Annotated in this window: 51 protein-coding genes and 1 pseudogene (1 of these 52 only partly in view); 31 read left to right on the top strand and 21 right to left on the bottom strand. The window is 67.4% G+C overall.

The genetic code is table 11. The annotated features are described in order from the left end of the window. The 3 genes from AC3WON_RS11770 to AC3WON_RS11760 form a co-directional block, all read left to right on the top strand. Positions 1-979 carry the 3' portion of a hemolysin family protein gene (locus AC3WON_RS11770; protein WP_492317172.1) on the top strand. The gene continues 335 nt to the left of window position 1, outside the view, so 979 of the gene's 1,314 nt are visible here — the last part of the coding sequence; its start codon lies off the left edge, out of view; its stop codon occupies positions 977-979. A gap of 316 nt (positions 980-1,295) precedes the next feature. Further along, entirely contained in the window at positions 1,296-2,612 is a 1,317-nt protein-coding gene (locus AC3WON_RS11765) for a GGDEF domain-containing protein (protein WP_492317173.1), read from the top strand. A 145-nt stretch (positions 2,613-2,757) separates the two neighbouring features. Next, entirely contained in the window at positions 2,758-2,889 is a 132-nt protein-coding gene (locus tag AC3WON_RS11760; protein WP_010814145.1) for an entericidin A/B family lipoprotein, read from the top strand. A gap of 94 nt (positions 2,890-2,983) precedes the next feature. Here AC3WON_RS11760 and AC3WON_RS11755 read toward each other — a convergent pair whose 3' ends face one another. From AC3WON_RS11755 to AC3WON_RS11745, 3 genes are all read right to left on the bottom strand, one after another. Beyond that, entirely contained in the window at positions 2,984-3,628 is a 645-nt protein-coding gene (locus tag AC3WON_RS11755; protein WP_492351894.1) for a bifunctional 4-hydroxy-2-oxoglutarate aldolase/2-dehydro-3-deoxy-phosphogluconate aldolase, read from the bottom strand. Positions 3,629-3,693: 65 nt separating this feature from the next. Then, complete coding sequence (locus tag AC3WON_RS11750) at positions 3,694-4,629, bottom strand: sugar kinase (protein WP_492318456.1); 936 nt, start codon at positions 4,627-4,629, stop codon at positions 3,694-3,696. A gap of 13 nt (positions 4,630-4,642) precedes the next feature. Further along, complete coding sequence (locus AC3WON_RS11745; RefSeq protein ID WP_492351893.1) at positions 4,643-5,911, bottom strand: amino acid deaminase; 1,269 nt, start codon at positions 5,909-5,911, stop codon at positions 4,643-4,645. Between the two features lie 224 nt (positions 5,912-6,135). On the opposite strand from AC3WON_RS11745, the gene AC3WON_RS11740 reads away from it, so the two are divergent. From AC3WON_RS11740 to AC3WON_RS11710, 7 genes are all read left to right on the top strand, one after another. Beyond that, positions 6,136-7,041: a MurR/RpiR family transcriptional regulator gene (locus AC3WON_RS11740; RefSeq protein ID WP_492318458.1), complete on the top strand. Its 906-nt coding sequence runs from the start codon at positions 6,136-6,138 to the stop codon at positions 7,039-7,041. Between the two features lie 2 nt (positions 7,042-7,043). Next, positions 7,044-8,516 (top strand): N-acyl-D-amino-acid deacylase family protein, encoded by a 1,473-nt coding sequence (locus AC3WON_RS11735; RefSeq protein WP_492351892.1) that lies wholly within the window; start codon positions 7,044-7,046, stop codon positions 8,514-8,516. Between the two features lie 52 nt (positions 8,517-8,568). After that, positions 8,569-8,961 (top strand): RidA family protein, encoded by a 393-nt coding sequence (locus tag AC3WON_RS11730; RefSeq protein ID WP_012355941.1) that lies wholly within the window; start codon positions 8,569-8,571, stop codon positions 8,959-8,961. 111 nt (positions 8,962-9,072) lie between these two features. Beyond that, complete coding sequence (locus AC3WON_RS11725) at positions 9,073-10,434, top strand: GntP family permease (RefSeq protein WP_492318460.1); 1,362 nt, start codon at positions 9,073-9,075, stop codon at positions 10,432-10,434. A gap of 498 nt (positions 10,435-10,932) precedes the next feature. Beyond that, entirely contained in the window at positions 10,933-11,118 is a 186-nt protein-coding gene (locus AC3WON_RS11720; protein ID WP_492318461.1) for a hypothetical protein, read from the top strand. A 110-nt stretch (positions 11,119-11,228) separates the two neighbouring features. Then, entirely contained in the window at positions 11,229-11,435 is a 207-nt protein-coding gene (locus AC3WON_RS11715; RefSeq protein WP_492318462.1) for a type II toxin-antitoxin system VapB family antitoxin, read from the top strand. Next, positions 11,432-11,812, top strand: coding sequence for a type II toxin-antitoxin system VapC family toxin (locus tag AC3WON_RS11710; protein ID WP_492318463.1), 381 nt, complete (start codon positions 11,432-11,434; stop codon positions 11,810-11,812). The genes AC3WON_RS11715 and AC3WON_RS11710 overlap by 4 nt, the downstream gene beginning before the upstream one ends. Positions 11,813-11,914: 102 nt before the next feature. Here AC3WON_RS11710 and AC3WON_RS11705 read toward each other — a convergent pair. Beyond that, positions 11,915-12,187, bottom strand: a pseudogene (locus AC3WON_RS11705) (ABC transporter ATP-binding protein); the annotation flags it as partial. 89 nt (positions 12,188-12,276) lie between these two features. Between AC3WON_RS11705 and AC3WON_RS11700 the strand changes: the two are divergent. The 9 genes from AC3WON_RS11700 to fghA all read left to right on the top strand — a co-directional run bounded on the left by AC3WON_RS11700 (position 12,277) and on the right by fghA (position 23,685). Next, complete coding sequence (locus AC3WON_RS11700; protein WP_492351891.1) at positions 12,277-13,194, top strand: aldo/keto reductase; 918 nt, start codon at positions 12,277-12,279, stop codon at positions 13,192-13,194. 12 nt (positions 13,195-13,206) lie between these two features. Beyond that, a complete protein-coding gene (locus AC3WON_RS11695; RefSeq protein ID WP_492318465.1) occupies positions 13,207-14,574 on the top strand; it encodes an NTP/NDP exchange transporter in 1,368 nt (455 codons plus the stop codon). Positions 14,575-14,724: 150 nt separating this feature from the next. Then, positions 14,725-16,188 carry an MFS transporter gene (locus AC3WON_RS11690; protein WP_492351890.1) on the top strand — a complete coding sequence of 488 codons (1,464 nt, stop codon included), beginning with the start codon at positions 14,725-14,727 and terminating at the stop codon, positions 16,186-16,188. After that, a complete protein-coding gene (locus tag AC3WON_RS11685; protein ID WP_492351889.1) occupies positions 16,185-17,708 on the top strand; it encodes an FGGY family carbohydrate kinase in 1,524 nt (507 codons plus the stop codon). Before AC3WON_RS11690 ends, AC3WON_RS11685 begins: the two co-directional genes overlap by 4 nt. Positions 17,709-17,726: 18 nt before the next feature. After that, on the top strand, positions 17,727-19,406 hold the full coding sequence (locus AC3WON_RS11680) for a glycerol-3-phosphate dehydrogenase/oxidase (RefSeq protein WP_492318468.1): 1,680 nt from the start codon (positions 17,727-17,729) through the stop codon (positions 19,404-19,406). After that, positions 19,403-20,953: an FAD-binding oxidoreductase gene (locus AC3WON_RS11675; RefSeq protein WP_492351888.1), complete on the top strand. Its 1,551-nt coding sequence runs from the start codon at positions 19,403-19,405 to the stop codon at positions 20,951-20,953. The genes AC3WON_RS11680 and AC3WON_RS11675 overlap by 4 nt, the downstream gene beginning before the upstream one ends. Positions 20,954-20,958: 5 nt before the next feature. Next, on the top strand, positions 20,959-21,543 hold the full coding sequence (locus AC3WON_RS11670) for a glycerol-3-phosphate responsive antiterminator (RefSeq protein ID WP_492351887.1): 585 nt from the start codon (positions 20,959-20,961) through the stop codon (positions 21,541-21,543). Positions 21,544-21,722: 179 nt separating this feature from the next. Then, positions 21,723-22,829, top strand: a complete 1,107-nt coding sequence (locus tag AC3WON_RS11665) for an S-(hydroxymethyl)glutathione dehydrogenase/class III alcohol dehydrogenase (RefSeq protein ID WP_116358555.1) — start codon at positions 21,723-21,725, stop codon at positions 22,827-22,829. 13 nt (positions 22,830-22,842) lie between these two features. Continuing rightward, on the top strand, positions 22,843-23,685 hold the full coding sequence (fghA, locus tag AC3WON_RS11660) for an S-formylglutathione hydrolase (RefSeq protein ID WP_492318471.1): 843 nt from the start codon (positions 22,843-22,845) through the stop codon (positions 23,683-23,685). A 10-nt stretch (positions 23,686-23,695) separates the two neighbouring features. Here the strand turns inward: fghA and AC3WON_RS11655 are convergent, their stop codons facing one another. After that, on the bottom strand, positions 23,696-24,709 hold the full coding sequence (locus AC3WON_RS11655) for an AraC family transcriptional regulator (RefSeq protein ID WP_492351908.1): 1,014 nt from the start codon (positions 24,707-24,709) through the stop codon (positions 23,696-23,698). Positions 24,710-24,859: 150 nt separating this feature from the next. Here AC3WON_RS11655 and AC3WON_RS11650 point away from each other — a divergent pair, with 150 nt between their 5' ends. From AC3WON_RS11650 to AC3WON_RS11625, 6 genes are read left to right on the top strand one after another with little or no spacing between them, the layout of a single operon-like run. After that, on the top strand, positions 24,860-25,993 hold the full coding sequence (locus AC3WON_RS11650; RefSeq protein ID WP_492318472.1) for an acyl-CoA dehydrogenase family protein: 1,134 nt from the start codon (positions 24,860-24,862) through the stop codon (positions 25,991-25,993). Between the two features lie 45 nt (positions 25,994-26,038). Further along, entirely contained in the window at positions 26,039-27,562 is a 1,524-nt protein-coding gene (locus AC3WON_RS11645) for a CoA-acylating methylmalonate-semialdehyde dehydrogenase (protein ID WP_492351886.1), read from the top strand. Between the two features lie 37 nt (positions 27,563-27,599). Then, on the top strand, positions 27,600-28,505 hold the full coding sequence (mmsB, locus tag AC3WON_RS11640) for a 3-hydroxyisobutyrate dehydrogenase (RefSeq protein WP_492351885.1): 906 nt from the start codon (positions 27,600-27,602) through the stop codon (positions 28,503-28,505). Next, entirely contained in the window at positions 28,502-29,272 is a 771-nt protein-coding gene (locus tag AC3WON_RS11635) for an enoyl-CoA hydratase (RefSeq protein ID WP_492351884.1), read from the top strand. The genes mmsB and AC3WON_RS11635 overlap by 4 nt, the downstream gene beginning before the upstream one ends. A 9-nt stretch (positions 29,273-29,281) precedes the next feature. Beyond that, on the top strand, positions 29,282-30,415 hold the full coding sequence (locus tag AC3WON_RS11630) for an enoyl-CoA hydratase/isomerase family protein (protein ID WP_492351883.1): 1,134 nt from the start codon (positions 29,282-29,284) through the stop codon (positions 30,413-30,415). 14 nt (positions 30,416-30,429) lie between these two features. Next, positions 30,430-31,095 (top strand): Crp/Fnr family transcriptional regulator, encoded by a 666-nt coding sequence (locus tag AC3WON_RS11625; RefSeq protein ID WP_492351882.1) that lies wholly within the window; start codon positions 30,430-30,432, stop codon positions 31,093-31,095. Positions 31,096-31,107: 12 nt separating this feature from the next. Here AC3WON_RS11625 and alaC read toward each other — a convergent pair whose 3' ends face one another. The 10 genes from alaC to AC3WON_RS11575 all read right to left on the bottom strand — a co-directional run bounded on the left by alaC (position 31,108) and on the right by AC3WON_RS11575 (position 42,259). Further along, complete coding sequence (gene alaC, locus AC3WON_RS11620; protein WP_492318478.1) at positions 31,108-32,334, bottom strand: alanine transaminase; 1,227 nt, start codon at positions 32,332-32,334, stop codon at positions 31,108-31,110. A gap of 130 nt (positions 32,335-32,464) precedes the next feature. After that, positions 32,465-32,875 carry a hypothetical protein gene (locus AC3WON_RS11615; RefSeq protein ID WP_492318479.1) on the bottom strand — a complete coding sequence of 137 codons (411 nt, stop codon included), beginning with the start codon at positions 32,873-32,875 and terminating at the stop codon, positions 32,465-32,467. Between the two features lie 56 nt (positions 32,876-32,931). Then, positions 32,932-33,759 carry a siderophore-interacting protein gene (locus tag AC3WON_RS11610; protein WP_492351881.1) on the bottom strand — a complete coding sequence of 276 codons (828 nt, stop codon included), beginning with the start codon at positions 33,757-33,759 and terminating at the stop codon, positions 32,932-32,934. A 78-nt stretch (positions 33,760-33,837) separates the two neighbouring features. Then, entirely contained in the window at positions 33,838-34,545 is a 708-nt protein-coding gene (locus tag AC3WON_RS11605; protein ID WP_492351880.1) for a PadR family transcriptional regulator, read from the bottom strand. Positions 34,546-34,636: 91 nt separating this feature from the next. Beyond that, complete coding sequence (locus AC3WON_RS11600) at positions 34,637-35,725, bottom strand: MBL fold metallo-hydrolase (RefSeq protein WP_492351879.1); 1,089 nt, start codon at positions 35,723-35,725, stop codon at positions 34,637-34,639. A 157-nt stretch (positions 35,726-35,882) separates the two neighbouring features. Next, positions 35,883-37,328, bottom strand: coding sequence for an FAD-binding oxidoreductase (locus tag AC3WON_RS11595; RefSeq protein WP_492351878.1), 1,446 nt, complete (start codon positions 37,326-37,328; stop codon positions 35,883-35,885). Positions 37,329-37,353: 25 nt separating this feature from the next. Then, positions 37,354-38,163: a 4-hydroxy-2-oxoheptanedioate aldolase gene (hpaI, locus tag AC3WON_RS11590; protein WP_492318484.1), complete on the bottom strand. Its 810-nt coding sequence runs from the start codon at positions 38,161-38,163 to the stop codon at positions 37,354-37,356. Positions 38,164-38,200: 37 nt separating this feature from the next. Further along, positions 38,201-39,673 (bottom strand): NAD-dependent succinate-semialdehyde dehydrogenase, encoded by a 1,473-nt coding sequence (locus AC3WON_RS11585; RefSeq protein WP_492351877.1) that lies wholly within the window; start codon positions 39,671-39,673, stop codon positions 38,201-38,203. Positions 39,674-39,707: 34 nt separating this feature from the next. Beyond that, a complete protein-coding gene (locus tag AC3WON_RS11580; RefSeq protein ID WP_492351876.1) occupies positions 39,708-41,231 on the bottom strand; it encodes a UxaA family hydrolase in 1,524 nt (507 codons plus the stop codon). Between the two features lie 23 nt (positions 41,232-41,254). After that, the gene (locus AC3WON_RS11575) at positions 41,255-42,259 is read right to left on the bottom strand and encodes a tripartite tricarboxylate transporter substrate binding protein (RefSeq protein ID WP_492351875.1); all 1,005 of its coding nucleotides are present in this window, start codon (positions 42,257-42,259) and stop codon (positions 41,255-41,257) included. Between the two features lie 143 nt (positions 42,260-42,402). Between AC3WON_RS11575 and AC3WON_RS11570 the strand changes: the two genes are divergently transcribed. Next, positions 42,403-43,344, top strand: a complete 942-nt coding sequence (locus AC3WON_RS11570; protein ID WP_492318488.1) for a LysR substrate-binding domain-containing protein — start codon at positions 42,403-42,405, stop codon at positions 43,342-43,344. Here the strand turns inward: AC3WON_RS11570 and AC3WON_RS11565 are convergent. Beyond that, positions 43,341-44,096: a sulfite exporter TauE/SafE family protein gene (locus AC3WON_RS11565; RefSeq protein ID WP_492318489.1), complete on the bottom strand. Its 756-nt coding sequence runs from the start codon at positions 44,094-44,096 to the stop codon at positions 43,341-43,343. The two genes, AC3WON_RS11570 and AC3WON_RS11565, sit on opposite strands and share 4 nt — an antisense overlap. 424 nt (positions 44,097-44,520) lie before the next feature. Between AC3WON_RS11565 and AC3WON_RS11560 the strand changes: the two genes are divergently transcribed. Genes AC3WON_RS11560 through AC3WON_RS11550 form a run of 3 tightly spaced genes read left to right on the top strand, consistent with a single transcriptional unit; the run spans position 44,521 to position 47,121 of the window. Beyond that, positions 44,521-45,954, top strand: coding sequence for a cytochrome ubiquinol oxidase subunit I (locus tag AC3WON_RS11560; protein ID WP_492351874.1), 1,434 nt, complete (start codon positions 44,521-44,523; stop codon positions 45,952-45,954). Positions 45,955-45,958: 4 nt separating this feature from the next. Continuing rightward, entirely contained in the window at positions 45,959-46,966 is a 1,008-nt protein-coding gene (gene cydB / locus AC3WON_RS11555) for a cytochrome d ubiquinol oxidase subunit II (RefSeq protein WP_492318491.1), read from the top strand. Then, on the top strand, positions 46,966-47,121 hold the full coding sequence (locus tag AC3WON_RS11550) for a DUF2474 domain-containing protein (RefSeq protein WP_492318492.1): 156 nt from the start codon (positions 46,966-46,968) through the stop codon (positions 47,119-47,121). The genes cydB and AC3WON_RS11550 overlap by 1 nt, the downstream gene beginning before the upstream one ends. 25 nt (positions 47,122-47,146) lie before the next feature. Here the strand turns inward: AC3WON_RS11550 and AC3WON_RS11545 are convergent, their stop codons facing one another. The 5 genes from AC3WON_RS11545 to AC3WON_RS11525 all read right to left on the bottom strand — a co-directional run bounded on the left by AC3WON_RS11545 (position 47,147) and on the right by AC3WON_RS11525 (position 53,825). Further along, complete coding sequence (locus AC3WON_RS11545; RefSeq protein WP_492351873.1) at positions 47,147-47,911, bottom strand: fumarylacetoacetate hydrolase family protein; 765 nt, start codon at positions 47,909-47,911, stop codon at positions 47,147-47,149. Between the two features lie 92 nt (positions 47,912-48,003). Next, positions 48,004-49,452, bottom strand: a complete 1,449-nt coding sequence (locus AC3WON_RS11540) for an MFS transporter (protein ID WP_492351872.1) — start codon at positions 49,450-49,452, stop codon at positions 48,004-48,006. A gap of 109 nt (positions 49,453-49,561) precedes the next feature. Then, positions 49,562-51,088: an amidase family protein gene (locus AC3WON_RS11535; RefSeq protein ID WP_492351871.1), complete on the bottom strand. Its 1,527-nt coding sequence runs from the start codon at positions 51,086-51,088 to the stop codon at positions 49,562-49,564. A 93-nt stretch (positions 51,089-51,181) separates the two neighbouring features. Then, on the bottom strand, positions 51,182-52,486 hold the full coding sequence (locus tag AC3WON_RS11530; protein ID WP_492318496.1) for an MFS transporter: 1,305 nt from the start codon (positions 52,484-52,486) through the stop codon (positions 51,182-51,184). Positions 52,487-52,604: 118 nt separating this feature from the next. Next, complete coding sequence (locus AC3WON_RS11525; protein ID WP_492318497.1) at positions 52,605-53,825, bottom strand: pyridoxal-phosphate-dependent aminotransferase family protein; 1,221 nt, start codon at positions 53,823-53,825, stop codon at positions 52,605-52,607. A 180-nt stretch (positions 53,826-54,005) separates the two neighbouring features. On the opposite strand from AC3WON_RS11525, the gene AC3WON_RS11520 reads away from it, so the two are divergent. Together AC3WON_RS11520 and AC3WON_RS11515 are read left to right on the top strand one after the other, a co-directional pair. Then, positions 54,006-54,725: a GntR family transcriptional regulator gene (locus tag AC3WON_RS11520; protein ID WP_492318498.1), complete on the top strand. Its 720-nt coding sequence runs from the start codon at positions 54,006-54,008 to the stop codon at positions 54,723-54,725. 177 nt (positions 54,726-54,902) lie between these two features. After that, a complete protein-coding gene (locus AC3WON_RS11515; protein WP_492351870.1) occupies positions 54,903-56,954 on the top strand; it encodes a LamG-like jellyroll fold domain-containing protein in 2,052 nt (683 codons plus the stop codon). Positions 56,955-57,009 lie beyond the last annotated feature (55 nt).

The raw sequence follows: 57,009 nt of genomic DNA, 5'->3' as shown, positions 1-57,009 counted from the left end.
CATCGTGCTGGGCGAACTGGTGCCCAAGCGCCTGGGCCAGATGGCCCCCGAAGCCATCGCGCGGCTGGTGGCGCGCCCGATCGGCTGGCTGGCCGTGGCCTCCACCCCGTTCGTCAAGCTGCTGTCCAGCTCAACGCGGCTGGTGCTGCGGCTGCTCGGCACCAAAGTCGACCGCGGCCCGGGTGTGACCGAGGAAGAAATCCACGCGCTGCTGGTCGAGGGTTCCGAAGCCGGCGTGATCGAACAGCACGAGCACACCATGGTGCGCAACGTGTTCCGGCTGGACGACCGCCAACTGGCATCGCTGATGGTGCCGCGCGGCGATGTCGTGTACCTGGACGTCGAAGAGACGCTCGATGAAAACCTGCACCGCATCGAGGAATCCGACCACTCGCGCTTTCCGGTCGTGCGCGGCGGCATGCACGACATCATCGGCGTGGTCAGCGCGCGCCAGTTGCTGGCGCGCCGGCTGCGCGGCGAAGAAGCCGACCTGAAGGCCGCGGCGCAGCCCGCGGTGTTCGTGCCCGAGAGCGTGACCGGCATGGAACTGCTGGAGAATTTCCGCGGCTCCGGCGGCCAGATGGCCTTTGTCATCGACGAGTACGGCGAAGTGCTGGGCCTGGTCACGCTGCAGGACCTGATCGAGGCCATCACCGGCGAATTCAAGGCCGACGCCGCCGGCGAGGAATGGGCAGTGCAGCGCGACGACGGCTCGTGGCTGCTCGACGGCCTGATCCCGATCCCGGAACTGAAGGACCGCATCGGCCTGCGCCAGGTGCCGGAGGAAGAAAAAGAGCGCTACCACACCCTGTCCGGCATGCTGCTCCTGCTGCTGGGCCGCCTGCCGCAGATCGCCGACAGCGTGCAATGGGGCGACTGGCGCTTCGAGATCGTCGACATGGACGGCAAACGCATCGACAAGGTGCTGGCCTCGCGCCTGCCCCCGCAGGAAGGACCTGAGGAAGAGACCACCGGCTGATCAGGCCAGCCCATCCGCCGATGCCCTGATTCCGGCAGTGGCGTCAATCCTGGATCACAGCCGATGACGGCCATATTGATCCATATCAAGTTGCAGGTTGCGACCAAGTCACCTTGGCGCAATTTGCAATGTTCCGCCCCCTCCCCTTCGCTTATGATCGGCCTGTGCGGCCCGCATGCGGCCGTGGCAGGCTGGATCACCAAGGCCTGACGACAAGCGCCGGCGGCCGCCCCAGCGGCCAGCCGAACGACCAAATCCGCTACCGGGGAGACGCGGACATCGCGAGGCCATCAACCGGCTGTCCGCAAGACCATCCATGCATCCTGATGCCGATGACATCGCCGCGCCAGCGGCCGCGGGCGCGATACAGCCTTCCGCCCTGGTGTCCGCGCTTGCCGCACGCCGCTCCGGCACCGGGCAGCCGGCGACCATCCTCTCGATCCGCCTGGACCGGTTTGCCAGCGCCTGCGAAACCCTGGGCCCCCGGCGCGCGGCCAGGCTGCAGGCCATCGTGCAGGCACGCATCGCCTGCCTGCTGCCGCCCGGCGCCATCATGCACTGGATGGCGCCGGCAGACCTGGTGGTCATTACCGCGCTGCCGGACGGCGTGCCCGACCCCGGCCCGGTGGCCAGCCGGCTGGCCGACGAGCTGTCCCGGCCGTTCGCGCTGGAGGGCTTCGAGCTGTTTATTTCGTGCAGCATCGGCGTGGCCACCGACCATCCGGATATCCCGGCTGAACGCAGCCTGCAGCAGGCCCTGGACGCCATGCTGCAAGTCGACCGACGGGGGGGCGACGGCCTGGCACGCGCCGACAAGCCCGCCACACCGCCGACCGCGCCCCTGCTGGCTGCCCTGCCCGACGCACTGGAGCGCGGCGAGCTGAGCCTGCAGCTGCAGCCGCGCGCCGACTTCGCCAGCGCCGTTGTCAGCGGCTACACCGTGCGGCTGCGCTGGCATCATGCGGCGCTGGGACGCGTGGCGCCGCAGGATTTCTTGCCGGCGGTGGAGTCGCTGGGGCTGGTCGGCCGGATTGGCAGCTGGCTGCTGGAAAGCGTGCTGCCACTGGTACGCGCCGCCGAAAACGTGGCCCCGCTGCAATTCACCCTGCTGGCCTCCAGCGCGCAGCTGCACCGCCCGCAGATGGTGGAGGCGCTGGCCCATGCCCTCGACGCGGGCGGCATCGCGCCGAACCGCCTGTGCATTGAAGTGTCGGCCAGCGCCGTGCCGGCCGACCCCGACATCATTGCCCGCTTTGCCGCGCTGCGCGGGCGCGGGCTGCAACTGGCACTCGGCGATTTCGACGACAGCCCGGGCTGCCGCCGCTTGCTGACGGCGCTGCACCCGGACAGCGTCACGCTGGACGCGCGCCGGCTGGGCCATGCACCCCGGGCCGGCGAATCCGCCAACCGTGCCGAGAGCCTGCGCGCCGCCTGCAGGCTGGCCCGCAGCGCCGGCGTGTCGGTCTGTGCCAAAGGGATCGAGACCCGCCAGCAGCTCGAGGCGGTGCGGGCCTGGGGCTGCCACAGCGTGCAGGGCTACCTGCTGGCGCAGCCATTCCCCGCGACCTGGCTGCTCCAGACCCATGCGGCAATCCAGCAGCGCGCCCGAGAGCTGCTGGGGCCCCACGCCTGAGTACCGGCTGGCGTTGCGGGCCGTTGCACGATTTACAAATTGGCACATACCAGATGGCAAACCCGCTCACAGCAGCGGTAAAATCGGCGCAAATCCCTCAATCCCTGAATCTCTCGATTCTTAAAATCCTCAAAAGGAGCCCGGCGTGAAGAAAGGTTGGATCTGGTGCGTTTTGTTTGCCACCCTGTTGGCTGGCTGCAACACGATGGCGGGGCTCGGCCAGGACATTCAGCGCGGTGGCCAGAAGCTCGAAAGCTCGGCGGACCGTCACAAGTAAGCCGCCAGCCCCCCAAGTCTGATGCGGCCCGGACCGCGTCGATATGAAAACGGCACGCCGCATGGCGTGCCGTTTCTCTTTGCGCTGCCGCTGCTCAGCGCTTGTTGCGCAATGCCCTGGCCTGCTCGGCCAGCGTGCGGATGCGGCCCCAGTCGCCGCTGGCGACCGCGTCCTTGGGCACCACCCACGAACCGCCCACGCACACCACGTTCGGCAGCGCCAGGTAGGTCGGCGCCAGCGCGGCGTCGATGCCGCCGGTCGGGCAGAAGCGCAGCTGCGGCAGCGGGCCGCCCAGCGACTTCAGCATCGGCACGCCGCCCGCTGCCTGCGCCGGGAAGAACTTGAGGAAGGTGAAGCCGGCTTCCAGCGCCGCCATCGCCTCACTCGCAGTGGCCACGCCCGGCAGCAGCGAGATGCCGGCGCCCTGCGCGCCCTCGGCCAGCGCCGGGGTCAGGCCCGGCGAGACGGCAAACTGCGCTCCCGCATCGCGCACGGCGTGCAGCTGCTCGACGTTCAGCACCGTGCCGGCACCGACGCAGGCCTGCGGCAAGGCTGCCGCCACCGCCTTGATCGCTTCCAGTGCCGCCGGCGTACGCAGCGTGATCTCAAGCAGCGGCAAGCCGCCGGTGACCAGTGCCTCGCTGACGTGCAGGGCCTCGTCGACCGAGTGGAATTCCAGCACCGGGATCACCGGCACGTCGGCAAGGCGTTGAAGCAGCGGGGAAGTCTGGTTTTGCATGGCTGTCTCGGAATAGGAAGTGCAGAAGCAGGGTTTCAGGGAAGCAGGAGTTCAGGCCAACGGGATCATGCGATCACCGACACCGACTGCGCCAGCCGGCCCAGCACGGTCTGGGCGTCGGGGATCGGCGCCACCGCGCCGTAACCGGTGGTAGACAGCGCCGCCGCCACGTTGGCATAGCGCGCCGCCTCGAACGGATCGGCACCCGCGGCCAGGCGCGCAACAAAGCTGCCGCCGAAGCAGTCGCCCGCGCCGGTGGCATCGACCGGCTCGACCGGATAAGGCGGCACCAGCGCACGCGACTCTGGCGTGGCCACATAGGAGCCCTCTTCGCCCAGCTTCAGCGCGACCAGGCCGATGCCGCAGCCCAGCAGGTAGTCGACGATGGCGTCGCGGTCGTCCAGCCCGGTCAGCACGGTGATGTCATCCCAGCTGGGCAGGCACACGTCGGTCAGCATGAGGGCCTCGCGCATGATGCCGCGCGCGCGCGCCAGCGACCACAGCCGCAGCCGCAGGTTGGTGTCCAGCGTGACCTTGGTGCCGGCCTTGCGCGCATGCTCCATCGCGTCCAGCCCGGCATCGCAGGCGCTGGTGCTGATGGCCAGGCTGATGCCCGACAGGTGCAGGTAGCGCGCCGCGGCGATCGCGCCCAGCGGCAGATGCTCATGCTGGTAGCGGCTGGCGGCAGAGCCTTCGCGCAGGTAGTCGAAGCGGTGGCCGTGGTTGTCGTGCGAGACAAAATAGACCCCGGTAGGCGCGCTCGGGTCGACGCGCACATGGCGGGTATCGACCCGCTCCTGCGTCCACAGCGCGCGCAAGCGCTCGCCGAAGGTGTCGGCGCCGACCGCGCAGATATAGCCGGTGCTGGCGCCCTGGCGCGCAGCGGCAATGCAGAAGTTGGAAGTGTCGCCGCCAAAGCCTTGCAGGTAGCGCGACGGATCGTCGGGCTGCTGGTTGAACTCCACCAGCGGTTCGCCGTAGGCCAGGATGTCGATGCTCATGGGGCCGTCTGCCTCAGAAGAAGGTTTGCACGATGTCGATCACGCGCATGTCGCGGTCCAGCACCGGGATATGGCGCCACTTGTCGAAAGTCAGGCACGGGTGCGAGATATCGAAAGCGATCATGTCGCCGACCTGAACGTCGTCGCCCGGCTTGACCTGCAGGTAGGCGTGCTGGTCCATCATGCCGGTGACCTCCCAGTGCGCGGGCACGTCCACCGGCGCCTCGGTGCCGGGCCGGTACAGCCGCGCCGGGATTGGCATGCCGGCGTCGAAGGCCGCATCGCGCTTGCCCATGCCGATGATGACGCGGTCCGGTTCGGGGATCGACTGCACATAGGCCCACAGCTGCAGCGCCGGCAGCAGGCCCTCGCGCATCTTCTGCGCGACCGGGTTGCTGGCCAGGATGCGCTGCTGCGCGGCGCGGTAGATGCCTACGTCATGCGTCAGGTAGCAGCCCGGGCGCAGCACGATGTCGATCGGCGCGCCGATCTCGGTGCGCGCGAATTCCTCGGCCACCACGTCGTACCAGGCCGAGCCCGCGCCCGACATCACTACCGGGCTGCGGCCGAAGCGGCCTTCCTGTGCCAGCTGCCGCGTCACCGCCACGGTGCGTTGCAGGAACTTGCGGATATCGGCTTCTTCCTTGAGCACGCCTTCATAGATCTCGACGCCGGCCAGCGACAGCGCCTGCGGCCAGCGCGCCAGCGCGTCCAGCACGGCCTGCTGCTGCGCAACGTCGCGTACGCCGGTGCGCCCGCCTTCCACGCCCAGTTCCAGCAGCACCTGCAGCTTCTGGCCGCGCTCCTGGAAGAACTTGCCGAGCTGGTCGACCAGCGCGGCCGAGTCCACCAGCGCGAAGAATTCGAAATCCGGATCGCGCAGCAGGTCAGCGATGATTTCCATATTGCGCCGGCCCACCAGCTGGTTGGCCATCAGCACGCGCTTGACGCCGTGCGCATGCGCGGCAGCGGTCTGGTGCGCGGTGGCCAGCGTGATGCCCCACGCGCCGGCGCCGAGCTGGCGCGCAAACAGCTTGGGCGCCATGGTGGTCTTGCCATGCGGCGCAAGCTGCACGCCGTACTCGTTCATGAAGCGGCGCATCCACTCCAGGTTGTGCGCAAGCCGGTCTTCATAGAGCACCGCGGCCGGCAGGCTCAACTCTTCCTGCAACAGGTTCCAGCCGGTCTGGCCGGCCGCATCCGGGGCGATCGGGGCTTCCATCCGGCCCAGCGCCTTGTTGAGCGGATCGATCACGCCGGCCTGATACTTTATTTCATGCATGCTTGTCATCACCCTGAAAAAATCTGATTGACGTAATGATAGCCCTGAAAATAAGATATTTCATCCTTGTTATAAAGTAACACGCAGATGCCCGGAAGGGCTAGCCGGGACCACGCGACTGGCATCCGCCACGTGCGCCAATCACTGTTATAGCCCCTGCCCGCGGACACTGCAGCTTCCGTCACATTTCGATCCAACCCGTCTTCACACCAGACCTGCCGCCCATGACCGCGCCCTTCGACATCCTGACCCGCATCGCCGAGCGCGGCCCCGCGCTGCGCCTGGCCGAGCAGAAGGTGGCGCAGGTGGTGCTGGAAGACCTGGCCGGCGCGGCCGCCGCCAGCATCAATGAGCTGGCGCGCAAGGCCGGCGTCAGCGAGGCCAGCGTGACGCGCTTTGCCAAGGCCATCGGCTGCCGCGACGTGCGCGACCTGAAGTTGCGCCTGGCGCAGGCCACCGCGGTGGGTGCGCGCTTCCTGCAGCCCGGCAGCGTTCCCGCCGGTGAAGCCACCCCGGCCACGCTCGCTGACAGCATCCACGCCGACATCCTCACCGCGCTCGAAGTCAACCGCGGCATGATGGATGCGCAGCGCATCGAACAGGCCGCGCGCCTGTTGCTTGGCGCACGCATGGTCTACGCTTTTGGCATGGGCGGCGGCTCGTCGTTCATGGCCGACGAGGCGCGCCATCGCCTGGCGCGCCTGGGCCAGCCGGTGGCGAGCTACCAGGACGCCCTGCTGCAGAAGATGGTGGCGGCCACGCTGGGCCGCGACGACGTGGTGCTGGCCTTCTCGGCCAGCGGCCGCGTGCCGGAGATGCTGGCCAGCTGCGATATCGCGCGCGAGTACGGTGCCCGCCTGGTGGCCGTGACCGCGCTGGGCTCGCCGCTGGCCGCGCGTGCCGACGTGCTGCTGCCGGTGCGCACGCTGGAGACGGATTTCATTTTCAAGCCGTCGGCATCGCGCTACGCCATGCTGATGGTGCTGGACGTGCTGGCCACACAATGCGCGCTGTTGCAGCCGGACCAGAGCAAGGAGCGCCTGCGCCGGCTCAAGTACGTGCTGGACACCCACCGCGGTGAAAGCGGCCCCGCCAGGGGCCCCGACAGCCGCCAGCCGCTGGGAGACTGACCATGCCACACCTGTTCGATACCCTGATCCGCTGCGTCACCCTGATCGACGGCTCCGGCGCCGCCGCGCGCCTGGCCGACGTGGCCCTGCGCGACGGCCGCATCGCCCGCCTCGATGAAGCCGGCGCGATCGATCCCGACGCCGCCTCGCATGTAGTCGAAGGCGACGGCCTGGTCCTTGCACCGGGCTTTATCGACGTGCATACGCACGACGACACCAACGTGGTGCGCCAGCCCGAGATGACGCCCAAGCTGTCGCAGGGCGTGACCACGGTGGTGGTCGGCAACTGCGGCATCAGCGCCGCGCCGGTGACGCTGGCGGGCGAGCCGCCCGACCCGATGAACCTGCTCGGCCATGCCGACGCCTTCCGCTACCCGGATTTCAAAAGCTACGTCGATGCGGTGGAAGCCGCGCAGCCCGCGGTCAACGTTGCCGCGCTGGTCGGCCATACCGCGCTGCGCAGCAACCATATGGACCGCTTCGACCGCGCCGCCACGCCGGAAGAAATCGCGGCAATGCGCGCACAGCTGGAAGAAGCGCTGCAGCACGGCGCGCTGGGCCTGTCCACGGGCCTGGCCTACGCCAATGCCTTCAGCGCGCCGACCGATGAGGTGCTGGCGCTGGCCGAACCGCTGGCCAAGGCCGGCGCGCTCTACGCCACCCACCTGCGCAGCGAGTTCGCCGAGATCCTCGACGCCATGGACGAGGCCTTCCGCATCGGCCGCCATGCGCGCGTGCCGGTGGTGATCTCGCACCTGAAATGCGCGGGCGTGGCCAACTGGGGCCGCAGCACCGAGGTGCTGGACGCACTCGACGGCGCGCAGCGCTGGCAGCCGGTGGGCTGCGACTGCTACCCCTACACCGCCAGCTCCTCCACGCTGGACCTGAAGCAGGTCACCAGCGACTTCGACATCATGGTGACCTGGTCCGAAGGCGCGCCCGAAATGAGCGGCCGCCTGCTGGCCGATATCGCCGCCGAATGGCAGGTCGACCTGCACGAAGCCGCGCGCCGGCTGATGCCCGCGGGCGCGGTCTACCACTGCATGGAAGACGCCGACGTCGACCGCATTCTGAGCCATCCGGCCACGGTGGTCGGCTCGGACGGGCTGCCCAACGACCCGCTGCCGCATCCACGCCTGTGGGGCGCCTTCCCGCGCGTGCTGGGCCACTACGCCCGCGACCGCGAGCTGTTCCCGCTGACGGTGGCCGTCAACAAGATGACCGGCATGTCCGCCGAGCGCTTCGGGCTGCAGGAGCGCGGCTTCGTGCGCGAAGGCTACTGGGCCGACCTGGTGCTGTTCGACGCCACCACCATCCGCGATGCGGCCAGCTTTACCGATCCCATGCAACCGGCCGAGGGCATTGCCGCGGTCTGGGTCAACGGCGAGCTGTCATGGCAGCAGCGCCAGACCACCGGCGTGCGCGCCGGCCGTTTCCTGCCGCGAGGCTCGCGGCCTGAGTTCGGCGCCGCCTGACCGGCGCGCTGCCCTCCTTCCTTCCCATATCCAACACATCCCAGGAGTACCCATGGACATCAAACGATTCGGCGTCGAAGGCGGCACCGGTACCGGCGGCCAGCACATGCCCTTTGCCCGCGCGGTCGCGGCCGATGGCTGGCTCTACGTCTCCGGCCAGGTGCCGATGGTCAACGGCGAGGTCATCGACGGCGGCATCGTGCCCCAGACCCACCAGGCCATCAAGAACGTGCTGGCCATCCTGGCCGAGGCCGGCTACGGCCCCGAGCACGTCGTGCGTTGCGGCGTCTGGCTGGACGACACGCGCGACTTCGCCTCGTTCAACAAGATCTTCAAGGAATACTTCGGCGCCAACCCGCCCGCGCGCGCCTGCGTGCAGTCGAGCATGGTGGTGGACTGCAAGGTCGAAGTGGACTGCATCGCCTACAAGAAGCCGGCGGCCTGAGCCTGCTGCCTGCGGATTGTGTACTCCCCTCTCCCAACCGCGGAAGAGGGGAAAAACTAAAAACTAACCCCTGCCGCCACAAGCGGCCTTTTTTCCACACAAGGAGACCATATGGGTGCCGTCACCGGAACCACGCTCTTGGTGTATGCGCTGATCGCAGTGATCGCACTGGTGGTGCTGATCGCGCGCTTCAAGCTCAACCCCTTCATTACCCTCGTGGTCGTTTCGGTGCTGCTCGGCTTTGCCGTTGGCATGCCGATGGGCGACATCGTCAAGTCCTTTGAAGCCGGTGTCGGCGGCACGCTGGGCCATATCGCGCTGGTGGTCGGCCTTGGCACCATGCTCGGCAAGATGATGGCCGAGTCCGGCGGCGCGGAGCGCATCGCGAACACACTGATCGATTTCTTCGGCGCGAAGAACGTGCATTGGGCGATGGCCACCATCGCCTTTATCGTCGGCCTGCCGGTGTTCTTTGAAGTGGGCTTCGTGCTGCTGGTGCCGATCGCCTTCAACGTGGCCAAGCGCACCGGCACATCGATGGTGCTGGTCGGCATCCCGATGGTGGCCGGCCTGTCCGTGGTGCACGGCCTGATTCCGCCCCACCCGGCCGCACTGCTGGCGGTGACCGCCTATGGCGCCGACATCGGCAAGACCATCATGTACGCGCTGATCGTTGGCATTCCCACCGCAGCCCTCGCCGGCCCGCTGTTCGCCAAGCTGATGGACCGCTACGTCAAGCTGCCCGAGATCAACCCGCTGGCGGACCAGTTCACCGAAGAGGATGAGCGCGTCAAGGCATCGCACGAGTTGCCGGGCTTCGGCATCACGGTGTTCACCATCCTGCTGCCCGTGATCCTGATGCTGATCGGCAGCTGGGCCGACCTGTTCACCACGCCCAAGACCTTTGCCAACGACTTCCTGAAGCTGATCGGCAACTCGGTGATGGCGCTGCTGATCGCCGCGCTGGTGAGCTTCTACACCTTCGGCAAGGCGCGCGGCTTCAACCGCGAGACCATCCTCAAGTTCACCAACGAGTGCGTGGCGCCCACCGCCATCATCACGCTCGTCGTCGGTGCCGGCGGTGGCTTTGGCCGCATCCTGCGCGACTCGGGCATCTCCAACGCCATCGTCGACGTCGCCACCGGCGCCAACGTGTCGGTGCTGGTGCTGGGCTGGCTGGTGGCGGTGATGATCCGCATCGCCACGGGCTCGGCCACGGTGGCCATGACCACCGCCGCGGGCATCGTCGCGCCGATCGCCGCCAGCGTACCGGGCACCCGCCCGGAACTGCTGGTGCTGACCACCGGCGCCGGCTCGCTGATCCTGTCGCACGTGAACGACGGCGGCTTCTGGCTGGTCAAGGAGTACTTCAACATGACCGTGACCCAGACTTTCCAGACCTGGTCGGTCTGCGAGACCATCATCTCCGTGGTGGCGCTGCTGCTGACGCTGGGCCTGGCCACGCTGATCTGAGCGTTACCTCCCGCGCCCCCGCCCCGGGGGCGCGCCGGGCGGCCCCGGCAGGCCCCGGTATCAACCGGGATTGGCTTGCCTGCGCCGGCCATCCCAGCTTCATGGCCGTGGCTGCCTTCGACGGCATGGGCGCGGTCTACGAAAGCCGCACGCGCATTTTCAAGAGTCGGCGATTTCTGGATCCGCTGCATGGATTCAAACTTCGCCCGCCCCTGGAAATGCGACATCTCTCATCGATTCCCCTGCACCGACAGCAAATACTGGTGGCGTCATCGGATCACCGATGATCGGGTGTGGAAAGCCCGGATGTCTGACGAGGACAGGCGTTGCGCTTGCAGCATGCAACGCCTGTGTGCTCGCATGGTTCCATGGCGGGCCAAGCGAGGCAGCCGCAAGGCTGGCCGGTTCCACCTCGTCAGACCGGTCTTTCCACCCTCGTTGACTGGCCCGCCGCCCTCACGTGGAAAGGAGTGGCGCGCACTCACTAGTGAGGAATCAATGACGACGATCGATGAAATGACTAACGAATGCCTGCAGCAGGTTCGCGCTGGTATTAACGGCGTTCTCGTACTTCTGGATCACGAAAGCGAACGCTCGGAGGGCTGCTTCAGCGCGCTTTGCCTGCTTGGCATGGTGAAGGCGCAGCTTGATGGACTGCTGGCCGAACGGGAGCGGATGCTGTAGCGGCTCGTTGGTGTGACGGGGCAGTCACCGTCACACCATCCTGCAGGCAACCTTGCCTAGATGCTTTTTTTGATGCACCATAACATCAAATCTGAGGCGAGGAGCATGCTATGCGCACGACCGTCACTATCGACGACGCCCTTTATGAACAAGCACTAGAGATAGCCGACCCTGGCATGGACAAATCTGATCTTTTTCGTGAGGCAATCAAGACTTTCGTGCGGGTGCAAGCAGCCAAGCGCCTCGCGGCGCTGGGTGGCACCGCTCCCGACATGGAAGATGTGCCACGTAGCCGCATCGAACCCGAATCGAAATGAGCGTGCTCGTCGACACCTCTGTGTGGGTGGATCATTTCAAGAACCGCAATGACGCACTGGTCAGTCTGCTCGTGTCGGATCAAGCACTGACCCACCCCATGGTCCTGGTTGAACTAGCCTGCGGGACGCCCCCGGCACCGCGTGCGCGGACACTCGGTGACATCGGGCTGTTGCAGCCCGCAAGGCAAGCGAGCTTGTCAGAGGTAATGGCGTTCATCGAGCACGAAAAATTGCATGGACTCGGTTGCGGCCTGGTGGATGTCTCATTGCTGGCTTCCACTTTGATCACGCCAGGCGCACGGCTATGGACACTGGACCAACGTCTCAACGACTTGTCAGTGCGTTTTGGTGTGGCGCATCGACCCAAGCTTCACTAGGTCACGTGAAGCGCCGCGACTCTATTCAGCAACGAGGCACTGGCTGCTGAAAGCGACCGGCAGGTTAACCTGCACCAGGTTCGCGACGTTTTTTTGGCCACGTCATACCCCGACCACACTCATCAGCGCATCCAGCCGCGCCTTGTCTGCCAGCAACACAGCGCTGTCCGACGCATGCACCACCCTTCCCCGGTCCAGCACCATCGCCCGCTGCGTCATCGCCAGTGCCAGCCGCGCATTCCGTTCCACCACGATCGCCGCCATGTCCGACTGGCCGATCAGTTGCCGGATCACCCGCCGCAGTTCCTGCATGATGATCGGCGCCGAGCCTTCCATCGGTTCGTCCAGCATCAACAGCGCCGGGTTGAGCATCAGTTTGTCGCGCAACTGATCAACGCAACGGTTTACAAGGGTCCGCCCGCAGCCTAAGGTCAACCAGTAAGTCACTTGCCGGGAACCATCCCATGTCGATCGACCGCCGCTCCTTCCTCAGCCTTGCAGCAGGCCTGGCCGCTACCGGCCTCGGCCCTGTGCTGCCGGCTCATGCCGCCACCGTCGCCGCCCCCTTGCGCCGCAATATCCCGGGCACCACCGAAGCCCTGCCCGTGATCGGCATGGGCACCGCCGACACCTTCAACGTCGGCACCGGCGCCGACGAACGCAAGCCGCTGGCGGAGGTGATGGGCCTGCTGCTGCAGAGCGAAGGCTCGGTCGTCGATACCGCGCCCAGCTACGGCAGCGCCGAGGCCGTGACCGGCGACCTGCTGCGCGCGGCCAACGCCCGCAGCCGGGTGTTCCTGGCCACCAAGATCTCGGCCAAATCCGGCGCGCCCGCGCAGGCGCAATGGGCGCGCTCGCTGGCCGACCTGCATGTAGACAAGGTCGACCTGCTGCAGATACACAACCTGATCGACTGGCAGGCCAACCTGCGCTGGCTGCGCGAGCTGAAGGAACAGGGCCGCATCCGCTACCTGGGCATCACCCACTACCGCGACGATGCGCACGAGGCGCTGGAGAAGATCGTGCGCAGCGAGCGCGTGGACTTTGTCCAGATCAACTATTCAGTGGCCGAGCGCAATGCCGAGCGCACGCTGCTGCCGCTGTGTGAAGCACGCGGCGTGGCGGTGCTGATCAACCGGCCATTCCAGGACGGACGCCTCTTTCGCGCCGTCAAGGACCGCCCGCTGCCGCCGTGGGCCGGCGATATCGACTGCGGCTCGTGGGCCCAGCTGTTCCTGAAGTTCATCGTCAGCCATCCCGCCGTGACCGCGGCGATCCCGGCCACCTCCAAGCCGCCCAACATGGCCGACAACCTCGGCGCCGGACTGGGCCGCATGCCCGATCCCGGCCAGCGCGAGCGCATCGCCGCGCTGCTGCGCTGAGCCGTACCGATCGTGGACGATCCCGCGCGCGACCCGCCTGCCGGCGGCCTGGCCCGGCTGCGGCGCGGTTTCGGCATCCGCCCCGGCGAGGGCGGCGCCGTGGTGGCCGGCTTCCTGTTTTTCTTCTGCCTGTTCGCCAGCTATTTCATGCTGCGGCCGGTGCGCGAGACCATGGGCATTGCCGGCGGCGTGAAGAACCTGCAGTGGCTGTTCACCGCCACCTTTGTCGTGATGCTGGCCGCGATCCCGCTGTACGGCGCGGTCTGCGCGTGGCTGCCGCGGCGCCGCTTCGTGCCCTGGGTGTACGCCTTCTTTATCGCCAACCTGCTTGGCTTTGCGCTGGCCACTCGCGCCCTGCCTGACAACGTCTGGCTGGCGCGCGTGTTCTACGTGTGGCTGTCGGTGTTCAACCTGTTCGTGGTGTCCGTGGCATGGAGCCTGATGGCGGATGTGTTCCGCCCCGAGCAGGCGCGCCGTCTGTTCGCACTGCTGGCCGCCGGCGCCAGCGCGGGTGGGCTGGCCGGCCCCGTGCTGGGCGGCTGGCTGGTGCCGCGGATCGGCCTGACCGGACTGATGCTGCTGTCGGCCGCGCTGCTGGCCGCAACGCTGCCCGGCGTGGGCTGGCTGTTCGGCTGGCGCCGCCGCGCCGGCGCGGGCGTGGTGCAGCCGGGCGAAGCCCCGGCCGGCGCGGCGCAGGATCCGGCCAACCCCATCGGCGGCGGGCTGCTGGCCGGGCTGTCGCTGCTGCTGCGCTCGCGCTACCTGCTTGGCATCGGCCTGTTCGTGATCCTGCTGGCCACGGCCAGCACCTTCCTGTATTTCGAGCAGGCGCGGCTGGTGGCCGAGGCCTTCCCGGAGCGCACCCGCCAGACCCAGGTCTTCAGCGCGCTGGATGCTGCCGTGCAGGCGCTGACCATCCTGGTCCAGCTCTTCTTCACCGGCCGCATGGCGCGCCGCTATGGCGTCACCGTGCTGCTGACCGCGGTGCCGCTGGCGGTGACCTGCGGCTTTCTCGTACTGGCGATGCTGCCGACCTTCGGCGTGCTGGCCGGCGTGATGATCCTGCGGCGCGTGGGCGAATACGCACTGCTGCGCCCCGGGCGCGAGATGCTGTTCACCGTGGTCGATCCCGAGACCAAGTACAAGGCCAAGAACGTGATCGACACCGCCGTCTACCGTGCGGGCGATGCGGTCAGTGCGTGGGTCAAGACGGCGATCGATGCGCTGTCGGGCCATCCCGCCACGGTGGCGCTGGCTGGCGCCGTGCTGGCGCTGGTGTGGGCGGGGCTGGGCTGGTGGCTGGGGCGGCGGCATGAGGGTCAACTGGCCCCGCCGGATGCCAGTCCGCGCCGTGCCGTGGGGAATACCGCTGCACGCTAATGCCCAGGACAAGGGTTTTCCCGGTTGACGCTGTGCCTGCGAAGCCATACATTGGCCACGCAGATCTAGATAAGAGACCATCTGTAAGATGGTCTCTTCGCGCCTTGCAGTTGCTGCGGCCTCTTACAGAACAAATAAGAGGAGACCGCCGTGCAACACTCTGCCATCAAGATTCGTGGCATCGATGATGTCATTGCCTACATTGATTCCTGCCCAGGCATTCGCGGCAGGGCCGGTGTCATCTGGTGGCTCGCACTCGGCGGGCTATTCCTTGATGCATTTTCCAATTCTGCACTGAGCGCCGGCCTCGGGCCGATGACGCGCAACCTTCAACTCGCGCCGGCAAAAGTCGCCCTGTTGACCTCGTTTGCTTCATGGGTGGCCATTGCCTTCAACCCTATCGGCGGCTGGATGGCCGACCGCTGGGGCCGCGTCCGCCCGCTGATCCTCGCCAAGGTCCTGGCTGTGGCCGGCGCATTGCTGGTGGTGTTTGCCCCCGGCTTCGAGGTGATCCTGGCCGGTCGCTTCTTTGTCGGCGCGGCCTACGGCATCGACTTTGCCATCGCCATGGCGGTGCTGGCGGAGTTCACGCCGGTGAAACTCAAGAGTCGGCTGAACACGTGGCAAGGCATGTGGTACACGGCCGTCTGCTCTAACCTGTTGCTGGCACTGCTGTTCTACTCCTGGGACGTTGGCGACACGATCTGGCGCTACTCGGTGGCAGCCACCGCGGTCTTCGGCGTGATCATCCTGCTGCTGCAGGGCCTGTTCCTGGTGGAAAGCCCGATCTGGCTGGCGCGCAAGGAATTGCTCGATGCCGCCGCACATGCCATGACGCGCATCTACGGACGTGAGTTCGTTGCCGCACCGCCCGCGGAACGCATCCCCGTCCTCAACCAGGCGCGCCGCGGCCTGGCCAACGTGCTGCTGATCTTCCGCGGCGTCTACCTGCCGCGCACCGTGCTGGCGGCAACTGTGCAGATCGGGCAGTCGATCCAGTACTTCGCGATCGGCTGGTACCTGCCGCTGATCAGTGCGGCCCTGTTCGGCAAGGACTTTGTGTACGCGACGATCGGCGCGCTGGTCTTCAACGTCTGCGGCATCTTTGGCGGGTTCCTCTCGCCCTTGATAGGCCGCAAGCTGGGCCTGCGCCGCGCCTCGGCGTTCGGCTTTGCTGCGGTATTCGCCATGCTGCTGATCCTGGGCCTGTTCAACGGCAAGATGCCGATGTGGATGGCAGTGGTCGTTCCGTCGCTGTTCATTCTGTTCCACTCGGGCGGACCCGGCGCAAATGGCAAGAGCCTGTCGTCACTGTCTTTCCGCAGTGAACTGCGCGCGGGCGCCAACGGCATCATCGGCGCACTCGGTGCCATCGGCGCTGCACTGGGCCTGCTGGTGTTCCCGCTGTTCCGCGCACAGTATGGGCTGGAGACCACCTTCCTGATCCTGTCCGTGGTCCCGCTGCTGGCCAGCATCATCTGCTTCGCGATCCGCTGGGACCCGACCCGCACCACCATCAACCCCGACAATGAAGCCGATGCCCCGCAGTTCAAGGGCGATGTGCCGGACGCTCCGGGCTTCATGAATCCCGCGATTGAAAAGGCCCGCCCATGACCCAGCGCAGAAATGTCATCCTTGCAATCGATGAGGGCACCTCAGGCACGCGGGCAGCGGTGGTGGCCGCCGACGGTCATGTCATGTGCCTCGAGTACACCACGCTTGAGGTCCGTTCCCCCTGCCCCGGCGTGGTCGAACAGGACGCCGACGTCCTGCTCGACAAGACCCTGGCGGTTTGCCGCGCCACCCTGGCGCAGGCCGCTCACGAAGACCTGACCGTCACCGCCCTCGCCATCGCGACCCAGCGCGCCACCGCGGTACTGTGGGACACGCAGACCGGACGTGCGCTGGTACCCGCCATGGTGTGGCAGGACACGCGATACGCAGCCGATCTCGACCAGCTTGCGCCGGCATGGGACGCGACTCTGCGCGAAGCAGTCGGCCGCCCCACCGGTGTGCGCTCGCCTTACCTGTGGGCGGCGCGGCACCTGCGTGACACGCCGGCTGTGGCTGACGCCTTCCGTGCGCGCCGGCTCGCCTTCGGCACCATCGACAGCTGGCTGCTCTGGCACCTGTCGACGGCACGCGCGTGCATCACCACGCCGACCAATGCCACCTCATGCAACGCCTACGTGCTGACCGGGCATCGCTACCAGCTTGACTGGATCGACGCGCTTGGCTTTCCGCGCGAGCTGCTGCCTGAGCTGCGCCAGGATGCGGACGACTTCGGCCGCACGCGGCCGGACGTGCTGGGGATTGACGTGCCGATCCTCGCTTGTGCCGGGGACCAGCTCGCCGGCGCAATCGGCCTGGGATGCCTCGATGCCGGCCAGGCGATGTGCCTGCATGGCACCGGCAGCTTCGTCGACCTGGTAGTCGGTCCGAACCTTCCCGCACGCAGCGGCAAGTCGGACAGCACCCTGACCATGACCGCACGCCGGCAGCTGGGCGTGTCGCATTTCTCCGTCGAAACCTTTGTCGCCACCACCGGCTCCGCGCTCAACTGGGTCTGCGACAAGCTCGGCTGGTTCGAGAATGCCAGGCAAATCAGTGCGCTGGCCAGCACTGTTGCATCGTCACGAGGCGTGACCTTTATTCCCGCGCTGACCGGCCTGCGGGTCCCACGCATGCAGCCTGAAGCGCGCGCAGCATTGACCGGTATCTCGATGGCAACGACGCAGGCCGAGATGGCCTTTGCCATCCTCGAAGGCATTGCCCACTCGGTGACTTCCTGCATCGAGGCCAACCGGGAGATCGCGGGCGTGCCAGTGTCGGAACTGGTGGTCGGCGGCGGCTTGTCCGGCAGCGATACGCTGCTGCAGATGCAGGCGGATCTCAGCGGAATTTCCATCCACCGCATGAAGGAGACCGACCGCGCCAGCCTGCGCGGCATCGCTTACCTTGCCGGCTCGTCCGGCCTGCTTTGGGATTCCATGCAGCAGGCCCGGGCCACCACGACCCCGGACGCGGTGTTCGAACCTGCGATCAGCGCCGATGAGCGCGCCCAGCGGCGCGCGCTCTGGAATGCGCGGGTGGCATCCGAGCTCAACCATGCGGACGCGCTTGCGGTCCATTAACCAGGAGCAACAACAGACATGGTGATTTTTCCATCCCGCAGCGCTAACCGCGAGCGCGCCGCCATGACCAGCACCGAGCCATTGCGGCTGATGCGCCGGGACCTGCTCGACCGCCTGGAGGCGGATGCGTTCGACATCCTGGTGGTCGGCGGCGGCGTGACGGGCGCCTACGCCGCGCTGGATGCCAGCTTGCGCGGCTATCGCGTGGCGCTGGTTGAAAAGTGCGACTTCGCCGCGGGGACCTCGTCCAAGTCATCAAAGATGGTGCACGGCGGCCTGCGCTATATCGAGCAGGGCAATCTCGGCCTGGTGCGCCACTCACTGCTGGAGCGCCAGCGCCTGCGCCGCAACGCGCGCCATCTGGTGCAGCGGCTGCCGTTCCTGTTCCCGGTGATGGAGCGCAACGGCGTGTTCGACAAGCGCCTGGCCAAGGCCTTCGAAAGCCTGCTCTGGACCTACGACCTCGCCGGTGGCTGGCGCGAGGGAATCCTGCACCAGAAGCTGACCAAGGCCGAGGTGCTGTCACACTGCCCGACCTTCAATGAGGAACATCTGACCGGCGGCTACCTGTACTTCGATGCGCGCGTCGATGATGCCCGCCTGACACTGAACATCGCACGCACGGCAGCGTTCCATGGCGCGGCCGTGGTCAATCACGCGACCGTCGCCGAGATCACCCGCGACGGCCACGGCAAGGTGGATGGCGCCATTGTCCACGCCGGCGAGCGCGAGATCCGCGTGCGCGCAGGCGTGGTCATCATGGCAACCGGCGTCTGGCTGCGCGACTGGACCGGCCGCAGGAAGGGCGAAGCCAGGACCCTGCACATCCGCCCTGCCAAGGGCGTCCACATTGCCATCCCGTGGCTGAAGATCCGCAATGACTGCACGGTGACGATCCCGGTGCCCGGCCGCAACCGCCGGGCAACCATCACGCGGTGGGGCAATGTGTCCTACCTCGGCACCACCGACGAAGACTATGAGGGCGACCTCGACAATGTCATGTGCACCCGGCAGGAACTGGACTTCCTGCTGGAGGGCGCGCGCTCGGCACTAAAGACCGACCTGACGCCGGATGACGTGGTGGGCAGCATCGCGGGGTGCCGCCCGCTGGTGGCGCCGCCCGGCGGCAAGACCCTGGAAATCAGGCGCAATCACGAGATTCATACCGCCGACGACGGCCTGGTGACCATCGTCGGCGGCAAGCTCACGACCTCGCGGCACATGGCAGAGCAAACCATCGATGCCGCGCAGAAGGTCATCGGCAAGCGCAGCAAGTGCCTGACCAGATCGGCCTATCTGCTCGGGGCGGCTGGCTATGACGCGCAGGCCATCGTCGCATCCGGCGGCATGTCCGCGCACCTGGGCGAGCGCTATGGCACGGAGGCGCGCTTTGTCAGCGACATCCTGCAGGCGGACGCCACCCTGGCCAGGCCGATCGTCGAAGGCCTGCCGTATACCGAAGCCGAAATCGTCTACGCCGTGCGTCATGAACTGGCCGGCACGGTTGACGACGTCTTGTCACGACGCATCCGTGCCCGCCTGATGGCGCGCGATGCCTCCGCCCGTGCCGCAGCGCGGGTGGGCCAGATCCTCCAGGCCGAACTCGGATTGTCCGAAGCGGCCGTGGCGCGGCAGGTCAGCGAATACCTGGCCGCCGTCGCCCTCGAAAAATCCGTCCTCATGGGAGACTCAGCATGATCAGCAAGGAAGCCATCAAGCGCGGCTACAACCGCGGCAACTACGTTGTCGGCGCCCACACGCCGCCGGGCTATGCGGCGAACATCCAGGGCACGCCGGATGCGCCGGGCCTGCAACGCGACACCATTGCCGTCTGCGCGGCCGATGTCGCGGCCCTGCGCAAGGTGGCCGACGAGGTCCTGACCGATACCGCCGACGTCGTGGCGTGGACCCGCGACTGGTGGGCCGGATCGATGATCACGGAGACCGCGGGCAAGCCCGCCACGCCGCGCGGGGTCATCGTGCGCGCTTCCACCGTGGAACAGGTGCAGGCAGTCATGCGCATTGCCAGCGCCAGCGCCATTCCGGTCACCGTATCGGCCGGCCGCAGCAACGTCACGGGCGCTGCCCTGCCCGTGCGCGGCGGCATCGTGCTGGACGTGTGCGGCCTGAACCAGCTGGTCGGATTCGACAAGGACAGCCAGATCGTCGACGTGGAAGCCGGCATGTTCGGCGACATTTTCGAGGAGACCGTGCAGAAGGAATTCGGCATGACGATGGGCCACTGGCCTTCGTCGTACGCGATCAGCACGGTCGGCGGATGGGTAGCCTGCCGCGGCGCCGGCCAGTTGTCCACGCGCTATGGCAAGATCGAAGACATGGTGTTCGGCATGGACGTGGTGCTGGCCGACGGCAGCCTGGTCACCGTGGGCGGCTACTCGCGCGCGGCATTGGGCCCGGATCTGCAGCAACTGTTCATCGGGTCCGAGGGCATGCTGGGCGTGATCGTGCGCGTGCGTCTCAAGCTGCACCGCCTGCCCGACTACGGGCGCGCCATCGCCTATGGCTTCAAGACCTTTGCCATCGGCCTGGACGCCTGCCGCGAGATCATGCAGCGCGGGGCCAACCCGGCCGCGCTGCGGCTCTATGACGAACTGGAAAGCGGCGTGCAGTTCGGACTGCCGGACACTAACGTCCTGCTGGTTGCCGACGAGGGCGCGCGCGAGATGGTCGATGCGGTGATGACGATCAGCGAGCGCGTGTGCCAGGAACTTGGTGACAAGCTGGACAGCGAGTCCATTTTCGAGCGCTGGCTCGACACGCGCTACCTGACCGGCAAGAGCGCCGAGGGCTTCAAGCGCAGTCCCGGCTTTGTCGCCGACACGCTCGAAATGTCGGGACCGTGGCGCGACCTGGCGGCCATCTACGCGGACGTGGTCAAGGCCATCAATGCCGTGCCAGGCACCCTCGCCGGCTCCGCGCACCAGTCGCACGCCTATGTGGACGGCGCCTGCCTGTACTTTTCGCTGCGCGGCGAGGTCGCGGTGGAAGACCGCCAGAAGTGGTATCGCCAGGCATGGGATGCTGCCAATGCGGTGCTGATCCAATACAATGCGGCACTGAGCCACCACCACGGAATCGGACTGCTGCGCGCCCCATACATGGCCTCGTCGCTGGACACGGCATTCCCGCTGCTGGCTGCAGTCAAGCAGGCACTCGACCCGCAGAATATCCTGAACCCAGGCAAGCTGGGTCTCAGTGACGTGCTCGCCAACGAACCGAAGTAACCAGCATGGACAGGTCCCTCGGTGCGCGCCTGACGCGACACCCCGTCATCGGCACACTCTACGGTGTTGACCAGATCGGCTCCATCGTTGAAAGCGTGGCCGAAGTCTGCATTGTCGCCAACGTGGAACTGCGCAAGCTGCAGCCAGTCATCGCCGCGCTGGCCAGCGCCGGCAAGTACCTCATCGTCAATATCGACAGCTGCGAAGGCTTGTCGCAGGACAAGGGCGGGGTGGAGTACCTGGCCGACATCGGGGTGACCAGTCTGGTTTCCACGCGGGTGGCAACGATCCAGCGCGCCAACCGCGCCGGCATGGTGACGATGCAGAAAGTCTTCGTCACCGACCGCTCCACCTGGCCGCGCAGCGTCAAGGCGCTCGAGCAGAGCGACCCGAACCTGGTGCAGCTGATGCCGGCACCGATGCTGTCGCACCTCCCGGAAGCGGACCGCAAGGCGCTGCCGCCGATCGTGACATCAGGCTTTGTCTGCAATCGGGATGATATCCGCAGCGCGCTCGCACATGGCGCCGTGGCCGTCTCCACCAGCGACCGCAAGCTCTGGAATCTGGAAGCGAGAGCGCTGAAGGCGTAAGACTCGCGCCTGGCGCCGCCTGGGCAGTTTCGCTGACCGCTGATCGGCCAAAACTGGCCTGCGGCGGCAGGAAGATCGTATAGTCTTGTCCTCGGACCTGGCTTGCCCCCGCGCCGCGCCGGCCTACGCCGCGCAGCCCGCAAGCCACCCCCACATTCCTGATCCCGGAGGACTCCCCCATGAAAACCAAAGCCGCCATCGCCTGGAAAGCCGGCGCCCCGCTGACCATCGAAGACGTCGACCTCGACGGCCCGCGCGCCGGCGAAGTGCTGGTGGAAGTGAAGGCCACCGGCATCTGCCACACCGACTACTACACGCTGTCCGGTGCCGACCCGGAAGGCATTTTTCCGGCAATCCTGGGCCATGAGGGCGCGGGCATCGTCACCGACGTCGGCCCGGGCGTGACCTCGCTCAAGCCGGGCGACCACGTGATCCCGCTGTACACGCCGGAATGCCGCCAGTGCAAATTCTGCCTGTCGCGCAAGACCAACCTGTGCCAGGCGATCCGCGCCACCCAGGGCAAGGGCCTGATGCCGGACGGCACCTCGCGCTTTTCCATCGACGGCAAGCCGATCTTCCACTACATGGGCACCTCGACCTTTGCCAACCACATCGTGGTGCCGGAGATCGCGCTGGCCAAGATCCGCCCCGACGCGCCGTTCGACAAGGTCTGCTACATCGGCTGCGGCGTCACCACCGGCGTGGGCGCGGTGCTGTTCACCGCCAAGGTGGAAGCCGGCGCCAACGTGGTCGTTTTCGGCCTGGGCGGCATCGGCCTGAACGTGATCCAGGCGGCCAAGATGGTGGGCGCCGACAAGATCATCGGCGTGGACCTGAACCCTGGCCGCGAAGCCATGGCGCGCAAGTTCGGCATGACCCACTTCATCAACCCGAAGGACGTGGATAACGTGGTCGACCACATCATCCAGCTGACCGACGGCGGTGCCGACTATTCGTTCGAATGCATCGGCAACACGCAGGTCATGCGCCAGGCGCTGGAGTGCTGCCACAAGGGCTGGGGCAAGTCGATCATCATCGGCGTGGCCGAGGCCGGCGCGGAGATCTCGACGCGGCCGTTCCAGCTGGTGACGGGGCGCGAGTGGAAGGGCTCGGCCTTTGGCGGCGCCCGCGGGCGCACCGATGTACCGAAGATCGTCGACTGGTACATGGAGGGCAAGCTCAATATCGACGACCTGATCACGCACACGCTGCCGCTGGAGCGCATCAACGAGGGCTTCGACCTGATGAAGCGCGGCGAGTCGATCCGCTCGGTGGTGCTGTACTGAGGACGGCGCCGAGATGGAACTGATCTCGCAACACGGCTGCCACGGCGGCGTGCAGCGCTTCTATCGCCATGATTCGACGGCGATCGGGCTGCCGATGCGTTTCTCGGTCTACCTGCCGCCGCAGGCGCAGGCAGGCGGCAAGGTGCCGGTGCTGTTCTACCTGGCCGGCCTGACCTGCACCGAGGAAACCTTCATGATCAAGGCCGGCGCGCAGCGTTTTGCCGCCGAGCACGGCCTGATGCTGGTGGCGCCCGATACCAGCCCGCGCGGCGCGGGCCTGCCGGGCGAGGCCGATGCCTGGGACTTCGGCGTGGGTGCCGGGTTCTATGTCGATGCCACCGAGGCGCCGTGGCAGGAGTACTGGCGCATGGAAAGCTACGTGGCCGACGAGCTGTTCGGGCTGGTCACCACCGCCTTGCCGGGCGATGCCGGCCGCGTCGGCATCTTCGGGCATTCCATGGGCGGGCACGGCGCGCTGGTGCTGGCACAGCGCCATCCGCAGCGCTTCCGCTCGGTGTCGGCGTTTGCGCCGATCGCCGCGCCGTCACGCTGCCCGTGGGGCCAGAAGGCGTTCACTGGCTATCTCGGCACGGACCGCGCCGCGTGGGCCGAGTACGACGCCAGTGAACTGATGGCACGCCAGAATGGGGCGCCCTTCCCGGCTGGCATCCTGGTCGATCAGGGACTCGACGACCAGTTCCTGCAAAGCCAGCTGCATCCGGAAGCATTCGCGGCGGCCTGCCAGGCCGTCGGCCAGCCGCTGACGCTGCGCCGGCATAGCGGCTACGACCACGGCTACTACTTCATCACCAGCTTTATCGCCGACCACATCCGCCACCACGCGGCGCAGCTCTAGACGCGCCGCATCAGCCTTCCGCCACCCGGCGGTAAGCGCCCGGGCGCGATCCGGTCCAGCGCCGGAACGCCCGGTGGAACGCGCCCGGCTCGGCAAAGCCGAGCTCGGCCGCGATATCCGCCACCGGGCGGCCGGAATGGCTGAGCGCCTCGATGGCAAGATCGCGCCGCAGCGCATCCTTCAGGTCCTGGTAGCTGACGCCCTCCTCCATCAGCCGGCGCCGCAGCGATGATGCGGACAGGTTCAGGCTGATTGCCAGGTCTTCAAAGGTGGGCCATTGATCCGGACGCTGGTTGCGCAGCAGCCTGCGCACGCGCGCGCCCACGCTGGCGCGGTCGGAGTACTTCACCACCACGTTGTGCGGCGCATCGCGCAGGAAGGCCTTCAGGCTGCGCTCGTCCTGGCGCACCGGCTGCTCCAGCAGTGCCGCGTCGAAGACCAGCGCCGTGGCCGGCTGCCCGAACGCCAGCTGGCGCGAATACATGACGCGGTATTCCGCGCTGTACTGCGGCTCGTCGTAGTCAAAGGCCGCCAGCCGCACCGGCACGCGCCGCCGCAACAGCCAGCTCATCAGGCCATGCAGCATGATCAGCATGGTTTCCTTGGCAAACACGCCGGGCTGCCGCCCCAGGTGCGCGCAGGGCGCGGTCAGCACCAGCGCGGCCTCGTCGCCGTGGCGCTCCAGCCGCACGCCGATATCGTCCAGCAGCAGCCGGAAGTACCGCGTGATGCGCTCCAGCCCCTGCGCAAGCGTGCGGCTGCCGGCCACCGCGTGGCACAGCATGGCAAAGCTGCCGCACTTCATGCTGCGCGAATCCTGCCCGAAGAACTCATCGTCCAGCGCCGCCGCCACGGCCATCCACAGCTCGCTGTAGCTGGCGGACGAGACGCGTGACTGCGGCACCGCCAGCAGCGCCGGCGCAATGCCGGCGCCGCGCAGTACCGGATCGGGGTCGACGCCGCGTGCGCGCAGCCCCGCGATGGCGTGGTGGACGAAACAGATGGCGACACTGCCTTTTTCCATGGCGCTGAGGGTGGCAATCGAGTTCACGAAGATTGGCGGATTTTGGCATAGGAGCCGGCCTCCGGCGTTCCTACACTGCCCGCAGGTCAAACGCCGACGCGCATTCTGCCTGACTTGCAGCGCGGCTCCAAACGCCCACCCCTAACTGCCATGCACAGCGACTACACCGAAGAGCAAACCATGATCCGCGACAGCGCGCGCGCCTTTGCCACCGAACGGCTGGCCGCCGGCGCCGCGCAATGGGACCGCGACGCCCGCCTGCCCGACGAGGTCGTCGCCGAAATGGGCGCGCTGGGGCTGTTGGGCATGATCGTGCCCGAGGAATGGGGCGGCACCTATACCGACTACGTCGCCTATGCGCTGGCCATCGAAGAGATCGCCGCCGGCTGCGCCGCCTGCGCCACCATGATGAGCGTGCACAACTCGGTCGGCTGCGGGCCGGTCCTGCATTATGGTACCGATGCGCAGAAAGAACGCTACCTGGCGCGGCTGGCCAGCGGCGAGCTGATCGGCGCATTCTGCCTGACCGAGCCGCAGGCGGGCTCCGAAGCGCACAACTTGCGCACGCGCGCCCGCTTCACCGACAACGGCTGGGTGCTCAATGGCAGCAAGCAGTTCGTCACCAACGGCCAGCGCGCCGGCGTGGCGGTGGTGTTTGCCGCCACCGAGCCCGAGCGCGGCAAGAAAGGCATCTCGGCCTTCCTTGTTCCGACCGACACCCCGGGCTTCATCGTGCACGCGCCCGAGAAGAAGCTCGGCATCCGCGCCTCCGACACCTGCGCGATCACGCTGGAAGACTGCACCGTACCGCACGACGCACTGCTCGGCGAACCCGGCGAGGGCCTGCGCATCGCGCTGTCCAACCTGGAAGGCGGGCGCATCGGCATCGCCGCGCAGGCCATCGGCATTGCGCGCTCGGCCTTCGAGGCGGCGTGCCGCTATGCCTCGGAACGCATCCAGTTCGGCCGCGCCCTGCGCGAACACCCGCCCATCGCCAACATGCTGGCCGACATGGCCACCGAGCTGAACGCCGCGCGCCTGCTGGTGCACCGCGCCGCACGCATGCGCAGCGAAGGCGTGCCGTGCCTGTCCGAAGCCTCGCAGGCCAAGCTGTATGCGTCCGAGCTGGCCGAGCGCGTGTGCTCGAAGGCGCTGCAGATCCACGGCGGCTACGGCTATCTCGAAGACTACCCGGTCGAGCGCCACTACCGCGACGCCCGCATCACCCAGATCTACGAAGGCACCAGCGAGATCCAGCGCATGCTGATCGCGCGCAGCCTGTAGTCCCACCATCCCTTGCCAACAGAACCAGACCTTCCGGAGACAACCATGAGTGCCGTGCCCAAGACCGACAATGCCGTGCCGACCGTGCCGCTGCTGATCAACGGCGAATGGGTGGATTCGTCCGCCACCGAATTCCGCAACGTGGTCAATCCCGCCACGCAGGAAGTGCTGGCACGCGTGCCGCTGGCCACCGCCAGCGAGGTCGCCGCTGCCGTGGGCGCCGCGCACCGCGCCTTTGCCACGTGGCGCCACACGCCCATCGGCGCGCGGCTGCGCGTCATGCTGCGCTTCCAGGCACTGATCCGCGAGCACAGCAAGCGTATCGCCGCCATCCTGACCGCCGAGCAGGGCAAGACCCTGGCAGATGCCGAAGGCGACATCTTCCGCGGGCTGGAGGTGGTCGAGCACGCCTGCTCCATCGGCACGCTGCAGCAAGGCGGTTTTGCCGAGAACGTGGCCGCCACCGTCGACACCTACACGCTGCAGCAGCCGATCGGCGTCTGCGCGGGTATCACGCCGTTCAACTTCCCGGCGATGATCCCGCTGTGGATGTTCCCGATGGCGATCGTGTGCGGCAATACCTTCGTGCTCAAGCCTTCGGAGCAGGACCCGCTGTCTACCGTGGAGCTGGTCAAGCTGGCGCTGGAAGCCGGCGTGCCGCCGGGCGTGCTGAACGTGGTGCACGGCGCCAAGGACGTGGTCGATGCGCTGTGCACGCACCCGGACATCAAGGCGGTGTCGTTCGTCGGTTCGACCGCTGTCGGCACCCACGTCTACAACCTGGCCGGCGCGCACGGCAAGCGCGTGCAGTCCATGATGGGCGCCAAGAACCATGCGGTGGTACTGCCCGATGCGCACAAGGAGCAGACGCTGAACGCGCTGGCCGGTGCAGGCTTCGGCGCGGCCGGCCAGCGTTGCATGGCCACCTCGGTGGTGGTGCTGGTGGGGGCGGCACGCGACTGGGTGCCCGACCTGGTCGAACGCGCCAGGACCCTGAAAGTCGGCGCCGGTGCCGAGGCTGGCACCGATGTCGGCCCCGTGGTATCGGTGGCGGCAAAGGAACGGATCCTCGGCCTCATCGCCGCCGGCGAACGCGCAGGCGCGACGCTGGTGCTGGATGGCCGCGGCGTGGAGGTGCCGGGCTATCCGCAGGGCAACTTCATCGGCCCGACCATCTTTACCGATGTCCGCACCGACATGTCGATCTACACCGAAGAGATCTTCGGGCCGGTGCTGGTGGTGATCGGTGTCGATACGCTGGACGAGGCCATCGCCCTGGTCAACCGCAACCCGTTCGGCAACGGCACCGGCGTGTTCACGCAAAGCGGCGCCGCGGCGCGCAAGTTCCAGAGCGAGATCGACGTGGGCCAGGTCGGCATCAACATCCCCATCCCGGTGCCGGTGCCCTACTTCAGCTTCACTGGCTCGCGCGGCTCCAAGCTGGGCGACCTGGGGCCTTACGGCAAGCAGGTGGTGCAGTTCTATACCCAGACCAAGACGGTGACGGCGCGGTGGTTTGACGACGCCACGGTCAACGATGGGGTGAATACCACCATCAGCCTGAAGTAAGCACGCCGCATTCAAGCACGAACCGGAAGGAGACCCCATGCATATCGCCTTCATCGGCCTGGGCAACATGGGCGCGCCCATGGCGCGCAACCTGCTCAAGGCCGGTCATACGCTGACCGTATTTGACCTCAACGCCGCTGCGGTGGCATCGCTGTGCGCCGAAGGCGCCGCCACCGCGGACTCCGCCCGCAAGGCCGTGGCCGAAGCGGACTTTGTCATCACCATGCTGCCCGCCGCAGCCCATGTGCGCAGCGCTTACCTGGGCCCGGAAGGCGTGCTGGCCGGCGTACGCGCGGGCGTGCCGCTGGTGGATTCCAGCACCATCGACCCCGCCACCGTGCGCGAACTGGCCGCCGCCGCCGAGGCAAACGGCAATGCGCTGGCCGATGCGCCGGTCTCCGGCGGCACCGTTGGCGCGCAGGCCGGCACGCTGACCTTCATGGTCGGCGCCACCGAAGCGCTGTTCGCCCAGGTGCGCCCGGTGCTGGCCGGCATGGGCCGCAACCTGGTCCACTGCGGCGGCACCGGCACCGGCCAGGTCGCCAAGATCTGCAACAACCTGATCCTCGGCATCTCCATGATCGGCGTATCCGAGGCCATGGCGCTGGGCGTCAAGCTCGGCATCGACGCCAACGTGCTGGCCGGCATCGTCAATACCTCCACCGGCCGCTGCTGGGCCTCGGATACCTGCAACCCCTGGCCCGGCGTGATCGAGACCGCGCCGGCCGCGCGCGGCTACAGCGGCGGCTTTGGCGCCGACCTGATGCTCAAGGACCTGGGCCTGGCCAACGACGCCGCGCGCAGCGTGAAGCAGCCGCTGTTCCTCGGCGCGCTGGCGCAGCAGGTCTACCAGGCCGTGAGCCATGCCGGCGACGGCCAGCTCGACTTCTCCGGCGTGATCCGCCAGTACCTGTCCGCCGCCGACAAGGAGGGCAAGCAATGATCGAGTTCGCCCTGCACGGCCACGTCGCCACGCTGACGCTGAGCCGCCCGCCCGCCAACGCCTTCACTGCGGAAGGCCTGAAGCAGCTGCGCGAGCTGGTGGCAAGGATCGACGCCAACCCCGAAGTGCGCGCCGTGGTGGTCACCGGTGCCGGCGAGAAGTTCTTCAGCGCCGGCGCCGACCTGAACGGCTTTGCCGAGGGCGACCGTGCCCATGCCCGCGTGATGGCGCAGCAGTTCGGCAGCGCCTTCGAGGCCCTGCAGAACGCGCGGCCCGTGGTGATCGCCGCGATCAACGGCTATGCCATGGGCGGCGGCCTGGAATGCGCCCTGGCCTGCGATATCCGCATCGCCGAGGAACAGGCGCAGATGGCCCTGCCCGAAGCCGCCGTCGGCCTGCTGCCGTGCGGTTGCGGCACGCAGACGCTGCCGTGGCTGGTCGGCGAAGGCTGGGCCAAGCGCATGATCCTGACCAACGAGCGCGTCGATGCCGCCACGGCGTTGCGCATTGGTCTGGTGGAGGAAGTCGTGCCGCGCGGCCAGGCGCTGGCCACGGCGCTGGCGATGGCGCAGCGCGCCGGCAACGTCAGCCCGCGCGCCGCCGCCCACAGCAAGCGGCTGGTGCACCTGGCGCGCCAGGGCGTACCGCGCCAGGCCGCGCTGGCGCTGGAGCGCGAGCGCTTTGTCGACCTGTTCGACGATGCCGACCAGCGCGAAGGCGTCAACGCCTTCCTCGAGAAACGAACGCCGCAATGGCGCAACGCCTAGGAGCCCGCCATGCGCCTGACTGAAGAGACCAAGGCCGCCAACCTGGATGCCGCCGAGCCGGAGGTGCTGTTCCAGGTCGTCAACGGTATCGGCATAGCCACGCTGAACCGGCCGCGCCAGCTCAATGCCCTGTCGTACCCGATGATCGTCGCGCTCGGCGCGCAGATGGAAGCCTGGGCGCACGACGACGCCGTCCGCGCGGTGGTGCTGCGCGGCGCCGGCCCCAAGGCCTTCTGCGCCGGCGGCGATATCCGCGCGCTGACCGACAGCTACCGCGACGGCACCCCGCTGCACCGGCGCTTCTTCATCGACGAATACACGCTCGACTACCGCCTGCACCGCTACCCCAAGCCGCTGGTGGCGCTGATGGACGGCATCGTCATGGGCGGCGGCATGGGCCTGGCGCAAGCCGCGCACCTGCGCCTCGTCACCGAACGCTCGCGCGTGGCCATGCCCGAAACCGGGATCGGCCTGGTGCCGGACGTGGGCGCCAGCCATTTCCTGTCGAAGCTGCCGGTGGAGCTGGCCTTGTACCTGGGGCTGACCGGCGTCACCATCGGCGCGGCTGATGCGCTGCTGTGCGGACTGGCCGATGCGGCAGTGGACAGCGCCATGCTGGCCGGGCTGGAGCCAACGCTTGCCGGCATCACCTGGGGCCATGACACGCTGGCAGACCTGCGCCACGCGCTGGTGCGCGAGCACGTGGCCAGCGCCGCCGACGCCCCGCTGCTGCAAGTGCTGCCGGCACTGCTGCAGCATTTCCCGGCGCACGCGACACTGCCCGAAATCCTGGCCGGCCTGGCTTGCCAGGACGACCCGGCCTACGCTGCATGGGCCAGCCGCACCATCGATGTACTGCGCACCCGTTCGCCGCTATCCGCCTGCGCCACGCGCGAATTGCTGCTGCGCGGGCGCCGCATGGACCTGGCCGACTGCTTCCGCATGGAGCTGGCGGTGGTGGTCAACACCTTCACGCAAGGCGATTTCATCGAGGGCGTGCGCGCGCTGATCGTCGACAAGGACAATGCCCCGCACTGGCGTGTCACCGGCTATGACGCGGTGGATGATGCCGCCGTCCAGGCGCTGTTCCGGCTGTGGTGGGCGCCGGGCGAGCAGCCGCTGCCCCTGGGCCCGCGCGGCTGAGCGGATGCGCTGCCGTGAGCCTCGACACGCTGCTGGCGCGCAGCCCCTGGGCCGCGGCACTGACCCCGGCGCAACGCCAGCGCGTGCGCGCCGAGCTGCGTGAACGCACGGTGCCGCAAGGCGCCTATGTCATCCGCAAGGGCGACCGGGCCGACAGCTGGCTAGGCATCGCCGAGGGCCTGGTCAAGGTGCATTGCGCATCGCCCTCCGGCAAGCGCGCGACGCTGACCGGCGTGCCGGCCGGCGGCTGGCTCGGCGAAGGCTCCCTCCTCAAGCGCGAGGCGCTGCGCTATGACGTGGTGGCGCTGCGCGATTCCCGCATCGCCTGCATGCCGGGGGCCACCTTCCGCTGGCTGCAGGAGACCAGCCTGCCCTTCAACCGCTATCTGCTCGACCAGCTCAATGAACGGCTCGGCCTGTTCATCGCGACCGTCGAGCATGAACGGCTGCACGGCATCGAGGGCCGTGTGGCGCGGGCGCTGGCTACGTTATTCCATCCGGTGCTATGCCCTGGCCTGGGCCCGGCGCTGCATCTGACACAGGAAGAAGTCGGCCTGCTGGCGGGGATCTCGCGCCAGCGCGCCAATGCGGCGCTCAAGGTGCTGGAGAGCGAAGGCTTGCTGGCGGTCGAGCACGGCGCGGTGCATGTGCTCGACCTGGAGGCACTGCGCCGCTACTGAGGCGGCGCCCGTTCATGCCTGCGCCGCCGAGGGCGGCTTCACCAGCCCGTCCGCCCGGAACATCGCCTTGATGCCGCGCACCGCCTGCCGGATGCGCGATTCGTTCTCGATCAGGGCAAAGCGCACATACTCGTCGCCATAGTCGCCAAAGCCGATGCCCGGCGACACCGATACCTTGGCCTTGGCCAGCAGCTGCTTGGAGAATTCCAGCGAGCCCAGCGCGCGGTACGGCTCGGGAATCCGCGCCCAGATATACATCGACGCCCTCGGGATCTCCACCGGCCAGCCCGCTTCGATCAGCCCGCGCGCCAGCACGTCGCGGCGCGACTGGTACTGCGCGGCGATCTCGCTCACGCACTGCTGGTCGCCCTCCAGCGCGGCGATGGCCGCGATCTGCAGCGGCGTGAAGGTGCCGTAGTCGTGATAGCTCTTGATGCGCGTCAGCGCCGCCACCAGGTCCGGGTTGCCGACCATGAAGCCCACGCGCCAGCCCGCCATGTTGTAGCTCTTGGACAGCGTGAAGAACTCCACCGCGATGTCCTTGGCGCCCGGCACCTGCATGATCGACGGCGCCTTCCAGCCATCGAAGACGATGTCGGCATAGGCCAGGTCGTGCACCACGAAGATATCGTGCTTGCGTGCCAGCGCAATGACGCGCTCGAAGAAGTCCAGCTCCACGCATTGCGCGGTGGGGTTGGACGGAAAGCCCAGCACGATCATCTTGGGCTTGGGATAGCTGCCGCGGATGGCACGCTCCAGCTCGGCAAAGAAATCGATGCCCGGCACCAGCGGCACCGAGCGGATATCCGCACCGGCAATGACCGCGCCGTAGATATGGATGGGGTAGCTGGGATCGGGCACCAACACCGTGTCGCCGCGGTCCAGCGTGGCCAGCATCAGGTGCGCCAGGCCTTCCTTGGACCCGATGGTGACGATGGCCTCGGTATCCGGGTCGATCTCGACGTCATAGCGTTCGCGGTACCAGTGCGCGATCGCGCGGCGCAGCCGCGGGATGCCCTTGGAGGCCGAATAGCCGTGCGTATCGGGCCGTTGCGCCGCTTCCGTGAGCTTGGCCACGATATGCGCCGGCGTGGCGCCATCGGGGTTGCCCATGCTCATGTCGATGATGTCCTCGCCACGGCGGCGGGCGGCCATCTTCAGCTCGGCGGTGATATTGAAAACGTACGGGGGAAGGCGATCGATGCGCGCAAAGCGGCGCTTGCCAGAAGCGGCAGTCATGGAGGGAGTCCTTTACGTAAGCGCCCGGAACCGTCCGAGCGACGTCGGCAGCCGTTGTCTCGGCTGCCGGAAACTCATGTTAGCGGGGATGCGGCGAATGCACAACGGTCACGTGAGGCCGCGCGAAAGATCAAAGCAGCTTGCCGCCCGGCGGACGCGTCGGCCGGTCCGCCGGCAGGTTGCGCACGATGCAGTCCAGCGCGCGCGAATCGGACTTGCCGCCAAGCGCCGCGCTGACCGAATCCCGATACTGCGTAGGCGAGATGCGCTGGTAGTAGAGCCGCGAGGTCAGGTCCAGCCAGTATACGTAGTTGTCGTCGTCCCTGCTGCCACTGGTGCGCAGCCAGTCGCTGATATTGCTGGAGCCAACCACCATGTTGGGGCAAGCGGTCTGCAGCGAATCGAGATAGTCATTGAAGCCCTTGGCCTGGATATTGCGCACGGAGTCCGGCGCACAGGCCGCCAGCAACGCTGCGCAGGCGGAGGCCAGCGCGAAGCGCCGGCTGATCGTGAAGCGGCGAAAGATGGACGAAGGCTGCACGGCAGGGTCTCCCTGGCGGATGGCGGTGGCACTATCTTACCGGCACCCCGCCCGCTTCAGTCGTCCAGCGTCTCATGCACCGCCGCATCGCCGCGCTTCCAGTAGGCCGACGCGCGGATGCGGCGCTTGTCGATACCGCGTTCGCTGACCAGGTACTGGCGCACCGCTTTCATCGCCGCCGCTTCACCAGCGGCCCACACATAGCCCTCGCCGCGCGGCAGCGTGAGCTTGCGCAGCGCCGCTTCCAGCAGGCTGCCTTCCAGCGCATCGCCACGATGCAGCCAGTGCACATCGCATTGCGCCTGCGTCGGCAGTGGAATGTGCGCCGCGTCATCGCCAACTTCCACCACCACGATGGCGCGCGTATCGGCCCCGAGCTCTTCCAGGCGTCGCGCGATCGCCGGCAGCGCGGTATCGTCGCCGATCAGCAGGTGCCAGTCGAACGCCGTGGGCACCACGAACGAGCCGCGCGGGCCGCCCACGCCCAGGTACTGGCCCGGCTGCGCCTGCGCCGCCCAGGTCGACGCGGGACCATCGCCATGCAGCACGAACTCGATATCCAGTTCCTGCTTCGCCCCATCGTAGCGGCGCGGCGTGTAGTCGCGCGCGGCCGGCCGCGGCTGGCCTTCGGGGAAGGTGATGCCGTCAGCGGTGACCTGCGGCAGCACCGGCTTGTCAGCGCCATCCACCGGGAAGAAGACCTTGACGTGGTCGTCGAACGACGCCGAGACAAAGTCCTGCAGATCAGCGCCGCCCAGCGTGACGCGCAGCAGCTGCGGTGACACTTGCGTGGTACGCACCACCTGCAGCAGGCGCATCTTGAGAGGATGGCGCACGCGCTGCACAGTCAGGTCGCGTGCGGAGGCTTGGTCGTTCTCACTCATGTTGGAATTCCTTGGGATTAAACCCGGCGCCTGCCGGGTCAGGCTGCCGATGGCCGCAGCCAGCGTCAGTGCCACGCGTCAGGCCTTGCGCACCGCTTCGATCTCGGCCGCCGCGCGCAGCAGGATCTCCGCGATGCGGCGCTGCTCGTCGGCGCCCGCGTCGCTGCGCAGCGCAATGGCACGCTTGATCGCGGCGCGGGCCTGCATCAGTTCGGGCAGCCAGCCGCCCTGCTCCGGCTCGGGCTGCGGCTCGCCGCTCATGGCGCGCCGCATCCATTCCACCTTGCGCGCCACGTGGCGCAGCTTGGCAATCATCACCTCGACCCGCTCGCGGTTGGCCGCCAGGTGGGCCTTGCCGGTCTCGGACAGCTGGTAGCGCTTCTTGTTGCCTTCCGTGTCGACGGTGGCGTAGCCGACTTCTTCCAGGTAAGTCAGGGCCGGATAGACCACGCCGGGACTGGGCTTGTAGAAGCCGTTGGTACGGGTCTCGATCGCCTTGATCAGTTCGTAGCCGTGGCTCGGCTTCTCTTCAAGCATCGCGAGCAGCAGCAACTGCAGGTCATCGGCGCTGAACTTGCGGCCCCGGCGCCAGCCTTCGCCATCGAAGCTGCCGGGACCATCGGGGCCGCCAGGGCCGAAGCCGTCGTCATGCCCGCCGCCCCAGAAGCCGCCGCCGTGGCGGCTCATGGCGTGGTGGGCGAAGTGACGCTCAAAGTGCGGCACAAGGCGCATCAGCAGATGACGGCCGTGGCCTGAGAAGCCAAAAGGGTGGGAATGATGACGCATGACTAGCTTCGATATGTCGTAAAACATATCTTACGATATATATCGTACGAGCGGAAGTCAAGGCGACGCGGCAGTCCCCGCCGCGTGGGGATTACCTCATGCGGTACCAGTGGCAGCCATCGGGACCGGTCTCCCGCACCGCCTCGCCCCGCTCCAGCAGGTAGTTCAGGTGCGCAATGCTCTCGCCGGTAGCCATCCCCAACAGCCCGCCGCTTCCGGTGATGGGGCGCGAGAACAACTCACCGAACACATCCACCGCCCGCTTCGGCTTCCCCAACGCCCCACGCAACCGATCCAGCGCCTGCAACTGGCTCGCCCGCAAATAGTCAATCCGCGCATGCAGCCCACGGAACGGTTCGTTATGCGCCGGCAGCACCAGCACATCGTCCGGCACAGCGGCGCGTACCTTATCCAGCGAAGCCAGCCAGTCCTGCATCGGATCGGCATCGGGCTCGGTCGGGAACACCGAGACGTTGGAAGAAATGCGCGGCAGCACCTGGTCGCCGGACACCAGCAGCTTCAGCGCCGGGCAGTACAGGCAGGCATGTTCGGGCGAATGACCCGTGCCGACGATGACCTGCCAGTCGTGCGCGCCGATGCGCACGGTGTCGCCATCGGACAGCCGGTGGAAGCTCTCGGGCAAGGCGTGGACATATTTGCCGAAGCCACCGAAGCGGGTGCGGTACACCTCGATCGCTTCGTCGTCCCAGCCAGCCTTGCGATAGAACTCGGTCGCGTCATCGGGCGCCGCTCGCCCCGTATCCGCCGCCAGCACACGGCACATCAGGTATTCCAGCCGCGTCATCCACAGCTGGCAGTCGAACTTGCCGGTCAGCCACCCGGCCATGCCGATGTGGTCGGGGTGCATATGGGTCACGAACAGGCGCGTCAGGCCGCCGGCCAGCGGGCCGCTTGCGGCGAACAGCGCGCGCCAGGCCTGGGCGGTTTCCGGGGTCTGCAGGCCGGCGTCGACGGCGGCCCAGCCATTGCCGTCGCGGATGGCCCACAGGTTGATGTGGTTCAGGCCCAGCGGCATCGGCATGCGCAGCCACAGCACACCGGGCGCTACCTCGCGGGCGTGGCCGGGTTCGGGGGCGTCACCGCAGGGGTAGTCGAGCTCGGGTTTTTCGAGGGAGATGGGGGCAGCTGCGAGGGCGATGTCGGGGGATTGGGCGCTCATCGGTATCTGGGCCGGTGGGCCGGCCGTGCTGTGCGCGGTGGCCGGTGCGGCAATGCCCCGGCTCCGCGCGTTCTGGATAGCTGACACCTTAGCCCAGATGGGCGATTCCTGCTACGCGCGCCCCTGCCCGCGTTCCGCCACATGGAAGGACAGTGGACTATCGCACCGGCGCCGGCAGCACCTTGCCCGGATTAAGCAGGTTCAACGGATCAAGCGCCTGCTTCACTTGCCACATCAATTCCAGTTCCACCTGGGACTTGTAGCGCGCCAGGTCATCGCGCTTGGCCACGCCGATGCCGTGCTCGGCGGAGATCGAGCCGTTTTCCGCATGGGCCATGCCGTCGACCAGGGCGGAGACCCGTTCATACCATTGCGCCAGGAACTCTTTGCCTGGCTGATCCCTGGGCCGCAGCGGGTTGAAGTGCACATTGCCGTCGCCCATATGGCCGTAGATCACCATGCGCGCGTCCGGCACCAGTTCCAGCACCCTGGCCGAGGCTTCCTCGACAAACGCAGCGATGCGCGACAGCGGCACCGAGACATCGCACTTGATGCTGCCGCCGGTGCGGGTCTGCGCGTCGGAGATCTCTTCGCGGATGCGCCAGAAGGTCTGGGCATCGGACAGGCTGGCGGCCACGGCGGCGTCCTGCACCAGGCCCTGGCTGAAGCCGGATTCGAGGATTTCCATCAGCGTGGCGTTGAGGCTTTCCGCATCGGTGCCGGAGGTCAGCTCGATCAGCACCATCCAGTCGTGCTTGTCCTGCAGCGGGGAAGCCACGTTGCCAAGATACTCAAGCACCAGTTCCAGCGCTGGCCGCGAGATCAGCTCGAACGCGGTCACGGCCTGGCCGGACAGGCGCTTGGCTTCGCCCAGCAAGGCTACCGCCGCGGCGGGGTCCTGCACGGCGACAAAGGCCACGGCGCTGCTGCGCGGCTGCGGCATCAGCTTGAGCACGGCGCCGGTGATGATGCCAAGCGTGCCTTCCGCGCCGACGAACAGCTGCTTGAGGTCGTAGCCGGTGTTGTCCTTGCGCAGGCCGCGCAGTGACGAGTAGATGCGGCCATCGGGCAGCACCACTTCGATGCCGAGCACCAGGTCGCGCATATTGCCGTAGCGCAGCACCGCGGTGCCGCCGGCATTGGTCGACAGGTTGCCGCCGATCTGGCATGAGCCTTCGGAGCCGATGCGCAGCGGGAACAGGCGCTGCCCGGCCTCGGCGGCGCTGCGTGCCGCGCTCAGTGTGACGCCGGCCTGCACGGTCATGGTGTCGTTGATGGTGTCGAGGTCCAGCACGCGGTTCATGCGGCTGAGATTGACCACCACGGCGGTGCCGCTGTCGTCGGGCACTGCGCCGCCCATCAGCGAGGTATTGCCGCCCTGCGGCACCACCGGCACGCGCCGGGCATGGCACCACTGCAGCACCTGGCTGACCTCTTCCGTCGATGACGGCAGCACCACTACCTGGGCCTGGCCGCGGTAGATGCCGCGGTAGTCGGTGACGTAGGCCTGCGTGTCGGCGTCGCCGCTGCGGCAGGCGCTTGCACCAACGATGGCCTGCATCGCGCGCAAGGTGGTGTCTGGGGTCGGGGTTTCGGCTGGCATGGGTGTAAGGCGAAGGAGATACGGGTCAGTACGCGGCGGAAGGCTTGTCTGCGGCGGGAGCGTCAGAGGGCTGCTCGCGGAACGATGCGGCAAGCTTGCGCGCGGCGTTGGCGTACAGCATCACGTCCACGCCGGTGGCCACGAAGGTGCAGCCCAGGTCCAGGTAGCGGCGTGCCAGTGCCGGGTCCGACGTCAGCGTGCCGGCGGCCTTGCCGCTGGCGATGATGGTGCGCATCGCGCCTTCGATGGCGGCCTGCACCTCCGGGTGACCGGGGCGGCCGCGGTGGCCCATCGACGCAGCCAGGTCGGCCGGGCCGATAAAGACGCCGTCGATACCATCCACCGCGCAGATCGCTTCCAGGTTCTGCAATGCGGTGACGGTTTCGGCCTGCACCAGCAGGCAGACTTCATCGTCGGCCACATCCAGGTAGTCGATGCGGGCGCTCCACTGCGAGGCGCGCGCAATCGCGCTGCCCACGCCGCGGATGCCTTGCGGCGGGTAGCGCGTGGCGCTGACCACCATGCGGGCCTGTTCCGCGGTATCCACCATCGGCACCAGCAGGCTGCGCGCGCCGATGTCGAGCAGCTGCTTGATCAGCGGCACTTCACCGGCCACGGCGCGCACCACGGGCTGGACCGGGTATGGCGCCACCGCCTGCAGCGCGTGCAACGTCGAGCGCAGGTCGTTGGGGGCGTGTTCGCCGTCGATCAGCAGCCAGTCAAAGCCTGCGGTGGCCGACACTTCGGCCAGGTACGGCGTTGCCATCGACAGCCACAGGCCAATCTGCGCCTGGCGGGCGGCCAGTGCGGTCTTGAAGGGATTGTTTGCGGGCATGGTGTGTTCCGGTTCGATGATCGCTGGGCCCGGCGCTTCAGCCGAGCTGGCCCTGGCAAAGGTACTTGGTATGCATGTAGTCGTCCAGCCCGTGGCGCGAGCCCTCGCGCCCGTAGCCGGATTCCTTGACGCCGCCGAACGGCGCCGCCTCGGCCGCGATCGCGCCCTCGTTGATGCCGACCATGCCGGTTTCCAGCGCCTGCGCCACGCGCCAGATGCGGCGGATGTCGTTGGAGTAGAAGTACGCAGCCAGGCCGAACGGGGTGTCGTTGGCGTCGCGGATCACCTCGGCTTCATCGCGGAAGCGGAAGATCGGCGCGACCGGACCGAAAGTCTCTTCGCACGACAGCTCCATCGCGGGGGTCGCATCGGCCAGCACCGTCGGTGCGTAGTAGTGCGGGCCATCGGCGGTGCGCACGCGCTTGCCGCCGGTGACCACGCGCGCCCCCCGGGCGACGGCGTCTTCCACGTGGCGTGCGATCTTGTCGACGGCGCGGGCATTGATCATGGGACCGATCTGCGCGGCCTCTTCCGTGGCCGGACCGACATGCAGCGCGCCAACGCGCTGCGCCAGGCGCTCGACAAAGGCGTCGTGCACGGCGTCATGCACATAGACCCGGTTCGGACACACGCAGGTCTGGCCGCCGTTGCGGAACTTGGACGCCATCAGGCCATCGACCGCGGCATCGAGGTCGGCGTCCTCGAAGACGATGAAGGGCGCGTTGCCGCCCAACTCCAGCGACAGCTTCTTCAGCGTGGCAGCCGATTCGCGCGCGAGGTGCTTGCCCACGGGCGTGGAGCCGGTAAAGGTGATCTTGCGCACGCGGCTGTCGGCCAGCCAGGCGTCGACCACGCCCGGCGTGCGCTCGCGCGATGCGGTGACGATGTTGAGCACGCCCGCGGGCATGCCGGCCTGCTGCGCCAGCCATACCAGCGCCAGCGCGGTCAGCGGGGTGTCCTCGGCGGGCTTGGCCACCACCGTGCAGCCGGCGGCAAGCGCCGGGGCGATCTTGCGGGCAATCATCGCCAGCGGGAAGTTCCACGGCGTGATTGCCGCGACCACGCCCACCGGCTCCTTCAGCACCAGCAGTTTGCGGCCCGGCACGGCTTCCGCGACGATATCGCCGCAGATGCGCGTGGCCTCTTCGGCAAACCACTCGACATAAGACGCGCCATACTGCACCTCGCCGCGTGCCTCTTTCAGGGGCTTGCCCTGCTCCGTCGAGATGATGCGCGCCAGGTCTTCCTGGTGCGTGAGGATCAACGCATGCCAGCGCTTGAGCAACTGGGCGCGTTCGCGCGCGGGCCGGCGGCTCCATGCCGGGAAAGCGGCAGCGGCGGCATCGACGGCAAGGCAGGCATCGCCGGCATCGCTGTCCGGCACGTTGGCAAAGGTCTCGCCGGTGGCCGGGTCGGCGACCGGCAGGCGCGCGCCAAGGCCGGCATCGCACCACCGGTCGTCAATCAGGTTCTGGCTGCGCAGCAGCGCTTGCTCGGAAAGCGTCAGCATAAGTGTGGAGGAAGAAGGATTGGCGGAAGGCGGCTCAGCTGACGATGCCGAGGTGCCAGGGCACGAACTCGTTGTCGCCCAGGCCCAGCGCTTCGCTCTTGGTCGGCTCGCCGGAGGCCGCGCGCAGGATATGTTCGAAGATCCGCTGGCCCATCTGCGGCACGGTCAGTTCGCCGTCAAGCACCAGCCCGCAGTTGATGTCCATGTCTTCTTCCAGGCGGTGGTACATCGCCGAGCTGGATGCGAGCTTGATCGTCGGCGCGGGCTTGGAGCCGAACATCGAACCGCGGCCGGTGGTAAAGCAGATCAGGTTGGCGCCGCTGGCGATCTGGCCGGTGACGGCCACCGGGTCATAGCCGGGCGAGTCCATGAACACAAAGCCGGCCTGGTCGATCGGCTCGGCGTATTCGTACACCGCCTGCAGCGGCGTGGTGCCGCCCTTCATGGCCGAACCCAGCGATTTCTCGAAGATATTGGCCAGCCCGCCCTGCTGGTTGCCGTGGCCGACCACGCCGTTGAACTGTGCGTTGTGGCCGGCGGTGTAGCGCTCCCACCAGGCCAGGCGGTCCAGCAGCTTCTGGCCGACCTCGGGTGTTACCGCGCGGCGCGTGAGCATGAACTCAACGCCATGGATTTCCGGCGTTTCAGACAGGATGGCGGTGCCGCCATGGCGCACCAGGATATCCATCGCCGCGCCCAATGCCGGGTTGGCGCTGATGCCGGAAAAACCGTCCGAGCCGCCGCATTCCAGCCCGATCTTCAGGTGGCTGGCCGATACCGGCAGGCGCACCGCGGTATTGGCCGCGGGCAGCATCGATTCGATCGCGCGGATGCCTGCGGCAATGGTCGCACGCGTGCCGCCGCTATCCTGCATCACCAGCGTGTGCACCGCGGGGCCGGGCTCAAGCCCCTGCGATTCCACCAGTGAGGCCACCTGGTTGCGCTCGCAGCCGAGGCCGACGATCAGCACGCCGGCCAGGTTGGGATGGCGCGCATAGCCAGCCAGCGTGCGGCGCAACACGTCGAAGTGCTCGCTCGGCGACGACATGCCGCAGCCGCTGGTCTGCGCGAAGGCGACCACGCCATCGACATTCGGATACGCTGCCAGCCGCTCCGCTGTGAAATGCGCGGCGATCTGGCGGATCACGGTAGACGAGCAATTGACCGAAGACAGGATGCCGATGAAATTGCGCGTACCCACGCGCCCGTCCGGTCGCACAAAGCCGTTGAAGGTGGCGCGCCGGGCCTCGGGCACATAGTCCACCGGCCGCACGTCCTGGCAGAACGCCGGGTCGCGGTAGAAATCGACCAGGGTCAGGTTGTGCGAATGCACGTGGTCGCCCTGGGCGATATCGCGCGCGGCCACGCCGATGACGGTGTCGAACTTGCGCACCGGCGTGCCGGCGGCGATGGCGCAGGCCGCGATCTTGTGGCCGGCCGGCACCTGCGCGCGCACGCGCACGGCGGGGTCGGCCAGCTGCTGGCCAAGGCTGAGGTCGCTGCGGGCGACCAGCACGTTGTCGTTGGCGTGCAGGCGGATGACGGGATTGGGATTCACTTGGACTTGGCCTTCGGCGGCAATCAGCCTTGCTGCAGCAGTTCTTTCAGCTTGAGGCGCTGGATCAGCTGGGTTTCCTGGTCATAGACGCTGGCCACGTACTTCTTGTAGTCAGGACCGTCCAGGTACATCACGGGCGCATCCAGTCGCGCCGCCACCTGCTTGAACTCGTTGCTGGCCACCGCGGCGCGGAAGGCGTCGCGCAGCTTCTTTTCCACGGCGGGCGGCAGGCCTTTCGGGGCGCCGATGCCGTTGGGCGCTTCCACCACCACGTTGTAGCCCAGCTCCTTGAGCGTCGGCGTGTCCTTGAAGCGGGTCGCGCGCTGTTCGCCCCAGGTGGCCAGCAGGCGCAGCTTGCCGGCTTCCACGTGCGGCGCCCACGAGCTGGAATCGGCCAGCAGGTCGACCTGCCCGGCCAGCACGTCCTGCAGCGCGGCGGCGCCACCCTTGTAGGCGATCGCGTTGAACTGGATGCCCGCGGCCAGCGCGAACTGCTCCATGCCGACGTGGGTCGCGCCGCCGATGCCGGCGTGCGCATAGGTGATCTTGCCGGGGCTGGCCTTGGCGGCGGCCACCACGTCCTGCAGCGTCTTGTAGCGCGAGCTGGCCGGCACGGCGATGCCGAAGGTCTGGCCCGAGGTGCGCGCCAGGTAGGTCAGCTCGGTGCGCGGGTCCAGCTGCAGCATGCCGAGCTGCGCGAAGCGCGTCACCGAGATCGGGATCTGGCCGATGGTGTAGCCGTCCGGATTGGCGCGCGCCAGGGCCTTGGTGCCGATCATGCCGGAAGCGCCGGCGCGGTTCTCGACCACGATCGACTGCTTGAGAATGCCGCTCGCCACCTGGCACAGCGCGCGCATCGACTGGTCAGCGGTGCCGCCGACCGGCCATGGGCAGATGAAGGTGATGGGACGCTCGGGATACTCGGCGGCCAGCGCCCGCGCGGCAGGCAGCAGCACGCCGGCAGCGCCCGCGGCGGCTCCGATGAGCAGGCAGCGGCGCTTGGAATCGATGGGGAATCCTTGGGTCATTTGCGGGTGTCTCCGATGTTCTGATTATCGGCGGGACCGGCGCAGCCAGCCTCGTCATGCCCGCATTCTGTCGCGCCTCAACATAACAATCCAATCAAAGAACGGCATTGCTTCATAACCTTAAGGTTAGATAGACTGGTAGCATGGTCCAGATCGATCGCGCGCTGCGCTCCAATATCAAGCTGCGCCACCTGCAACTGCTGGTGGCGCTGGATGAGTTCCGCCACCTCGGCCGCACCGCGGAGTTCCTGTCCGTGAGCCAGCCGGCGGTGTCCAAGGTGCTGACCGAAGTCGAAAGGATGCTGGGTCTGTCGCTGTTCACGCGCTCCACCCGCGGCACCGAGCCCACCGCCGCCGGCGAATCGCTGGTGCGCTTTGCGCGCTCGGTGCTGGCCCAGTACGAGCAGACCCGCGACGAGATCGCCGCAGTGCAGAGCGGCGCTTCCGGCCGCATCCGCGTGGGCTCGATGGGGGCGGCGCTGCCGGTGCTGCTGGCGCAGGCCGTGGGCGCGCTCAAGGACCGCCACGCGCGCGCCACCGTGCTGGTGGAGGAAGGCGACCTGACCCACCTGCTGCCCAAGCTGCGGTTGCGCGAGCTGGACCTGATCGTGGGCCGGCTGGAGCCGGGCTATGCGGCGCCGGACCTGCTGACCGAAGCCCTCTATGAAGAACCGATGGTGGTCGTGGTCCGCCGCGGCCACAAGCTCGCGCGCAAGGCCCGCCCCAGCTGGGCCGACCTGGCGGCGATGCCCTGCGTGCTGCCGCCGCCGTGGGCCTCGCTGCGCGTGAAGATCGAGCAGGCCTTCTATCGCCACGGCCTGCACCCGCCGCAGGATGTCATCGAGACCTCGTCCTACCTGGCGCAGGCCACCTTCGTCGGCCAGCGCGGCGCGGCCGGCTTCATGGCCGAGTCGGTGGCGCTGTCGTTGCAGGAGGAAGGCCGGTTGCACGTGCTGAAGATGGCCGTGCCGGTCGACCTGCCCCCGGTCGGCATCATCACGCTGCGCGAACGGGCGCCCTCGCTCGGCACCGACCAGCTGCTGGAATGCCTGCGCGAGGCTGCGGCGCAGGTCAGGGCCGTCTAGCTGGCACGCGCCATCAGCACCGGCACCGACGTGGCCAGCAGCGCCACGCCGGATACGGTCAGCAGCGTCAGCACGACCTTGCGGAAGGTGGCCTCGCTGATCCCCAGATAGAGCCGCGTGCCCAGCAGCGTTGGCACCAGCATCGCGGGCGCCACCACCAGGAACATCGGCAGCATCTCGCGCGTGACGATGCCCTTGCCCACATAGGCGGCCATGGTCATGGCCAGCGTGGCGAGGTTGAAGTTCTGGATCACCGCGCGCTGTTCGTCCTTGTCGAAGCCGCGCAGCGTGCACCACAGCGTGGGGATCACGCCAGTGAAACCACCGATGCCGCCCATCACGCCGCCGGCCGCACCGGCAACGCCATCGGCCACGCGCCCGCCCACGCCGATATGGGGCAGCTTGCGCACCATCAGCATGACCGGGCACCACAGGGTCAGGAAGCCGCCGAGCACGACCTTGAACCACAGCGCGTCGAGCATCGGCAGGATCGCCACGCCAAGGGGGATGCCGGCCACGCCGCCGGCCACGAACGGCCACAGCCGCCGCCACGACAGCCCGCGCCGCACCGACACCGCCGCCAGCAGCTGGCCGGTAAGCGCGCCGAACACGGTCATGGCCGACGCCAGCTGCGGCTCGATCGCCCAGGCCCAGAACGACATCGCCACCATGCCGAAGGCAAAGCCGGACAGCCCCTGGACAAAGCCAGCCACGGCGGCGCCGGCGATCACGATCAGCAAGGTGGAATCCATGGCAGGCGGGGCCGCGTCATACGATGGCGGACGCGATGTTCAAAGGCTTCTGGGAAGCGCATGACTATGCACTTCTTTGCCCTGCTTGTCAGTCGCTGCCTCTGCTGCGCCGCGCAAAACTGATACGGTATTTTTTCAATGAGGTGATGCTGTTCTGCTCTTCCCGGCTCCGTTAGCATGGTCGCCATCGACAAGGGCATCGGGCCGCGCGAAGCGGCGCCGGCGGCATCGGGTGCGGCGATATGTCACCCGTACGCCACCGGCAGCAACAGTGCCCTTTGCTGCGCGCGCGGCGTACACTACGCTTTATCGCACGCGCCTACGGCCCGCGCCCCGGCGCGCCCTGCCGACCGGCCCCGGCCTGCCAGACGGCAGTGCCGCGCCCGTCACACGCGTGCGCCAGGCCAGCGCCACGGAGAACAACATGTTTGGTTTGACCGCGCTAGACCTAGCCCGCACGCAGTTTGCCTTCACGATTTCTTTCCACATTATTTTCCCGGCGATCACCATTGGCCTGGCCGCCTACCTGGCGGTGCTGGAAGGCTGCTGGCTGCGCACGCAGCGCACGCATTACCGCGACCTCTACCACTTCTGGTCCAAGATCTTTGCCGTCAATTTCGGCATGGGGGTGGTGTCCGGGCTGGTGATGGCCTACCAGTTCGGCACCAACTGGAGCTTCTTCTCCGAGTTCGCGGGCAGCATCACCGGGCCATTGCTGACCTATGAGGTGCTGACCGCCTTCTTCCTGGAAGCGGGCTTCCTGGGCGTGATGCTGTTCGGCTGGAACCGCGTCGGGCCGGGGCTGCATTTCTTTGCCACGGTGATGGTGGCGCTCGGCACGCTGATCTCCGCCACCTGGATCCTGGCCTCCAACAGCTGGATGCAGACGCCGGCGGGCTTCGAGATCATCAACGGCCGCGTAGTGCCGACCAACTGGTTCGAAGTCATCTTCAACCCGTCGTTCCCCTACCGCCTGGTGCATATGAGCGTGGCGGCGTTCCTGGCCACGGCGCTGTTCGTCGGCGCCTCTGCCGCCTGGCACCTGCTGCGCGGGCGCGACAACCCCGCCATCCGCAAGATGCTGTCGATGGCGATGTGGATGCTGCTGATCGTCGCGCCGATCCAGGCCGTGATCGGCGACATGCACGGCCTGAACACGCTCAAGCACCAGCCCGCCAAGATCGCCGCGCTGGAAGGCCACTGGGAGAACAAGGGCAATGAAGGCCTGCCGCTGCTGCTGTTCGGCTGGCCCGACATGGCGCGCGAAGAGACGCGCTTCGCGGTCGAGGTGCCGCGCCTGGGCAGCCTGATCCTGACCCATTCCTGGGACGGGCAGATCAAGGGCCTGAAGGAGTTCGCGCCGCAGGACCGGCCCAATTCCACCATCCTGTTCTGGTCGTTCCGCGTGATGGTGGGGCTGGGGCTGCTGATGGTCCTGCTGGGCGTGTGGAGCCTGCTGCTGCGCCGGGGCGAGCGCATGTACCGCTCGCGCGGCTTCCTGCATATGGCGCTGTGGATGGGGCCCACCGGCCTGATCGCCATCCTGGCCGGCTGGTTCACCACCGAGGTCGGGCGCCAGCCGTGGGTAGTCTACGGGCTGCAGCGCACCGCCGACGCGGTGTCGCCGCACGGCGTGCCCGAACTGGCAACGACGCTGGCGATCTTCGTGGTGGCCTACTTCTTCGTGTTCGGCGTCGGCATCGCCTACATGATGCGGCTGGTGCGCAAGGGTCCGGCGCTGGAAGAAGCCAAGCCGGAAGGCGGCCCCGGACGCGGGCATACGCCGGCACGGCCATTGTCGGCCGTGGATGACGACGAAGCGCTCGCCCCCGCCACCACTGCACGCACCCGGAGCTGACACCATGGGCATCGACCTCTCGCTTCTCTGGATCTTCATCATCTTCTTCGGCGTGATGATGTACGTGGTGATGGACGGCTTCGACCTGGGCATCGGCATGCTCTATCCGTTCGTGCCGGACCGGCATGACCGCGACGTGATGATGAACACGGTGGCACCGGTCTGGGACGGCAACGAGACCTGGCTGGTGCTGGGCGGCGCCGGGCTGCTGGCGGCGTTCCCGCTGGCGTATTCGGTGGTGCTGAGCGCGCTCTACCTGCCGCTGATGCTGATGCTGCTGGGCCTGATCTTCCGCGGCGTGGCGTTCGAGTTCCGCTTCAAGGCCAACGACCGCGAGCGCCCGGTGTGGGATGCCGCCTTCATCCTGGGCTCGGGCACGGCCAGTTTCTTCCAGGGCGTGGCGCTGGGCGCCTATATCGACGGCATCAAGCTGGAGGGCCACCGCTTTGCCGGCGGGCCGCTGGACTGGCTCACGCCCTTCCCGCTGTTCTGCGGCGTGGGGCTGATGGTGGCCTACACGGTGCTGGGCAGCACCTGGCTGATCATGAAGACCGAGGGCGACTTGCAGCAGCGCATGATCAAGCTGACCGGCTCGCTGGCGTGGCTGCTGCTGGCGGTGATCGCCGTGATCAGCCTGTGGACGCCGCTGACGCATCCCGAGATTGCCGAGCGCTGGTTCAGCCTGCCCAACCTGTTCTGGTTCTCGCCGGTGCCGATCCTGGTGGCGCTGTGCATGTTCATGCTGATGCGCGCGCTGCGGCATGAGCCGGATATCTCGCCGTTCATGTACGCGCTGGGGCTGGTGTTCCTGGGCTACAGCGGGCTGGCGATCAGCGTCTGGCCCAATATCATCCCGCCGGGAATCTCGATCTGGGACGCCGCCGCGCCGCCGCAAAGCCAGGGCTTTGCGCTGGTGGGGGCGCTGTTCATCATCCCCTTCATCCTGATGTACACGGTATGGGCCTACTACGTGTTCCGCGGCAAGGTGCGCCACGGCGAGGGCTACCACTGATGGCTATGGATACACGGCGCTCGGGGACAAGCACCGGCACCTGGCTGCGCCGCATCGGCTGGCTGGTGCTGATCTGGGCCGCCAGCGTGGCGGCACTGGGCGTGGCCGCGTGGGTGCTGCGGATCATCATGCAGGGCGTCGGCTTGCGCAGCTGACGCCCCGTCAAGGGCAACGCCGTTTTCAGAGCTGGACCGAGGCCTCGCCGATGCCATCGAACTCCGCGGTCACCAGGTCGCCTGCCGATGCGTCCAGGATGCCGACCCAGGTGCCGGTAGTGACGACCGTGCCGGCCTCTACACGTTGCCCGTCGCGCGTGGCATGGCGCAGCCAGGCGGCCAGCCCAAAGGCCGGATCGCCCAGCGCGTGGGTGCCGCGGCGCTCGGTGGTTTGCGTGCCGATCCGCACCCGGCAATGCTGTGCCGCCCAGTCCCGCGCCGCATAGTCACGCCATTCGCCAAGCACCAGGGCGCCGTGGGACTGCAGGTCGGCCAGCTTCAGCAGCGCGGGCGCGGCAAGATACTGCCGCCAGCGCGAATCGACGACTTCAATCGACACCGCCATCGCATCGATCAGCCCGGCCGCGCCGGCGTAGTCGAGGGCGGCAGCCTGCGCGGCGTCAACGCCCTGCCCCAGCCGCAACGCAATCTCTGCCTCGATGCCGCGCCATGTGAAAGGCCAGTCGCCGGCATGCGCGGGGCTGGTCCAGACCCCGGCCGGTGGCAGTTCGGCATGCGTCAGCACCGCCTCGCGCGAGGCACCGCCGGATTTCCAGTAGCCGGCGCCTGTCGCTTGCCAGCCAAGCGCGCGGGCCACGGCCGACTGCACGGCGTAGGCCTGTTCCGCATTCTCAAGCACGGTGGCGAATTGCTCTGCATCGGCGCAGCCCTGTTCGCTACGCGCGCTGAGCAGGGCCTGCGCGACCCGATCGATATTGGAAGATGTCATGCCTTGGGTATTTCCTTGAATGAGGGATGAATATCGCCCGGTATCCCGCTCCCGGCAAGCGCGCGCAGCACGCTGCCGGGAACGGGCCGGTCTCAGGAGCCGCTGGCGCTGGCCGCGGTGCCGCTGACCGCAGGCGCGGCTTCGTCGTCGGCGGCGGTCTCGCCCATGGCGCGGCCGAAGGTTTCCGGCGCGAACTGCACGGCCAGCGCAAACACTGCGTACATCGCCGCGAGCATGCTGAACATGCCGCCGACGCCGTAGGTTTCAAACACGCGCCCGCTGATCAGCGGCGTCAGCGCGCCGGCCAGGGTGCCGAGCGCCAGGATCAGCGAGGTGCCGAACGCGCGCACGTGGGTGGGATACTGCTCCGGCGCGAAGATCCAGATCGACGTGTTCAGCAACACCACGCAGAACGTGAAGGCGGCACCGAACATCAGCACCAGGCCCACGTTATACGTCAGGAAGCCGAAGCACAACCCGGCCGCGCAGGCCAGCCCCGCGCCTATCGTCAGCACCCGCTTGCGCGGGAAGTGATAGCCGCAGTACGACGCCGCGAGCGCCCCGAACAGGCTGCCGCTCTGCATCACCATGGTGAAGAGAAAGCTCTTGGAGATGGTGTAGCCCTGCGACATCAGGATGGTCGGCATCAGCGTCAGCACCGAGATCTGCGCGCCGTACGTCATGGACACCGCAATCCCCAGCGCGATCGTGCGCCGTCCCAGGCGACCCTTGAAGATATCGCTCAGGCGCACCCTGGTGCGCGGCGCGTCGTCCTGGATCGCGGCCTTGATATAGGGCGTCGGCTCGCCGTCGAGCTTGCCCAGGCGGCCGGATGCGAGCACCGACAGCACCCGGTTGGCCTCGTCCACGCGCCCCTTGGACAGCAGGAAGCGCGGCGTCTCCGGAATAAAGCGCCGGTAGAACACGACGAAGAATGCCGGCAGCACCAGGCAGGCAAAGAGCCAGCGCCAGCTGTCCGGTCCCGGGAACATGGCGAATACCGCCAGGCCGAAAGCCGGCGCTAGCATATTGCCGAGGCCGCCGCTGCCCACGCTGACCAGGCCCACCGCGGTGCCGCGGAAGCGCGTCGAGCACAGCTCGGCCAGCATGGTCACGGCGATCGAGATCTCCCCGCCCAGGCCGATGCCGACGATAAAGCGGCCCGCCGCCAGCACGCCATAGTTCGGCGCCAGCGCGCAGATGATGGCGCCCAGCGTGAACAGCAGCAGGTTGGCGCTCAGCATCGTGCGCCTGCCGTAGCGGTCCGCGATATAGCCGGAGCCGATGCGTCCCAGCGCGGCGGCGCTGAAGGTCAGCGTATTGAGAAAGCCGATCTCCGCCACCGAGATGCCCCACTGCTCGCGCAGCATGGGGCCGATCAGGCCGACGGCGTTCTGTTCGAAGACATCGAACATCACCCCGAGCATGATCATGAAGATGATCTTCTTGTGCGACGCCGTCACCCCGATGCCATCCATGGCCCGGTCGAGCTCATGCTGCTGTGGGGAATTCGGCGATTGAACTACAGTTTCTGCGCCCATCTTTGTCTCCTCCTCGTTTCGAGGTTGCCGCGGTTTGTCCGCGACCTTGTCGCCGCCGTGTCCGGCTGGCGTTTGTCGAGCAGCGATAAAACTTCGTTCCGGCGCGCGCCTATTCCAGCGCGGGCGTCGAGTGCGGCGGCCGGCGCGCGCGCAAGGCCTGCTCGGCCGCATAGGCCAGCCGTATCAGCACGGGTTCGGTGAAGGGCAAGCCAAAGAACTCCAGCCCGACCGGCACACCCTGCGGTGCATTGCCGTCTGGCGCCGAAAATCCGGCCGGAATCACGATGGCCGGAAAGCCGGTGGCCGACGCGAGCACGCCATTGCGCTCTGCCTGGATCTCGCCGACCGGCGCCACCAGGCGCCGCTGGTGCGGAAATGCCAGCGCATCAAGCCGGTGCCGCGCCATCAGGCCCTGCAGCCGCTGGCGCAATGCCTGCTGGCGCTGCAGGCGTTCGCGGTACTCCCCTTCCCGCTCGCTCAGCGCTGCCGCGGTGTCGAGGGTTCCCGCCACGCTTGGATGGACCGAACCGGCAGCGATGATGTCCTTCATCGACCGCACCGCGACGCCGGGGGGCAGCCCCGCCAGGTAGGCATCGAGATCGCGCGCCATCTCGTAGTGGTGCACAAGCGTGGACGCGAGCAGCTCGTCCGGGCTGATGGCGTCTTCAATCGCGACCAGCTCGGCGCCTTGTGCCGCGATGGTCGCCAGCGCTGCCTGCATCACGGCGTTGACCGGACGGTGCACATCCTGATCACCGAAGAAATGCCGCAACACGCCGATGCGCGCGCCCCTGAGTCCGTCGCGGTCGAGGCTGGCGGCATAGCTCGCCGGGATGTGGGGCGCGCCCTGGCTGGTGACCGGGTCGGCCGGATCATGGCCGGCGATGACATCGAGCAGCAGCGCCGTATCGGCGACCGTGCGGGTGATCGGGCCGATGGTGTCCTGCGTCAGCCCGCAAGGGACCAGCCCGGCCCGGCTGATCAGGCCCATGGTCGGACGCAGGCCCACCAAGTTGTTGGCCGAGGCCGGCGAGCGGATGGAATTGACCCCGTCGGTGCCGATGCCAAGCAGGCCGAAGCTGGCGGCGATGCCGGCGCCGGTGCCGCCGCTGGAACCGCCGGGCGTGCGGGTCAGGTCATAGGGATTGAGGGTCTGGCCGGACAAGGTGCTGACGGTCTCGCCGCCGGAGGCAAGCTCGTGCAGGTTGGTCTTGGCCAGCACGATGGCACCCGCCTCGCGCAGCCGGCGGATGACGAAGGCATCGTCGCTGGACAGGTTGCCGCGCAGGCAGGCGGCGCCGGCGGTGGTTTCCATGCCGCCGCATTCGATGTTGTCCTTGACCAGCACCGGGATGCCATGCAGCGGCGCCAGCGGCCGCGTGGGGTTGCGGCCCGCCATGGCGTCGATGCGGCCGGCCTCTTCCAGCGCCTGCGGGTTGGGCTGCAGGATGCTGCGCAGGGCGGGGCCGCCCTGGTCATAGGCCGAGATGCGCGCGAGGCAGGCGCTGGCCAGTTGGCGCGCCGTCAGCCTGCCGTCGCGCATCGCGGCATGCGCGCTGGCAACGGTGGCTTCCACCACGCTGAACGGCGCATGATGGCCGGGGCCGTCTGGCACCGGTTGGTACGAGTTTGTCATGAGAGCCTTCCATGCGCCGGCAAGGGCGCGAAGTGTTTGCGAGGTGATGGCCAGGCGGGGCAGCGGCACGGTGCCGCACCCCGCTTTGTCTCGCTATCGGTTGACCAGGCGGGCAGGTATTGTCCAGATGCAGAACGCACCCAGCATCAGCATCCCGGCAATCATGTAGTAGGCACTGTTGCCGCTCTGGGTCACGTCGCGCAGGTAGCCGATCATGTAGCCGCTGGTAAAGCCGGCAAGGTTGCCGATCGAGTTGCTCATGGCGATGGCCGTGGCCAACGCCGCGCCGCTGAGGAAAGCCGTCGGCAGGGACCAGAACAGCGGCGTGCAGGTCAGGATGCCGGCTGTGGCGATCGACAGGAACACCAGGGACAGCGCGGTGCTGTGCATGACCCAGGGCAACGCCAGGAAGCCGATCGCACCCATCATGCACGGGATGATCAGGTGCCAGCGCCGCTCGCGGTGCTTGTCGGCGCTGCGACCGAAGAAGTACATCGCGACAATGGCCGCCATATACGGTATCGCGCTCAGCATGCCGATATGGAGCGGGTCGCTGACACCGGTCGACCTGATGAACGTGGGCAGCCAGAGCGTGATGCCGTACTGGCCCGTGACATAGCAGAAGCAGATCAGGCTGATCAGCCAGACGCGCGGATCGGTAAACACCTTGCCGACGCGTGCCTGCGGGTCCACCGCCTTGACGTCTTCCGACTTGGCCAGTTCAAGGACCTGCTTCTCCGCGCTGGTCAGCCACTTGGCCTTGGCAATGGAGTTGTCCAGGTAGTAGAAGCAGAAGCAGCCCAGCAGCACCGCCGGCACCGCCTCGATGATGAACATCCATTGCCAGCCGCCCCAGCCAGCCACGCCGGCCATGCTGCCCATCAGGTAGCCGGACAGCGGGTTGCCGATGATGCCGGACAGCGGCGAGCCCATGCAGTAGATGGCCATGATCTTGGCACGCCGTTGCGACGGGTACCAGCACGACAGGTAGTACACGATGCCTGGCGTGAAGCCGGCTTCGGCCAGGCCCAGCAGGAAGCGCAGCGTGTAGAACTGGGTTGGCGTCTGCACGAAGGCAAAGCACGCGGAGAGTATCCCCCACGTGATCATGATCCGGCCGATCCATACCTTGGCGCCGAACTTGTGCAATGCCAGGTTGCTCGGCACCTCGAACAGGAAGTAGCCGATAAAGAAAATCCCGGCGCCCAGCCCGTAGACGGTTTCGCTGAAGCCCAGTTGCTGCGACATCTGGAGCTTGGCAAAACCTACGTTGACACGATCGAGATAGGCGATCAGGAAGCAGACCATCAGGAATGGCACCAGCCTCCAGCTCACCTTGCGATAGGTCGCATCCTCGAACGTCCTGATCTTTGTTCCCGCCTGCAGGGTTGTATCCACAGCGTCTCCTCTGTTTTTTGTCAGGTACGGCAGTGCTGCGCTGATCCGTTGCGATCAGTCCGGCGGGGGCGTTGCGCACGCGCGGCGCCCGCCCCCGTCTCGGAAGGCAGTGACTGCGTCAGGCGGCAGCCTTGAGCGACAGCGGCGTCGCGTGCGCGGCGAGATAGTCCATGGCGGCAACGGTGCCGCTGCCCGCGAGCGCGACGCCCGAGATCTTCAGGCCCATCTCGCAGCCGGCCAGCGTGGCCATCAGCGTGAGGTCGTTGCAGTCGCCCAGATGGCCGATACGGAACATGCGGCCCTTGACCTTGCCCAGGCCGGCGCCGAGCGACATGTTGAAGCGGTCATAGATGTTCCTGCGCACCACGTCCGCGTCGATCCCCTCGGGCATCATCACGCCGGTCAGCACCGGGCTGTAGACGGCCGGGTCCGCGCACTGGATCTCCAGGCCCCAGGCCTTGACCGCGCGGCGGCAGGCTTCGGCCAGGCGCTGGTGGCGGGTGAAGACGTTGTCCAGCCCTTCCTCAAGGATCATGTCGAGGGCTTCGGACAGGCCATAAAGCAGGTTCGTGCTAGGGGTGTAGGGCCAGTAGCCGGTCCGGTTCATCTCGATGATTTCATCCCAGCCCCAGAAGCTGCGCGGCAGCCGGGCCGTGCGGGAGGCTGCGATGGCCTTGGGCGAGACCGCATTGAAGCTGATGCCGGGCGGCAGCATCAGGCCCTTCTGCGAGCCGGACACGGTCACATCCACGCCCCACTCGTCATGCCGGTAATCGGCGGACGCCAGCCCCGAGATGGTGTCGACCAGCAGCAGCGCCGGGTGTCCGGCCGCATCGATGGCACGGCGCACGGCTGCAATATCCGAGGTCACGCCGGTCGAGGTCTCGTTGTGCACCACGCACACCGCCTTGATCGCATGCGCAGTGTCGGCACGCAGGCGGGCCTCGATCATGTCGGCCTGCACCCCGTGGCGCCAGCCCTCCACGCCCGGCAGGCCGAGGAACTCGGGCTTGATGCCCAGGTTCTCGGCCATCTTCTTCCACAGCGTGGCGAAGTGGCCGGTCTCGAACATCAGCACCGTGTCGCCGGGGCTCAGCGTGTTCGACAGTGCCGCTTCCCAGGCCCCCGTGCCCGAAGCCGGATAGATCACCACCGGCTGCTCGGTCTTGAAGATCTTCTTGATGCCGTCCAGCACCTTGAGGCCCAGCGCGCCGAATTCCGGGCCGCGATGGTCGATGGTCGGATAGCTGATGGCGCGCAGGATGCGATCGGGAACCGGGCTCGGTCCGGGGATCTGCAGGAAATGGCGGCCGGCGGGATGGAAGTTGAGATTCAGCATTTGACTCCTCCTGTTGAGTTTTGAATGCAAAATACTTTATCAGAGGAGTGACGGAAAAACAGCGGGGATTGCGTGGAAATTCTCTAGCGTTTACCCGACAAATTAAGGGTTTACCTGCGTTTTTGAGTTCCAGTTGAGAGTCTGCTAAAATTGAACGCAATCACGCGATAGGAATTTTGAATGCAAATTGTCGCCACTTCCGGCACGGATTCGCCGGCTCCGGTACTGCCCAGGCTCGAACGGCAACGCTTGCACGACACCGTGGTGGCCCACCTGCGCACCTTCATCGTCGAGGGCACCCTGGAACCGGGCAGGAAGCTCAATGAGCGCGAATTGTGCGAGACCCTCGGCATCTCCCGCACGCCGCTGCGCGAGGCCCTGAAGGTGCTGGCGGCGGAGGGCCTGATCGATATCTCGCCCAACCGCGGCGCGACCGTATCGCGCCTGTCCGGGGCGGAGATCCAGGACACGTTTGAGCTGATGAGCGGGCTGGAAGCCTTTTCCGGCGAACTGGCCTGCGAACGCATCACGGCCGTCGAACTGGCCGAGATCAAGGCCCTGCACTATGCGATGCTGGCCTGCCGGGCAAATGACGACCTGCCCGGCTATTACCGGATCAACCACCAGATCCATGACCGCATCAACCTCGCGGCCCGCAATTCGGCGCTGCGCCAGACCTATTTGTCGGTGAACCGGCGGCTGCAGGCGCTGCGCTTCCGCTCCAACTATCAGAAGCCGAAGTGGGACAGCGCCATCCACGACCACGAAGAGATGCTGCAGGCACTTGAGGCACGCGATGGCAAGCGGCTTGCCGCCATCCTGCGCCAGCACCTGCTGGACAAGCGCGACGCGGTGCTGCTGATCCAGGCAGGCGATGCCGTTGGCACGCCCCAGGCATAGGACGCTGGCGCCACCCGCACCCCAAGAATCCGAATAGCCCCATCAGCATTCTTTGCCCCGCTGTCACCACGGTGACAACCCCGGTTCTTACTCTGCGAGCGCATTGCGGCAAACGCAATCCGCCACGCGGCACCTGCCGCCGGCGCACAACAACGCAGATGAACAGGGGAATCAGAGATGGCAGGGAACCTTGCACCGGGCAGGCTGGCGGGGATGGCGCGCGGCCGTGTGCTGGCCGCCACCATGATCGCCGCACTGGCGGCAACACTGGGCGGCTGCGGCGGCGGCGATGACGCCGCGCCGACAACCGCACCGAACGACACCACCATCAAGACCCCGCCGCCTGCCGGTGCCGGCGGCCCGCGCGTGCTGCTGGTCGGCGTGGACGGCGCCACCTATGCCCAGGTGCAGGGCGCGCTCTTGCGGCGTGAGCTGCCCAACCTGGCCCGGCTGAACCTGGTGCCCACCGCCACCGGCGGCATGCCCGGCACCATCACCGCGCAGCCGCCGCTGGACGCGCCCAGCTGGGCCACGGTGCTGACCGGCGCCTGGGCCAACCGCCACGGCATCGAAGACGATACCGGCAGCACCGCACTGCGGGCCCCCACCGTATTCCGCTACCTGCGCGCGGCCGGCAAACCCGGCCTGCAGCAAGGCGCATCCACCAGTTCGGGGGTGCTGCCGGGCCTGCTCAAGGCCGAGCAGGAAGCGGGCATGCTCGATACGCTGGTTGACTGCGCCGCGGTCGACAGCTGCGTCACGCAGAACGCCGTGCGGCAGGTGCAGTCCGGCTATGGCGTGGTGTTTGCGCAATACAGCGCGCCGGCACAGGCGGCGGAAGCCGGCGGCTTCGGCAACGGCGCCTATGCCACGGCGCTGGCCGGCATCGACAAGGCGCTGGGCGAGCTGCTCGGCGCCGTGGCCGCGCGCAGCCAGGGGCAGCCCGGTGAAGACTGGCTGGTGATGGTCACCACCAGCCACGGCCTGGATGCCACCGGCGCCACCACCACGGTGCCGACGGTGGAGAACCGTACCGCCTTCCTCGCCACCAACAAGGCGCTCAACGGCGCGCTGGCCAGACCTGGCGCGGCAGCGCCGGACACCCCGGCGGACCTGTCCGCGCTGCCGACCGAAGCCGATATCGTCCCCACCGTGCTGGCCCACGCCAGCGTGGCGCTTGACCCGGTCACCACGCGGCTGGACGGTTCGGCGCTGACCACTGCCACCGCCGGCGTGCGAGCCATCGGCGCCAGCATCAGCCAGTACAACGATGCCATCACGCTGAGCTGGCAGAACCCGACCGAAGCCTTCGGCGTCACCCGGGTGCTGCGCGACGGCGTGCAGATCGCCTCGCTGGGACCTGAGGCGCGGCAGTTCACCGACAAGGCCTTCAACATGGCCACGGGCCTGTACCAGTTCAACTACACGCTGGTGCGCAACGACGTGCCGGTGTCGTACCTGGCGCAGATCCACTACGTCAAGCCGGTCACGCTGGCGCCGACGCTGCTCAATGGGCTGGCCACGTATTTCAGCCTCGACAGCAAGCCGTTCGCCGACGCGAAGAACGCCGCCACGCTCGGCCCGTGGGTGGCAAGCCTTGACGGCGGCACGCTGGCTGCCGACAACTTCAGCGGCCAGTCGCTGCAGCTGGACTCGCGTGTCGACAGCTACAAGCTGGCATACAACGCCGCCGATATCACCCAAAGCCCGCAGTTCACCATCGGCTTCTGGTTCCGCACCGACTGCAGCCAGGGCAACGGCACCGGCGAGCCCATCCTGTCCAACAAGAACTACATCTCGGGCGGCAACCCCGGCATTGCCGTGGCGCTGTTCGGCAGCTGCGAGATCCGCTTCAACCTGGGCAGCGGCAGCGGCAAGCGCGACGATATCAACGGCATGAAGGTGTCGGCCAACCAGTGGACCTACCTGGCGCTGTCGGTCGACGCGGCAGCCAGGCGCTTCAGCGCCTATGTCATCGATCCGGTGCTGGGCCTGCAGAAGACCGAGAACAAGGCAATCGCCAACACCGACGTGACCAAGCTGGCCGGACTCGGCACCGGCTGGGGCGTGAACGACGATGCCACGCACAACTACGTGGGCAACAACCCCGGCGCGCTCAAGGGCGTGATGGGCTTCAACGACCTGGCGATGTGGACGCGCATGCTGTCGCTGGACGAGCTGAAGGCCATCACCGGCGCACGCCAGCCGCTGTCCACGCTGAATCCATAAATCCGGCTGGAACCCGTTTCGTCATGGAACGGGTTCCTCACCGACCCTTCCCCCC

It is taken from the genome of Cupriavidus sp. FW305-46 (assembly GCF_058787075.1).
Note: the sequence above shows the minus strand (reverse complement) of the source record. Positions and strands in the feature narration are given on the sequence as shown.

Excerpts from the sequence above, each read along its gene's own strand:
- AC3WON_RS11765 (WP_492317173.1), top strand. The coding sequence starts at position 1,296 with ATGCATCCTGATGCCGATGACATCGCCGCGCCAGCGGCCGCGGGCGCG.
- AC3WON_RS11755 (WP_492351894.1), bottom strand. The coding sequence starts at position 3,628 with ATGCAAAACCAGACTTCCCCGCTGCTTCAACGCCTTGCCGACGTGCCG.
- AC3WON_RS11750 (WP_492318456.1), bottom strand. The coding sequence starts at position 4,629 with ATGAGCATCGACATCCTGGCCTACGGCGAACCGCTGGTGGAGTTCAAC.
- AC3WON_RS11745 (WP_492351893.1), bottom strand. The coding sequence starts at position 5,911 with ATGCATGAAATAAAGTATCAGGCCGGCGTGATCGATCCGCTCAACAAG.
- AC3WON_RS11740 (WP_492318458.1), top strand. The coding sequence starts at position 6,136 with ATGACCGCGCCCTTCGACATCCTGACCCGCATCGCCGAGCGCGGCCCC.
- AC3WON_RS11735 (WP_492351892.1), top strand. The coding sequence starts at position 7,044 with ATGCCACACCTGTTCGATACCCTGATCCGCTGCGTCACCCTGATCGAC.
- AC3WON_RS11730 (WP_012355941.1), top strand. The coding sequence starts at position 8,569 with ATGGACATCAAACGATTCGGCGTCGAAGGCGGCACCGGTACCGGCGGC.
- AC3WON_RS11725 (WP_492318460.1), top strand. The coding sequence starts at position 9,073 with ATGGGTGCCGTCACCGGAACCACGCTCTTGGTGTATGCGCTGATCGCA.
- AC3WON_RS11720 (WP_492318461.1), top strand. The coding sequence starts at position 10,933 with ATGACGACGATCGATGAAATGACTAACGAATGCCTGCAGCAGGTTCGC.
- AC3WON_RS11715 (WP_492318462.1), top strand. The coding sequence starts at position 11,229 with ATGCGCACGACCGTCACTATCGACGACGCCCTTTATGAACAAGCACTA.
- AC3WON_RS11710 (WP_492318463.1), top strand. The coding sequence starts at position 11,432 with ATGAGCGTGCTCGTCGACACCTCTGTGTGGGTGGATCATTTCAAGAAC.
- AC3WON_RS11700 (WP_492351891.1), top strand. The coding sequence starts at position 12,277 with ATGTCGATCGACCGCCGCTCCTTCCTCAGCCTTGCAGCAGGCCTGGCC.
- AC3WON_RS11685 (WP_492351889.1), top strand. The coding sequence starts at position 16,185 with ATGACCCAGCGCAGAAATGTCATCCTTGCAATCGATGAGGGCACCTCA.
- AC3WON_RS11680 (WP_492318468.1), top strand. The coding sequence starts at position 17,727 with ATGGTGATTTTTCCATCCCGCAGCGCTAACCGCGAGCGCGCCGCCATG.
- AC3WON_RS11675 (WP_492351888.1), top strand. The coding sequence starts at position 19,403 with ATGATCAGCAAGGAAGCCATCAAGCGCGGCTACAACCGCGGCAACTAC.
- AC3WON_RS11670 (WP_492351887.1), top strand. The coding sequence starts at position 20,959 with ATGGACAGGTCCCTCGGTGCGCGCCTGACGCGACACCCCGTCATCGGC.
- AC3WON_RS11665 (WP_116358555.1), top strand. The coding sequence starts at position 21,723 with ATGAAAACCAAAGCCGCCATCGCCTGGAAAGCCGGCGCCCCGCTGACC.
- fghA (WP_492318471.1), top strand. The coding sequence starts at position 22,843 with ATGGAACTGATCTCGCAACACGGCTGCCACGGCGGCGTGCAGCGCTTC.
- AC3WON_RS11655 (WP_492351908.1), bottom strand. The coding sequence starts at position 24,709 with ATGGAAAAAGGCAGTGTCGCCATCTGTTTCGTCCACCACGCCATCGCG.
- AC3WON_RS11650 (WP_492318472.1), top strand. The coding sequence starts at position 24,860 with ATGCACAGCGACTACACCGAAGAGCAAACCATGATCCGCGACAGCGCG.
- AC3WON_RS11645 (WP_492351886.1), top strand. The coding sequence starts at position 26,039 with ATGAGTGCCGTGCCCAAGACCGACAATGCCGTGCCGACCGTGCCGCTG.
- mmsB (WP_492351885.1), top strand. The coding sequence starts at position 27,600 with ATGCATATCGCCTTCATCGGCCTGGGCAACATGGGCGCGCCCATGGCG.
- AC3WON_RS11635 (WP_492351884.1), top strand. The coding sequence starts at position 28,502 with ATGATCGAGTTCGCCCTGCACGGCCACGTCGCCACGCTGACGCTGAGC.
- AC3WON_RS11630 (WP_492351883.1), top strand. The coding sequence starts at position 29,282 with ATGCGCCTGACTGAAGAGACCAAGGCCGCCAACCTGGATGCCGCCGAG.
- alaC (WP_492318478.1), bottom strand. The coding sequence starts at position 32,334 with ATGACTGCCGCTTCTGGCAAGCGCCGCTTTGCGCGCATCGATCGCCTT.
- AC3WON_RS11610 (WP_492351881.1), bottom strand. The coding sequence starts at position 33,759 with ATGAGTGAGAACGACCAAGCCTCCGCACGCGACCTGACTGTGCAGCGC.
- AC3WON_RS11605 (WP_492351880.1), bottom strand. The coding sequence starts at position 34,545 with ATGCGTCATCATTCCCACCCTTTTGGCTTCTCAGGCCACGGCCGTCAT.
- AC3WON_RS11600 (WP_492351879.1), bottom strand. The coding sequence starts at position 35,725 with ATGAGCGCCCAATCCCCCGACATCGCCCTCGCAGCTGCCCCCATCTCC.
- AC3WON_RS11595 (WP_492351878.1), bottom strand. The coding sequence starts at position 37,328 with ATGCCAGCCGAAACCCCGACCCCAGACACCACCTTGCGCGCGATGCAG.
- hpaI (WP_492318484.1), bottom strand. The coding sequence starts at position 38,163 with ATGCCCGCAAACAATCCCTTCAAGACCGCACTGGCCGCCCGCCAGGCG.
- AC3WON_RS11585 (WP_492351877.1), bottom strand. The coding sequence starts at position 39,673 with ATGCTGACGCTTTCCGAGCAAGCGCTGCTGCGCAGCCAGAACCTGATT.
- AC3WON_RS11575 (WP_492351875.1), bottom strand. The coding sequence starts at position 42,259 with ATGACCCAAGGATTCCCCATCGATTCCAAGCGCCGCTGCCTGCTCATC.
- AC3WON_RS11570 (WP_492318488.1), top strand. The coding sequence starts at position 42,403 with ATGGTCCAGATCGATCGCGCGCTGCGCTCCAATATCAAGCTGCGCCAC.
- AC3WON_RS11565 (WP_492318489.1), bottom strand. The coding sequence starts at position 44,096 with ATGGATTCCACCTTGCTGATCGTGATCGCCGGCGCCGCCGTGGCTGGC.
- AC3WON_RS11560 (WP_492351874.1), top strand. The coding sequence starts at position 44,521 with ATGTTTGGTTTGACCGCGCTAGACCTAGCCCGCACGCAGTTTGCCTTC.
- cydB (WP_492318491.1), top strand. The coding sequence starts at position 45,959 with ATGGGCATCGACCTCTCGCTTCTCTGGATCTTCATCATCTTCTTCGGC.
- AC3WON_RS11550 (WP_492318492.1), top strand. The coding sequence starts at position 46,966 with ATGGCTATGGATACACGGCGCTCGGGGACAAGCACCGGCACCTGGCTG.
- AC3WON_RS11545 (WP_492351873.1), bottom strand. The coding sequence starts at position 47,911 with ATGACATCTTCCAATATCGATCGGGTCGCGCAGGCCCTGCTCAGCGCG.
- AC3WON_RS11540 (WP_492351872.1), bottom strand. The coding sequence starts at position 49,452 with ATGGGCGCAGAAACTGTAGTTCAATCGCCGAATTCCCCACAGCAGCAT.
- AC3WON_RS11535 (WP_492351871.1), bottom strand. The coding sequence starts at position 51,088 with ATGACAAACTCGTACCAACCGGTGCCAGACGGCCCCGGCCATCATGCG.
- AC3WON_RS11525 (WP_492318497.1), bottom strand. The coding sequence starts at position 53,825 with ATGCTGAATCTCAACTTCCATCCCGCCGGCCGCCATTTCCTGCAGATC.
- AC3WON_RS11520 (WP_492318498.1), top strand. The coding sequence starts at position 54,006 with ATGCAAATTGTCGCCACTTCCGGCACGGATTCGCCGGCTCCGGTACTG.
- AC3WON_RS11515 (WP_492351870.1), top strand. The coding sequence starts at position 54,903 with ATGGCAGGGAACCTTGCACCGGGCAGGCTGGCGGGGATGGCGCGCGGC.